At 72.4% G+C, this 56220-nt stretch carries 52 protein-coding genes and 1 riboswitch (1 of these 53 only partly in view); of the genes, 31 read left to right on the forward strand and 21 right to left on the reverse strand.

What is annotated here, in order from left to right; genetic code table 11:
* Nucleotides 1–173: 173 nt before the first annotated feature.
* Nucleotides 174–737: a hypothetical protein gene (locus ACWEF6_RS26850; RefSeq protein WP_449685459.1), complete on the forward strand. Its 564-nt coding sequence runs from the start codon at nt 174–176 to the stop codon at nt 735–737.
* A 153-nt stretch (nt 738–890) separates the two neighbouring features.
* Here ACWEF6_RS26850 and ACWEF6_RS26855 read toward each other — a convergent pair whose 3' ends face one another.
* Complete coding sequence (locus tag ACWEF6_RS26855; RefSeq protein ID WP_449685460.1) at nt 891–1637, reverse strand: ArsR/SmtB family transcription factor; 747 nt, start codon at nt 1635–1637, stop codon at nt 891–893.
* A 64-nt stretch (nt 1638–1701) separates the two neighbouring features.
* Here ACWEF6_RS26855 and ACWEF6_RS26860 point away from each other — a divergent pair, with 64 nt between their 5' ends.
* The 10 genes from ACWEF6_RS26860 (at nt 1702) to ACWEF6_RS26905 (ending at nt 14798) form a co-directional block, all read left to right on the forward strand.
* On the forward strand, nt 1702–2994 hold the full coding sequence (locus ACWEF6_RS26860) for an MFS transporter (protein ID WP_449685461.1): 1293 nt from the start codon (nt 1702–1704) through the stop codon (nt 2992–2994).
* A gap of 238 nt (nt 2995–3232) precedes the next feature.
* Entirely contained in the window at nt 3233–6391 is a 3159-nt protein-coding gene (gene ileS, locus ACWEF6_RS26865) for an isoleucine--tRNA ligase (protein WP_449685462.1), read from the forward strand.
* Between the two features lie 74 nt (nt 6392–6465).
* Complete coding sequence (locus ACWEF6_RS26870; RefSeq protein WP_449685463.1) at nt 6466–8091, forward strand: penicillin-binding transpeptidase domain-containing protein; 1626 nt, start codon at nt 6466–6468, stop codon at nt 8089–8091.
* Nucleotides 8092–8170: 79 nt separating this feature from the next.
* Complete coding sequence (locus ACWEF6_RS26875) at nt 8171–8863, forward strand: ArsR/SmtB family transcription factor (RefSeq protein ID WP_449685464.1); 693 nt, start codon at nt 8171–8173, stop codon at nt 8861–8863.
* A 97-nt stretch (nt 8864–8960) separates the two neighbouring features.
* Nucleotides 8961–10439 (forward strand): potassium/proton antiporter, encoded by a 1479-nt coding sequence (locus tag ACWEF6_RS26880; protein WP_449685465.1) that lies wholly within the window; start codon nt 8961–8963, stop codon nt 10437–10439.
* Nucleotides 10440–10516: 77 nt separating this feature from the next.
* Nucleotides 10517–10631: riboswitch (SAM riboswitch) on the forward strand.
* 39 nt (nt 10632–10670) lie between these two features.
* A complete protein-coding gene (locus ACWEF6_RS26885) occupies nt 10671–11996 on the forward strand; it encodes an aminotransferase class V-fold PLP-dependent enzyme (protein WP_449685466.1) in 1326 nt (441 codons plus the stop codon).
* Nucleotides 11997–12012: 16 nt separating this feature from the next.
* Nucleotides 12013–12597: a hypothetical protein gene (locus ACWEF6_RS26890; protein ID WP_449685467.1), complete on the forward strand. Its 585-nt coding sequence runs from the start codon at nt 12013–12015 to the stop codon at nt 12595–12597.
* Nucleotides 12598–12601: 4 nt separating this feature from the next.
* Nucleotides 12602–13198: a hypothetical protein gene (locus tag ACWEF6_RS26895; RefSeq protein WP_449685468.1), complete on the forward strand. Its 597-nt coding sequence runs from the start codon at nt 12602–12604 to the stop codon at nt 13196–13198.
* Between the two features lie 77 nt (nt 13199–13275).
* Complete coding sequence (gene lspA / locus ACWEF6_RS26900) at nt 13276–13872, forward strand: signal peptidase II (protein WP_449685506.1); 597 nt, start codon at nt 13276–13278, stop codon at nt 13870–13872.
* Nucleotides 13869–14798, forward strand: a complete 930-nt coding sequence (locus ACWEF6_RS26905) for an RluA family pseudouridine synthase (RefSeq protein WP_285449820.1) — start codon at nt 13869–13871, stop codon at nt 14796–14798. Before lspA ends, ACWEF6_RS26905 begins: the two co-directional genes overlap by 4 nt.
* Here the strand turns inward: ACWEF6_RS26905 and ACWEF6_RS26910 are convergent.
* On the reverse strand, nt 14795–15826 hold the full coding sequence (locus ACWEF6_RS26910) for an AsnC family protein (protein ID WP_449685469.1): 1032 nt from the start codon (nt 15824–15826) through the stop codon (nt 14795–14797). The genes ACWEF6_RS26905 and ACWEF6_RS26910 overlap by 4 nt on opposite strands.
* A 133-nt stretch (nt 15827–15959) precedes the next feature.
* Here ACWEF6_RS26910 and ACWEF6_RS26915 point away from each other — a divergent pair, with 133 nt between their 5' ends.
* The 3 genes from ACWEF6_RS26915 to ACWEF6_RS26925 all read left to right on the forward strand — a co-directional run bounded on the left by ACWEF6_RS26915 (nt 15960) and on the right by ACWEF6_RS26925 (nt 24982).
* Nucleotides 15960–22583 (forward strand): DUF885 domain-containing protein, encoded by a 6624-nt coding sequence (locus ACWEF6_RS26915; protein WP_449685470.1) that lies wholly within the window; start codon nt 15960–15962, stop codon nt 22581–22583.
* A 61-nt stretch (nt 22584–22644) separates the two neighbouring features.
* On the forward strand, nt 22645–23859 hold the full coding sequence (fahA, locus tag ACWEF6_RS26920; protein WP_449685471.1) for a fumarylacetoacetase: 1215 nt from the start codon (nt 22645–22647) through the stop codon (nt 23857–23859).
* An 82-nt stretch (nt 23860–23941) separates the two neighbouring features.
* Complete coding sequence (locus ACWEF6_RS26925; protein ID WP_449685472.1) at nt 23942–24982, forward strand: LLM class F420-dependent oxidoreductase; 1041 nt, start codon at nt 23942–23944, stop codon at nt 24980–24982.
* Between the two features lie 79 nt (nt 24983–25061).
* Here ACWEF6_RS26925 and ACWEF6_RS26930 read toward each other — a convergent pair whose 3' ends face one another.
* Entirely contained in the window at nt 25062–25670 is a 609-nt protein-coding gene (locus ACWEF6_RS26930; protein ID WP_449685473.1) for a class F sortase, read from the reverse strand.
* A 238-nt stretch (nt 25671–25908) separates the two neighbouring features.
* Here ACWEF6_RS26930 and ACWEF6_RS26935 point away from each other — a divergent pair, with 238 nt between their 5' ends.
* Both ACWEF6_RS26935 and ACWEF6_RS26940 read left to right on the forward strand, forming a co-directional pair.
* Nucleotides 25909–26847: a Ppx/GppA phosphatase family protein gene (locus ACWEF6_RS26935; RefSeq protein ID WP_449685474.1), complete on the forward strand. Its 939-nt coding sequence runs from the start codon at nt 25909–25911 to the stop codon at nt 26845–26847.
* Between the two features lie 42 nt (nt 26848–26889).
* On the forward strand, nt 26890–27072 hold the full coding sequence (locus tag ACWEF6_RS26940; RefSeq protein ID WP_449685475.1) for a hypothetical protein: 183 nt from the start codon (nt 26890–26892) through the stop codon (nt 27070–27072).
* Here the strand turns inward: ACWEF6_RS26940 and ACWEF6_RS26945 are convergent.
* From ACWEF6_RS26945 to ACWEF6_RS26955, 3 genes are read right to left on the reverse strand one after another with little or no spacing between them, the layout of a single operon-like run.
* A complete protein-coding gene (locus ACWEF6_RS26945; RefSeq protein WP_449685476.1) occupies nt 27053–29452 on the reverse strand; it encodes a glycoside hydrolase family 65 protein in 2400 nt (799 codons plus the stop codon). The two genes, ACWEF6_RS26940 and ACWEF6_RS26945, sit on opposite strands and share 20 nt — an antisense overlap.
* Complete coding sequence (locus ACWEF6_RS26950; RefSeq protein WP_449685477.1) at nt 29449–30180, reverse strand: HAD family hydrolase; 732 nt, start codon at nt 30178–30180, stop codon at nt 29449–29451. The genes ACWEF6_RS26945 and ACWEF6_RS26950 overlap by 4 nt, the downstream gene beginning before the upstream one ends.
* A gap of 9 nt (nt 30181–30189) precedes the next feature.
* Nucleotides 30190–30549: an ArsR/SmtB family transcription factor gene (locus ACWEF6_RS26955; RefSeq protein WP_449685478.1), complete on the reverse strand. Its 360-nt coding sequence runs from the start codon at nt 30547–30549 to the stop codon at nt 30190–30192.
* 118 nt (nt 30550–30667) lie between these two features.
* Here ACWEF6_RS26955 and ACWEF6_RS26960 point away from each other — a divergent pair, with 118 nt between their 5' ends.
* Nucleotides 30668–31168, forward strand: a complete 501-nt coding sequence (locus ACWEF6_RS26960; RefSeq protein WP_449677269.1) for a PaaI family thioesterase — start codon at nt 30668–30670, stop codon at nt 31166–31168.
* Here the strand turns inward: ACWEF6_RS26960 and ACWEF6_RS26965 are convergent.
* Nucleotides 31165–31488: a nuclear transport factor 2 family protein gene (locus ACWEF6_RS26965; protein WP_449685479.1), complete on the reverse strand. Its 324-nt coding sequence runs from the start codon at nt 31486–31488 to the stop codon at nt 31165–31167. The two genes, ACWEF6_RS26960 and ACWEF6_RS26965, sit on opposite strands and share 4 nt — an antisense overlap.
* Nucleotides 31489–31539: 51 nt before the next feature.
* Nucleotides 31540–32022, reverse strand: a complete 483-nt coding sequence (locus ACWEF6_RS26970) for a MarR family winged helix-turn-helix transcriptional regulator (protein ID WP_449685480.1) — start codon at nt 32020–32022, stop codon at nt 31540–31542.
* Between ACWEF6_RS26970 and ACWEF6_RS26975 the strand changes: the two genes are divergently transcribed.
* Nucleotides 32021–32482, forward strand: a complete 462-nt coding sequence (locus ACWEF6_RS26975; RefSeq protein WP_449685481.1) for a pyridoxamine 5'-phosphate oxidase family protein — start codon at nt 32021–32023, stop codon at nt 32480–32482. The genes ACWEF6_RS26970 and ACWEF6_RS26975 overlap by 2 nt on opposite strands.
* On the opposite strand, the gene ACWEF6_RS26980 is transcribed toward ACWEF6_RS26975, so the two are convergent.
* A complete protein-coding gene (locus tag ACWEF6_RS26980) occupies nt 32479–33678 on the reverse strand; it encodes an ROK family protein (protein ID WP_449685482.1) in 1200 nt (399 codons plus the stop codon). The genes ACWEF6_RS26975 and ACWEF6_RS26980 overlap by 4 nt on opposite strands.
* 100 nt (nt 33679–33778) lie before the next feature.
* Between ACWEF6_RS26980 and ACWEF6_RS26985 the strand changes: the two genes are divergently transcribed.
* The 4 genes from ACWEF6_RS26985 (at nt 33779) to ACWEF6_RS27000 (ending at nt 38754) form a co-directional block, all read left to right on the forward strand.
* Entirely contained in the window at nt 33779–34519 is a 741-nt protein-coding gene (locus ACWEF6_RS26985; protein ID WP_449685483.1) for a DUF427 domain-containing protein, read from the forward strand.
* Nucleotides 34520–34693: 174 nt separating this feature from the next.
* Nucleotides 34694–36928, forward strand: coding sequence for a molybdopterin cofactor-binding domain-containing protein (locus ACWEF6_RS26990; protein ID WP_449685484.1), 2235 nt, complete (start codon nt 34694–34696; stop codon nt 36926–36928).
* Between the two features lie 8 nt (nt 36929–36936).
* Nucleotides 36937–37395 (forward strand): (2Fe-2S)-binding protein, encoded by a 459-nt coding sequence (locus ACWEF6_RS26995; protein ID WP_003056009.1) that lies wholly within the window; start codon nt 36937–36939, stop codon nt 37393–37395.
* Nucleotides 37396–37530: 135 nt separating this feature from the next.
* The gene (locus ACWEF6_RS27000; RefSeq protein ID WP_449685485.1) at nt 37531–38754 is read left to right on the forward strand and encodes a PucR family transcriptional regulator; all 1224 of its coding nucleotides are present in this window, start codon (nt 37531–37533) and stop codon (nt 38752–38754) included.
* On the opposite strand, the gene ACWEF6_RS27005 is transcribed toward ACWEF6_RS27000, so the two are convergent.
* Entirely contained in the window at nt 38751–39029 is a 279-nt protein-coding gene (locus ACWEF6_RS27005; protein ID WP_449685486.1) for a cyclic-phosphate processing receiver domain-containing protein, read from the reverse strand. The genes ACWEF6_RS27000 and ACWEF6_RS27005 overlap by 4 nt on opposite strands.
* A 117-nt stretch (nt 39030–39146) precedes the next feature.
* On the opposite strand from ACWEF6_RS27005, the gene ACWEF6_RS27010 reads away from it, so the two are divergent.
* Complete coding sequence (locus tag ACWEF6_RS27010; RefSeq protein WP_449685487.1) at nt 39147–40007, forward strand: SDR family NAD(P)-dependent oxidoreductase; 861 nt, start codon at nt 39147–39149, stop codon at nt 40005–40007.
* A gap of 79 nt (nt 40008–40086) precedes the next feature.
* On the opposite strand, the gene ACWEF6_RS27015 is transcribed toward ACWEF6_RS27010, so the two are convergent.
* The 4 genes from ACWEF6_RS27015 to mgrA form a co-directional block, all read right to left on the reverse strand.
* Complete coding sequence (locus ACWEF6_RS27015; RefSeq protein ID WP_449685488.1) at nt 40087–40956, reverse strand: TIGR03564 family F420-dependent LLM class oxidoreductase; 870 nt, start codon at nt 40954–40956, stop codon at nt 40087–40089.
* Nucleotides 40957–40972: 16 nt separating this feature from the next.
* Complete coding sequence (locus ACWEF6_RS27020) at nt 40973–41638, reverse strand: TetR/AcrR family transcriptional regulator (protein WP_449685489.1); 666 nt, start codon at nt 41636–41638, stop codon at nt 40973–40975.
* A 79-nt stretch (nt 41639–41717) separates the two neighbouring features.
* On the reverse strand, nt 41718–42917 hold the full coding sequence (locus ACWEF6_RS27025) for an IS110 family transposase (RefSeq protein WP_449685490.1): 1200 nt from the start codon (nt 42915–42917) through the stop codon (nt 41718–41720).
* A gap of 252 nt (nt 42918–43169) precedes the next feature.
* The gene (gene mgrA, locus ACWEF6_RS27030) at nt 43170–44198 is read right to left on the reverse strand and encodes an L-glyceraldehyde 3-phosphate reductase (protein ID WP_310977374.1); all 1029 of its coding nucleotides are present in this window, start codon (nt 44196–44198) and stop codon (nt 43170–43172) included.
* Between the two features lie 63 nt (nt 44199–44261).
* Here mgrA and ACWEF6_RS27035 point away from each other — a divergent pair, with 63 nt between their 5' ends.
* On the forward strand, nt 44262–45143 hold the full coding sequence (locus ACWEF6_RS27035; protein WP_449685491.1) for an AAA family ATPase: 882 nt from the start codon (nt 44262–44264) through the stop codon (nt 45141–45143).
* Nucleotides 45140–46507 (forward strand): vWA domain-containing protein, encoded by a 1368-nt coding sequence (locus ACWEF6_RS27040; RefSeq protein WP_449685492.1) that lies wholly within the window; start codon nt 45140–45142, stop codon nt 46505–46507. The genes ACWEF6_RS27035 and ACWEF6_RS27040 overlap by 4 nt, the downstream gene beginning before the upstream one ends.
* Here ACWEF6_RS27040 and add read toward each other — a convergent pair.
* A complete protein-coding gene (gene add, locus ACWEF6_RS27045; RefSeq protein ID WP_449685493.1) occupies nt 46485–47459 on the reverse strand; it encodes an adenosine deaminase in 975 nt (324 codons plus the stop codon). The two genes, ACWEF6_RS27040 and add, sit on opposite strands and share 23 nt — an antisense overlap.
* 162 nt (nt 47460–47621) lie before the next feature.
* Here add and ACWEF6_RS27050 point away from each other — a divergent pair, with 162 nt between their 5' ends.
* Complete coding sequence (locus ACWEF6_RS27050; RefSeq protein ID WP_449677283.1) at nt 47622–47837, forward strand: antitoxin; 216 nt, start codon at nt 47622–47624, stop codon at nt 47835–47837.
* 1 nt (nt 47838) lies between these two features.
* Here ACWEF6_RS27050 and recQ read toward each other — a convergent pair whose 3' ends face one another.
* Nucleotides 47839–49674, reverse strand: a complete 1836-nt coding sequence (gene recQ / locus ACWEF6_RS27055; protein WP_449685494.1) for a DNA helicase RecQ — start codon at nt 49672–49674, stop codon at nt 47839–47841.
* Nucleotides 49675–49742: 68 nt separating this feature from the next.
* Here recQ and ACWEF6_RS27060 point away from each other — a divergent pair, with 68 nt between their 5' ends.
* Nucleotides 49743–50171, forward strand: a complete 429-nt coding sequence (locus tag ACWEF6_RS27060) for a DUF6314 family protein (protein ID WP_449685495.1) — start codon at nt 49743–49745, stop codon at nt 50169–50171.
* On the opposite strand, the gene ACWEF6_RS27065 is transcribed toward ACWEF6_RS27060, so the two are convergent.
* Nucleotides 50168–50911, reverse strand: coding sequence for an SDR family oxidoreductase (locus tag ACWEF6_RS27065; RefSeq protein ID WP_449685496.1), 744 nt, complete (start codon nt 50909–50911; stop codon nt 50168–50170). The genes ACWEF6_RS27060 and ACWEF6_RS27065 overlap by 4 nt on opposite strands.
* A 243-nt stretch (nt 50912–51154) precedes the next feature.
* Here ACWEF6_RS27065 and ACWEF6_RS27070 point away from each other — a divergent pair, with 243 nt between their 5' ends.
* From ACWEF6_RS27070 to ACWEF6_RS27080, 3 genes are all read left to right on the forward strand, one after another.
* On the forward strand, nt 51155–51850 hold the full coding sequence (locus tag ACWEF6_RS27070) for a hypothetical protein (RefSeq protein ID WP_449685497.1): 696 nt from the start codon (nt 51155–51157) through the stop codon (nt 51848–51850).
* 2 nt (nt 51851–51852) lie between these two features.
* Nucleotides 51853–52419, forward strand: a complete 567-nt coding sequence (locus tag ACWEF6_RS27075) for a hypothetical protein (RefSeq protein WP_449685498.1) — start codon at nt 51853–51855, stop codon at nt 52417–52419.
* Nucleotides 52420–52493: 74 nt separating this feature from the next.
* Entirely contained in the window at nt 52494–53003 is a 510-nt protein-coding gene (locus ACWEF6_RS27080) for a mycothiol transferase (protein ID WP_449677288.1), read from the forward strand.
* A 1-nt stretch (nt 53004) separates the two neighbouring features.
* Here the strand turns inward: ACWEF6_RS27080 and soxR are convergent, their stop codons facing one another.
* Nucleotides 53005–53487: a redox-sensitive transcriptional activator SoxR gene (gene soxR / locus ACWEF6_RS27085; protein ID WP_310977362.1), complete on the reverse strand. Its 483-nt coding sequence runs from the start codon at nt 53485–53487 to the stop codon at nt 53005–53007.
* Nucleotides 53488–53585: 98 nt separating this feature from the next.
* Here soxR and ACWEF6_RS27090 point away from each other — a divergent pair, with 98 nt between their 5' ends.
* Complete coding sequence (locus ACWEF6_RS27090) at nt 53586–54176, forward strand: NADPH-dependent FMN reductase (protein WP_449685499.1); 591 nt, start codon at nt 53586–53588, stop codon at nt 54174–54176.
* 30 nt (nt 54177–54206) lie between these two features.
* On the opposite strand, the gene ACWEF6_RS27095 is transcribed toward ACWEF6_RS27090, so the two are convergent.
* The 3 genes in view from ACWEF6_RS27095 to ACWEF6_RS27105 are tightly spaced (each overlapping or abutting the next) and all read right to left on the reverse strand, a layout consistent with a single transcriptional unit that may run on beyond the window.
* Entirely contained in the window at nt 54207–54683 is a 477-nt protein-coding gene (locus ACWEF6_RS27095) for a hypothetical protein (protein ID WP_449685500.1), read from the reverse strand.
* A complete protein-coding gene (locus ACWEF6_RS27100; RefSeq protein WP_449685501.1) occupies nt 54680–56089 on the reverse strand; it encodes an ATP-binding protein in 1410 nt (469 codons plus the stop codon). Before ACWEF6_RS27100 ends, ACWEF6_RS27095 begins: the two co-directional genes overlap by 4 nt.
* Nucleotides 56086–56220: the final stretch of a response regulator gene (locus ACWEF6_RS27105; protein WP_449685502.1), read on the reverse strand. The gene runs 555 nt beyond the window's last position; the window shows 135 of its 690 coding nt (coding positions 556–690); the start codon falls outside the window, past its right edge; the stop codon is at nt 56086–56088. The genes ACWEF6_RS27100 and ACWEF6_RS27105 overlap by 4 nt, the downstream gene beginning before the upstream one ends.

Raw genomic sequence — 56220 nt, forward strand, 5'->3', positions numbered from 1 at the left:
CTATCCCGATCCGCCTGCTCAACCCCCTGGGCCCGCGCGCGTACCGCGCGTGTGTTATTCCTGCGCGGTGCAACCCCCCGATTCTCCGGGGTGTGCCACGGTTCGGAGTCGATCCGGTACCACCCGTGGGCGGGTCGTGGCCCGCTCCCAGGTCGTTCGTGCTGTAATGCAGCGTGCTTTACATCGTGCTGGTCCTGGTACTGGCGGCTCTGGGGTTGCTCGTCACCGCGCTGATCACGGCTTCTTCGCTGTGGGCGTGGGTTTCCATCGGCCTGTCCGTGCTGGCCGGGCTGATCCTGGTCGCCGACTGGCTGCGCCGCCGTCGCCGGTCCGCCACACCCGCGGCCACGCCCGTTGCCGCTTCCGAGCCCGAGCCCGAGCCTGAGCCGGTGCAGGAGGAACAAACCACCCTGATCCCGGCCGCCGGCGACCTGGGTGACCCGGCCGACACGCCCGACCCCGACCCCGAGCCGGCCGACGCTTCAGCCGAGACCGAAACGACCGCCGACGCCGACCCGGGCGTGGAGGACACCCCGGACGCCGACGTCGCGGTCCTGGCCGACCTCGAGGACGAGGTCGTGGTCGTCGACGAGCACCCCCGCTACCACCTCCGCACCTGCGAATGGCTCGGCCCCCGCGACACGATCCCGATCGGCGTCGGCGAGGCCCGCCAGCTCGGCTTCACCCCCTGCGACGTCTGCCGCCCCGACGCCACCCTGGTAGCCGCCCACCGCTGACCCCGTGTCGACCCCCCAATCACGCGTGATGCCCGCCGGATCTCGCGTGATTGAAGCCGGAACCGGCGTGATTGAAGCCGTAACTCGCGAGATCCGGCTTCAGTCACGCGAGTTACGGGCCTGATCACGCGGGAGACGAGTTCCAGCACGACGTCAGGCGGCCAGATTCGCCAGACCGAGGTGGGTTTGCAGGGCCTGCGCACCTTCCGGGGTCAGCCGGAGCGCGCGGTGGGCCTGCGTTCGACGCGTCACCCAGCCCGCGTCGAGGAAGCGCGTGGCCACCGCGGCGCCCAGCGCGCCTGCCAGGTGGTGGCGCTGCTCGCTCCAGTCCAGGCAGAACTTCAGCAGCGGACGGCGTCCGGCCGCCGCAAGAGCCACGTCGACCCCCAGCGAGCCGAACACCGAAGCGGCCGCCGGCCCCAGCGTGTACGGGTGCTCGGCCAGCGGGGCCGAAATCCGGTCGCCGGGACGCCGCCGCGTGTCGGACGCGCCCGCCAGCGCCTCCCGGGCCAGCAACGCCGACGTGACCGCCACCCCGAGCCGCCCGGCCAGGTGGTCGTAGCACGTCCGGGCCGTCCGCAACGCCTCCGCGCGCGTCCCCTCCCGCAACGACGTCACCGGCTGTGACGGCGAACACCGCGCGAGCGTCTCCAGCACCTCCGCAGTCCCCGGACCGGCCAGCCGGTAGAACCGGTGCCGCCCCGACTTCTCCGCGACGACCAGCCCCGCCGAACGTAGCTTCGCCAGGTGCGCGCTGACACCCTGCGCGGACAGCCGGGCCTCGGCGGCCAGCACCGACGCCGCCAGCGCACGGCCGTCGGCCAGCGCGAGCAGCACCCGGACCCGCGCCGGATCCGCGAACAGCGCGGCCGTGCGCGCGATGTCGGCGTCACCTTCCACGCGCCCAGGATGCCCCCGCGACACTTCCACCCAAACGGAAGTGTCCGCGCGGTCCACTGGGGACATGCTCCTGCTCACCATGTGCGCCGGGATGTTCCTGGTGCAGCTGGACGTCACGGTCGTCAACGTCGCCCTGCCCGCCATCGGCACCGGCCTCCACGCCGGCCTCGCGGCGCAGCAGTGGGTGGTGGACGGCTACTCCGTCACCCTGGCCGCGTTCCTGCTCACCGGCGGCGCCCTCGGCGACGTTTTCGGCCACCGCCAGGTCGTCCTGACCGGCTTCGCGCTGTTCGGCGCGGCGTCGGCCGGCTGCGGCCTCGCCGCCACCGCGCCGCTGCTCGTCGCCGCCCGCGCCGGCCAGGGCCTGGGTGCGGCGTTGCTGCTGCCCGGAACGCTCGCCGTGATCACCAACGCCCACCCCGGACACGCCGAGCGCGCGCGGGCCCTCGGCGTCTGGGCCGGCGTCTCGGCCGTCGCCTTGGCCGCGGGCCCGGTGCTCGGCGGCGCCGTCGTCACCGCGGTGGGCTGGCAGCCGGTGTTCTGGCTCAACGTCCCCGTCGTGCTGGCCGCCGCTTTCGCGACGGCACGGCTCGTCCCGCGCGGCGAGCGCGTGCCCGGACGGCGGATCGACGTCGCCGGCGTCGCCACGGCAGCACCCGCCCTCGGGGCCGGTGTCTACGCGGTCATCGCCGGGAGCGTTCCGGCCGCGATGGTGGCGGTCGTCGCGCTGGCCGCGTTCCTCGCGGTCGAACGCCGCTCGCGGGCGCCGATGCTCCCGCTCGACCTCGCCCGGCGGACCCTGCCCGCCACCTTCGTCTCGGCGGCGATGAACTTCGTGGGCATCGGGACGATCCTCGTCCTGACGCTGTACCTGCAGGGCGTCCGGCGGGCCGGCCCCCTGGAAGCCGGGCTCGAGCTGCTGCCGCTGTTCGGCCCGCTTTCGGTGCTGGCGCCGGTCGCGGGCCGGCTGGTCGCCCGGTTCGGGTCGCGGCCGCTGATGGTGGCCGGGCTTTCGCTCGGCGCCCTCGGCATGCTGAACCTGGTGCTCCTCGACGAAAACAGCGGCTATCCGGCGCTCCTGCCGACGTTGCTCGGGCTCGGCATCGGCATGGGCCTGCTGACCACCGCCGTGGTGACGGCCGCGGTCAGCGGCGTCCCGGCCGAGCGCGCGGGCGTCGCCGGCGGCATCAACAACGCGGCCCGCCAAGCGGGTGGCGCGCTCGGGGTGGCGGTGCTCGGCGCGGTGTCGGGCCGGGGACTGCCCGTGGTCGGCGTCATCGCGGCGGCGTTGTGGCTGGTCGCGATCGGCGTGACCGTACGTGGCCCTCGTGACAACCCGGTTGCGCGGGCCGGTTAACCTGGTAGGCAACACGGCGTCGATCCGGCCATCACCGGGGAGCCTCCGGAAGAACCGAGCGTCACGCTCTCAGTAGAACCGGACGGGTGCGGCCCGTGACAGCCGTCGAATGAGCGGCCCGGGAGCACCTGCCGGGCAAGCGGGGTGGTACCGCGGAACGCCGAAAGTGTTTCGTCCCCGTGTGGGTGACCGGGAGCCCGGTCGTCCGTACGCGAGAGACGAACCGAGGAGCACCCGGATGTACCCCCAGGCCCAGCTTGGCGACGGCGCAGGAGTCCCGTCGCAGCCGTCGTTCCCCGCCCTGGAGAAGCAGGTCCTCGCCTACTGGGAGAGCGACCGGACCTTCCAGGCGACGATCGACGCGCGCCCCGCGGGCGAGAAGGGCGACAACGAGTACGTCTTCTACGACGGCCCGCCCTTCGCCAACGGCCTGCCGCACTACGGTCACCTGCTCACCGGGTACGTCAAGGACCTGGTGCCGCGCTACCAGACCATGAAGGGCCACAAGGTCGAGCGCCGCTTCGGCTGGGACACCCACGGCCTGCCCGCCGAGCTCGAAGCGATGCGCCAGCTCGGCATCACCGAGACGTCCGAGATCGAAGAGATGGGCATCGCGAAGTTCAACGCGGCTTCGCAGGAGTCCGTCCTCCGCTACACCGACGAGTGGCGCGAGTACGTCACCCGCCAGGCCCGCTGGGTCGACTTCGACAACGACTACAAGACCCTCGACGTCACCTACATGGAGTCGGTGCTGTGGGCGTTCAAACGCCTGTGGGACAAGGGACTCGTCTACGAGGGCTACCGCGTCCTGCCGTACTGCTGGCGCGACGCGACGCCGCTGTCGAACCACGAGCTCGGCATGGACTCCGACGTCTACCGCAACCGCCAGGACCCGGCCGTCACCGTCGGTTTCCGCTTGGAGGGCAACGGGAACGACCTCGACGGCACGTACCTGCTCATCTGGACGACGACGCCGTGGACGCTGCCGTCGAACCTCGCCACGGCCGTGCACCCGGACGTCCAGTACGTCGTCGTCGAGCACGACGGCAAGCGGTTCCTGCTCGCCGAAGCGCGGGTGGCCGCGTACGCGCGTGAGCTCGGCGAGGAGCCGACGGTCGTCGCGCACTACACCGGCACGCAGTTGCTCGGAACCCGTTACGCCCCACCGTTCCCGTACTTCACCGGCACCGAGAACGCCCACCAGGTGCTGGCCGCCGACTACGTCACCACCGACGACGGCACCGGGGTCGTCCACATCGCCCCCGCCTACGGTGCCGACGACAAGCTCGTCACCGACGCCGCCGGCATCCCGCCGGTCACGCCGGTCGACGCGCACGGCAAGTTCGACGCCACCGTGCCGGACTACGAGGGCCAGCAGGTCTTCGACGCCAACCCGAACATCGTGCGGGACCTCAAGAACGGCACCGGATCCGCGGCGCGGCAGGGCGCCGTGCTGCTGCGGCACGAGACCTACGACCACAGCTACCCGCACTGCTGGCGCTGCCGGAACCCGCTGATCTACCGCGCGGTCTCGTCGTGGTTCGTCGCGGTGACGCAGTTCAAGGACCGGATGGTCGAGCTCAACCAGCAGATCACCTGGTACCCGGAGAACGTCAAGGACGGCCAGTTCGGGAAATGGCTGGAGAACGCCATCGACTGGTCGATCTCCCGCAACCGGTACTTCGGCACGCCGATCCCGGTGTGGCAGTCCGACGACCCGGCGTACCCGCGCACCGACGTCTACGGCTCGCTCGACGAGCTGGAGGCGGACTTCGGCGTGCGGCTGGACAACCTGCACCGGCCCTACATCGACGAGCTGACCCGGCCGAACCCGGACGACCCGACGGGCGCGTCGACCATGCGCCGCGTCCCGGACGTCCTCGACGTCTGGTTCGACTCGGGCTCGATGCCCTACGCCCAGGTGCACTACCCGTTCGAGAACGCCGAGTGGTTCGAGCACCACTACCCGAGCGACTTCATCGTCGAGTACATCGGGCAGACGCGCGGCTGGTTCTACCTGCTGCACGTGCTGGCGACGGCGCTGTTCGACCGGCCGGCGTTCCGCACCTGCGTCTCGCACGGCATCGTGCTGGGCTCCGACGGCGCGAAGATGTCCAAGTCGCTGCGCAACTACCCGGACGTCAACGAGGTCTTCGAGCGCGACGGCTCCGACGCCATGCGCTGGTACCTGATGGCGAGCCCGATCCTGCGCGGCGGCAACCTCGTCGTCACCGACAAGGGCATCCGCGACGCCGTCCGCCAGGCCGTGCTCCCGCTGTGGAACTCGTACTACTTCCTCGCGCTGTACGCGAACGCCGAAGGCGTGGAAGGCAAGTGGCGCACCGATTCGGCGAACGTCCTCGACCGGTACGTCCTGGCGAAGACGCACGAACTGGTCACCGACGTCGAGTACGCGATGGACAACTACGACGTCGCGGGCGCGTGCCAGACCGTCCGGGACTTCCTCGAAGTCCTGACGAACTGGTACGTGCGCCGCTCGCGCGACCGCTTCTGGGCGGGCGAGGCGGACGCGATCGACACGCTGCACACGGTGCTGGAGGTGACGTCCCGGGTCGCGGCGCCGCTGCTGCCGCTGACCACCGAGGTCGTCTGGCGCGGGCTCACCGGCGGCCGTTCGGTGCACCTGACCGACTGGCCGAACGCCAACGACCTGCCCGCGGACGCGGCGCTGGTCACCGCGATGGACCGGGTGCGGCAGGTGGCGTCGTCGGCGCTGTCGCTGCGGAAGGCGAACAAGCTGCGCGTGCGGCTGCCGCTGTCGTCGCTGGTCGTGGCGGCCGAGGACGCCGCTTCGCTGGCGCCGTTCGCCGACATCCTGCGCGACGAGGTGAACGTCAAGGCGGTCGAGCTGACCACCGACGTCGCCGCGCACGGCGGGTTCGAGGTCGCGGTCAACGCCCGCGCCGCCGGCCCGCGCCTGGGCAAGGACGTCCAGACGGTGATCAAGGCCGTCAAGGCGGGGGACTGGTCGTTCCAGGGCGGCGCCGTGGTCGCGGCCGGGATCGCCCTCCAGGAAGGCGAGTTCGAACGCCGGCTGGTCGCCAAGGGCGGCGGCGCGGCGGCGGAACTGCCCGGCGGGTCCGGCCTGGTCCTGATCGACACCGAGGTGACGCCGGAACTGGCGGCCGAAGGCCTGGTCCGCGACCTGGTCCGGGTCGTGCAGCAGGCCCGCCGCGACGCCGGGCTCGACGTCGCCGACCGGATCGCGCTGACCGTCGACGCGCCGGACGACGTCGTGGCGGCGGCCCGGACGCACGAGGAGTTCCTCGCGTCGGAGACCCTCGCCACGTCGGTGACCCACGGCCCGGCCGGCGAGGGCTTCGCCGGCACGGTCGGGGACGGCACGAAGGTCACGGTGTCGGTCGCGAAATCATGATTGTCGGGGGTGGCCGGTAGGGTGCAGACTCGACCGGCCACCCACGGGTGGCTCCTTGGGGGAGGGGAACCGGAATGAGCCCTGGCAAGAGACGCGGCATCCTGATCGGTGGCGCGCTGCTGGTCGTCGTGGTCGTGGTGGCCGCGTTCTTCCTGCTCAACAGCGGGGGATCGACCCCGGAGGCCGCCACCGGCGCGACCACCGTGGAGAGCCCGGGCGCGCTCGACCCGAACACGGCGATCACCGAGTACCTGCAGGATCTTTCCGAGAACAACCCGGATGCGGCGGGCCGGCTGACCGACGACAACGCGGCCGCCGCGGTCGCGCTGCGGGCCACCCGGAACACGCTGAACCCGACGTCGGTGGCCGCCAAGCTGACCGTCCTGCAGCCGTCCCCGGCCGGGGAGAACCGGACGGGCGGCACGTTCAGCATGTCCTGGACGCTGAAGCCGGGGCAGGTCTGGACCTACGACGTGCCGTTCGAGCTCGTGCGGAGCAGCGGGAAGTGGCTGGTGCACTGGGCGCCGTCGCTGCTGCACCCGAAGCTCGAGGCGGGCCAGCGGCTGGTGATCAGCACGGCCGCGCAGGACACGGTCGCGGTCGCCGACCGGGACGGCAAACCGCTGGTGATCAGCGGGGCCGGCGGCCCGCGGATGGCGGACGGCAACCCGGCGCCGCTGCTGCGCTCGGCGTTCGTCGGCCAGGTGACGGCCGCGGCCGGCAGCGGGTTCGCCGTCGAACGCGTCGACGGCGGCGGCAAGAGCCTCGAGCGGCTGTACGGGAAGACGTCGGACGCCGGCGCGAAGCCGCTCGTGGCGAGCCTGAGCCTGGCCGCGCAGAACGCCGCCCAGGCCGCGGTGGACGGCTACCAGGGATCGGCGATGCTCGTCGCCCTCGACACGGGCTCGGGGGACATCCTCGCGGTCGCGCAGAACGCTGCGGCCGGGAACTCGCCGAAGGCGCTCAACGGCCTGTACGAGCCGGGGTCGTCGTTCAAGATCGCGACGTCGGTGGCGGCGGTCCAGCAGAGCGGCCTGAACGCGGGGTCGCCGGTCGACTGCCCGGGCGTCGCGACGATCGGCACGCGGACGGTCAAGAACGAGGGCTTCGAGCTGGGCGCGACGAACCTCCAGACGGCGTTCGCCCGCTCCTGCAACACGACGTTCGGCCAGCTCGCGCTCGCCCTGCCCGCGGACGGGCTGAAGAAGGCGGCCGACGAACTGGGCCTCAACGCCGACTACGACATCCCCGGGATCAAGACCGAGCTGGGCAAGGTCGAGCCCGCGGCGAGCAAGGACGAGCAGGTCGAGGACGGGTTCGGCCAGGGCCGCATCCAGGCCAGCGCCCTCGGCGGCACGCTGATGGCGGCCACGGTCGCGACGGGCAAGGCGATCACGCCCCGGCTGTGGCACGACCTGGAGACCTCGGTCGTCAAGGGCTACTCCCCGCCGCCTTCGTCAGTGCTCGGGGAGGTGCGGAAGATGATGCACGCGGTGGTGACCAGCGGCACCGGCCGCGCGGCGGCGTCGGCGGGCAACGTCTTCGGCAAGACGGGCACGGCCCAGTTCGGCGACGGCTCGAACGCCACGGGCTGGTTCGTCGGGTACCGCGGCAGCACCGCCTTCGCCGTGGTCCTCGAAAAGTCGAACGACTCCGGCCCGGCCGTCCAGCTGGCCGCCAAGTTCCTCAAGGCCCTCTGACCGGACGACACGCGTGTCGTCCGGCTGGGTACGCGAAGGTTCGGCCGGGGCCGAAGGGTCGGGGCCGTAGCGTGGGGGCATGGAGACGATCGCGCTGGCCGAGGTGGCCGCGGTGCTCGCCGACCCGAGCCGGGCCACCATGTGCCTCGTGCTGCTGGACGGGCGGGCCTGGACCGTCGGCGAGCTCGCGAAGGCCGCCGGGATCGCGCTTTCGACGGCCAGCGAGCACGTCAGCCGGCTGGCCGGTGCCGGCTTCGTCGCCCGCGTCAAGCAGGGGCGGGCCAGCTACGTCCGGATCGCCGACCCGCGCGTCGCCGAGCTGATCGAGCACCTGGCCCAGCACGCCGAACACCGGCCCGTGACCAGCCTCAAATCTTCTCTGCGCGCACGACGGCTCGGCTTCGCCCGGACTTGCTACGACCATCTCGCCGGCGAGCTCGGCGTCGCCCTCCGCGAGGGCATGCTCGCCACCGGCCTGGTCGACACCGCCGCCGGGCTGGCGCTGACCCCGCGCGGCCGCGACGTCCTGGCGGCTCTCGGCGTCCCCGTGGCGGCCGGGCGGCGGCCGCTGCTGCGGGACTGTCTGGATTGGACGGAGCGCCGCGACCACCTCGCCGGCGCCCTGCCCGCCGCGCTGCTCGAGCGGGCGGTCGACGCCGGCTGGGTGGCCCGGGACGGCCACCGCGCGGTCAAGGTGCTGCCGGCGGCGGGGGAGCCGTTCGCCGCGCTCGGTGTCGATCTCGACGCGCTCGGTGGTGGTGCGGCGCCTTAACACACCGGGTGTCCGGCGCTGGGCAGCGGTACACGAACGAGTTAACCCACGCGCCTCACTATTCTGAGGGCCCCACGGCACTCGGGAGGAGGCGGGCATGGACCAGCTTCCCGTGCTGCTCGGCGTCGGCGGCGTCGTCCTCCTCGCGTCCGTGCTGGCCGTGCGCGTGTCGATCCGGCTGGGCCTGCCCTCGCTGCTGCTGTACCTGGGGATCGGCGTCCTGCTGGGGGAAGCCGGCTTCGGCATCCGGTTCGACAACCCCGGCCTGACCCAGTCGCTCGGCCTCGCCGCCCTCGTCATGATCCTCGCCGAAGGCGGGCTGACCACCCGGTGGTCGGCGGTGAAACCCGCGCTGGGCCGGGGGATCGCACTGTCCACAGTGGCCGTTGTGGTCAGCATTGCGGCCACCGGCGCGGCCCTGCACTGGCTGCTGGGCCTCGACTGGCGGCTCGCGCTGCTGTGGGGCGCGGTGCTCGCCTCGACCGACGCGGCCGCGGTGTTCTCGGTGCTGCGCACGGCCGGGATCGGCAAACGGCTCACCGGCGCGCTCGAACTCGAGTCGGGCATCAACGACGCACCGGCCTACATCGCCGTCGTGGTGCTGGCCGAAGGCACCACTGTGGACTGGACGCTGCCGCTGCTGGTGGTCTACGAGCTGACGGCCGGCCTGGTCATCGGCCTCGCCTTCGGCTGGCTCGGCGGGATCGCGCTGCGCCGGGCCGCGCTGCCGGCGACCGGCCTCTACCCGCTGGCCACGGTCGCGGTGTGCGTCGTCGCCTACTCGTCCGGGCAGCTGCTGCACGCGTCCGGGCTGCTCGCCACCTACGTCGCCGCGCTGGTGCTCGGCAATTCGCGGCTGCCGCACCGGTCGGACACGCTCTCGTTCGCCGAAGGCCTGGGCTGGCTGGCCCAGATCGGCCTGTTCGTACTGCTCGGGCTGTTCGCCTCGCCGGGCCGGCTGCTCGACGCGATCGTGCCGGGCCTGGTCGCGGGCGCGGTCGTGCTGCTGCTGGCGCGGCCGGTCTCGGTGGTGCTGTCGATGCTGCCGTTCCGCCTGCCGTGGCGGGAACAGGTGTTCCTGTCGTGGGCCGGGCTGCGCGGCGCGGTGCCGATCGTGCTCGCCATGATCCCGCTGTCGCAGGGCCTGCCGGGCGCGCAACGGCTGGTCGACGCGGTGTTCGTGCTGGTCATCGTGCTGACGCTGGTCCAGGGGGCGACGCTCGGCCCGCTCGCCCGCACGCTCGGGCTGGCCAAGAAGTCCGAAGCGCACGAAATAGAGGTCGACTCCGCGCCGCTGGACGAGCTCGGCGCCGAACTGCTGCAGGTCCGGATCCAGCCGGGGTCGAAGATGCACGGCGTGTACCTGTCCGAGCTGCGCCTGCCGGTCGGCGCGACGATCAGCCTGGTCGTCCGCGACGGCGCCGGGTTCACCCCGCAGAAGACCAGCCGGCTGCAGGAGAACGACCAGCTCCTGGTCGTCACGACGAGCGCGGTCCGCGACGCGGTCGAACGCCGGCTGCGCGCCGTCGACCGGGCCGGCCGCCTGGCCCGCTGGAAGGGCGAATCCGGCCGCTGAGCACGCTCTGTGACCGGCGTCTCAGAATGTGCGACGGGGGTTGGCGCCCGGACGCGCTCTCGGTTACCTTCGAACCAGGTCATGAGTGCCAGCGCGAAGCCCCGGCTTGCTGGCCGGCAACCCTCCTACCGCGGTGGGGTGCCCCGGGTGAAGACCGGGCCGGTCGCGCCGTGCGACGGGCAAGCGCGGGCCCCTCGCCGGGGTCCCCCGGATCGCCGAGGAGGCACCCCGATGACTCTCGCCATCGACCGCACCCAGCTCGAAGCCCCCGCCGTTCCCGCTGTCGCCGGGGCGTCGCTGCGGGTCCCGCTGGTCACCGGCGGGGACATCGGCTACGCCAACCTCGACCACGCCGCGAGCGCCCCCTGCCTCGACGCCGTCCGCGCGAAGGTCGACGAGTTCCTGCCCTGGTACGCCAGCGTCCACCGCGGCGCCGGCTTCGCGTCGCAGGTCTCCACCAAGCTCTACGAGCGCACCCGCGACGTCCTGCGCCGCTTCGTCGACGCGCGGCGGACCGACACCGTCGTCTTCACCCGCAACACCACCGACGCCTTCAACCTCCTCGCCCGCAGCCTTCCCCGGCACACCACGGTGATCGTGTTCGACACCGAGCACCACGCCGCGCTCCTGCCGTGGCAGGGACCGAACGTCCGGCGGATCCCGACGCCGCGCACCCGCCTCGCCGCGGTGTCCGCTGTGGACGAAGCACTCGCCGAAGCCCCGCAGGGCCCGCGGCTGGTCGTCGTCACCGGGGCGTCCAATGTGACCGGTGAACTGCTCCCGGTGGCGGAAATCGCCGCCGTGGCGCGCAAACACGGCGCTCGCATCGCTCTCGACGCCGCCCAGCTGGCCCCGCACCGCCGGATTTCGCTCAAGGAACTCGACGTCGACTACGTCGCGTTGTCCGGCCACAAGTTGTACGCGCCCTTCGGTGCGGGCGCGCTGATCGGCCGTGCCGACTGGCTGCGCGCGGCCCGCCCGTACCTCGCCGGCGGCGGTGCGACCAAGCTCGTCACCGAAGACGCCGTCGTCTGGAACACCGGCCCGGAGCGCCACGAAGCCGGCTCGCCCAACACCGTCGGCGTGTACGCGCTCGGCGTCGCGTGCGAGACCCTCGGCGAAAACTGGGCCGCGATCGAAGACCACGAGCAGGCCCTGCTCGCCCGGCTGCGCAAGGGCCTCGAGAGCATCCCCGGCTGCGCCGAGCTGCGGCTGTTCGACGCGCCGGTCGACCGGGTCGGCACGGTCAGCTTCGTCGTCGACGGCTTCGACCCCGGCTGGCTCGCCGCGGTCCTGTCCGCCGAGTACGGCATCGGCGTCCGCGACGGCGCCTTCTGCGCCCACATCGCGGCCAAGCGCCTGATCGGCGTCACCGGCGGCGAGGGGCAGCAGGCGGTCCGCGTCAGCCTCGGCCTCGGCAGCACCGAGGAACACGTCGACCGCGTGCTGCTGGCGCTGCGCCAGATCGTCGCCCGCGGAGCCCGCTGGGAGTACGCGAAGGTGGACGGCCGCTGGGCCCCGGTGGGCGACCCGCGCGAGCTGCCGCCGTTCTGCTGAGCGCTAGCCTGGGCCGATGGGGAGAGGGCCGCGTTTCTGGTTTCCGCTGGCACTGCTGGGGTTCGCGGAGATCGGCCTGGCGGCGGCGCAGTTGCTGGCGCGCCGCAGCCGGGCCCAAGCCGAGGCCGCGAACCTCCTGCTCCGGCCGGCCACGCCGGCATCCCCTCGCCTGCAGTTCCTGACCCAGGACGAGTTCTACGCCCTGGGCCCGGGCCTGCCGACCGAGATCGCGTGGCTGATCGCGCTCGGCGTGGTCGTCACCGGCACGGCCATCTGGTACGCGCTCGCGCTGCGGCCCGTCCGCACCGCCCGGTTCGTCCTCGGCACGGTCGCCGCGCTGCTCGCCGTCCCCCTGCTCGACCTGGTCGGATCGTGGCAGTTCCGGCTCGACGACACCCTGCGCGGCCCGCTCCTGGCCACGCTCGGCCTGCTGCTGCTCGCCGCGTACGAGCGCAGCCGGTTCGTCCTGCTCACGGCGGCGGCGTTCGCGCTGGTCGCCGTGGTGCTTTCGGCGGACATGGCGGGCGTGCTGGGGTCCGCGGCCATCCTGCTCGCCGCCGCCTTCGCCGCCCTGCTGCGGCCGAAGCCCCGGATAGGCTGACCCGATGGGGAGTCCGCGGAGGGCCTGGTTCCCGTTGGCCGCACTGGGGTTCGCGCTGCTCGTGATGGTGGCCGTCGCACTGGTCCCGGACCGCCCCGAGAGCACGCTCGGGTACCAGCGGTTGCACGGCTCCGCGACCAACGAGCTCAACGGCACCGGCCTGGCGAGCGAGCAGCGAGCGATCGCCGTCGCCGTCGACGTGGTGCCCTCGGCGCGGCTCGGCTGGCTCGCCGGCCTCGCCTGCGTGGTCCTCGCCGTCGCCGCCTGGTACTGGCGGCAGCTGCGGCCGCCGCGTCCCGGCCGGTTCCTGCTCGGCACGCTCGGGGCGCTGGCCGCCGTCCCGCTGCTCGACCTGGCCGGCGCCCTCCAGTTCCGGCTCGACGGCGACGTCCGCGGCCCGCTGCTCGCGGCGTTGGGCCTCCTGGTGCTGGCCGGCTACGAACGCAGCTGGTCGCTCCTGGCCGTCGCCGCGGTGTTCACGCTGGTCACGACGCTGTTCCTGCCACCGGTGGCCGGCGCGCTCGCCGCGGCGGGCGTCCTGTTCGCGGCCGCCTTCGCCGTGCTCCTGCGGCCGCGTCCGGACGGGCCCGCCACCGCCTGACCAGCGCCGTGGACAATGGACCGGTGAGCACCGAGCCCAGCCACTCCGAGCCCGACACCGCCGCGCCCGCCGAGGCGGTGCCCGATCCGGCCGCCGACGCGCCCGAGAACCCGGAGGTGCCGGCGAAGCCGCTGCTGCCGAAGCGGCGGGTCGGCTGGGTCTTCGCGGTCGCCGTCGTGTTCTGGGCGATCGACCTGGTGTCGAAGAACCTGGTCGTCGCCAACCTGGAGGGCAAGGAGCCGGTCAAGGTCCTCGGCGGGCTGATCTACCTGCAGGTGATCCGCAACCCCGGCGCCGCCTTCTCGATGGCCACCGGCATGACCTGGGTGCTCGCCCTGGTCGCGCTCGCCGTGGTCATCGCGATCGTCTGGCTGTCGCGGCGGCTGCGCTCGATCGGCTGGGCGATCGGCCTCGGCCTGGTGCTCGCCGGCGCCACCGGCAACCTGACCGACCGCATCTTCCGCGCGCCCGGTGGGCTGCAGGGCCACGTCGTCGACTTCATCTCGGCCTTCGCCCCCAACGGCAAGGGCTTCGCGATCTTCAACATCGCCGACTCCGCGATCTGCGTCGGCGGCGCCCTGATCGTCCTGCTGTCCCTGCTGGGCAAGGACTACGACGGCACGTCGACGAAGGACAAGAAGAAGGCCGAGCAGCAGCAGGAGGAGCAGGCGTGAGTTCGCGGATGCTCCCGGTGCCCGACGGGCTCGACGGGATGCGGGTCGACGCCGGCCTGGCCAAGCTGCTCGGGCTGTCCCGCACGGTCGTCGCCGAGCTCGCCGAGTCCGGGGACGTGCTGCTCGACGGCCGTCCCGCGGGCAAGTCCGACCGCCTGTCCGGCGGCGGGCTGCTGGAGATCACCCTGCCGGAGCCGGCGAACCCGGTCGAGGTCGTCGCGCAGCCGGTCGAAGGCATGCAGATCCTGCACGACGACGACGACATCGTGGTGATCTCGAAGCCGGTCGGCGTCGCGGTGCACCCGAGCCCGGGCTGGACCGGCCCCACCGTCGTCGGCGGCCTCGCCGCGGCCGGCCTGCGGATCGCGACGTCGGGCGCGGCCGAGCGCCAGGGCGTGGTCCACCGGCTCGACGCGGGCACCACCGGCGTCATGGTGGTGGCCAAGAGCGAGCACGCCTACACCGTGCTCAAGCGCGCGTTCAAGGAGCGCACGGTCGACAAGGGCTACCACGCGATCGTCCAGGGCCACCCGGACCCGACGCGCGGCACGATCGACGCCCCGATCGACCGCCACCCGCGCCACGACTACAAGTTCGCGGTGGTCCAGGGCGGCCGCCCCAGCGTGACGCACTACGAGGTCGTCGAGGCGTTCCGGGCGGCGTCGCTCGCGCACATCAAGCTGGAAACCGGGCGGACGCACCAGATCCGCGTCCACTTCTCGGCGCTGCGGCACCCCTGCGTCGGCGACCTGACCTACGGCGCCGACCCGGTCCTGGCCCGCCACCTCGGCCTGAGCCGGCAGTGGCTGCACGCGAAGACCCTGGCCTTCGCCCACCCCGCGGACGGCCGCTGGGTCGAGTTCGAGTCGGAGTACCCGGACGACCTGGCGAAGGCCCTGGAAATCCTGCGCGACGAGAGCTATTAGTCCTCGATCGACCAGGTGAGGGTGCGCTCGTCCGGCTCCGGCCGCGGGCTCCAGCGCACCGAGACGACGCGGGTGGCGTCCGGCAGCACGTACACCGTGTGGCCGCCCAGCGTCTCGCCCGGTTTGACGCCGATCTTGTGCGGCGGCCGGGACGTCAGCGACACCGGTGCCTTGCCGATCGCCTGACCGTCGGCGGCGAGCAGTTCGAGGTAGTTGTCCGGCAGTGACGCGAACGGGATCGACCCGCGGTTGGTGATCTCGGTGTGCACCACGACCGCGCGTTCGCCGTCCTCCAGGCGGTAGCCGGCCGCGCTGAACAGGTAGTCGGCCGGGTCCTGGACCTCCAGGAGCTGCACCGACAGCTGCTCGCCCTCCAGGCCCTGGGTCTCCATGACCTCGCCGAGCCGGCCCTGCTTGCCGGCCGCGGGCCCGCTGGTCCGCGCGGGTTCGTCGCCGCGGGCCCACGACGCCGTCTGCGGGACGCCCCAGGTGCTCACGGCCGGGTCGAGCGGCACCGGCGGCGGCGTGAACGGCCGGGGCGGGCGCGGTGGTTGCTGCTGCTGGGGCGGCGGGCCCGGGTAGCGGCCGGACGGCGTGCCCTGGACGTTGTACGGCCCCGAGGGTGCCCCTTGCACGGTGTACGGCCCCGAGGGCGCGCCTTGGACGTTGTACGGCCCGGAAGGAGCGCCCTGGACGGTGTACGGCCCCGAAGGCGTCCCCTGGACCGGCGGCGGCATCGGCGGCATCGGCGGCTGCGAAGGCACCGGCTGCGAAGGCGGCGGGAACTGCTGCTGCGGCGGTCGGTTCGCCCACGACGGCGGCGCCCCGGCGATGGCCGCGCGCAGGCCGTTCGGGTCGCTTTCGACGCCGACGAGCAGGGGGAGCCCGCTGCCGGAGAGGGCGACCAGCCGGTAGGCGACCTCGCGGGGGTCCATGCCGACCTTGGCCGCCAGCTCGTGCACCGCCGCCTTGCCGAGGTCGGCGAGCGCGGCGAGCAGGCGGGTATCCACGGGATCGGTCACGGCCACCTGAAGAACGCTACCTCCTGGCCGATCCGCGGCGCCGCAGGCCGTCCGCCCCGGGCGAACGGCGCGGCGTTTCTGTCGGTGATCTCCGTTAGGGTCGGCCGAGAGCACATCAGCCGAAGCTGGGGGTCCTGCCATGACCGCGGTCACCGAACTCGCCGACGAGTTCGTCGAAGCGCTGTTCGCCGCCGATCCGCTGACGCCGGCCCTGCTGGGCATCCGCCCGGCGGAGCCCGGCCTGGCGGACCTGTCGGCCGGAGCCGAGCGCGCGTTCCGGGCCCGGCTGGTGGCGTTCCTCGAGCGGGCCCGCGCGCTGGAGCCGGACAACGCCGAGGACCGGGTCACCCGTGAAGTGCTGATCACCACGGCCGAGAACCGCATCGCCTCGATCGACAGCCGGCTCGTCGAATTCGCCGTCACCGACCTGTCCATCGGGCCCGCGGCGGGCCTGCTGATGGCCCTGCCGATGACGACGGTGACGGCGGGCGAGGCCGCGCAGGCCCAGCTCGGCCGGCTGGCCGCGATCCCGGAGTACCTGCGCCAGGCCGCGCGGCGGCACGCCGAGGGCATCGCCGATGGCCTGCTCCCGGTGGCCCACCTGGTCGACGCCGCGGTCGCGCACCTCGACCGCTACCTCGCCGACCCGGCCGCCGACCCGCTGCGCCGCCAGCCCGCCCCGGACGAGGAGTTCGAGCGGCGGCGGGAGGAGCTGCTCACCGACGTCGTCCGGCCCGCTTTCACCGAGTACCGCGAGTTCCTGATCGCCGAGGTCAAGCCGCACGGGCGCCCCGCGGAGCGGCCCGGCGTGTCGTGGCTGCCCGGCGGCGCGGAGACCTACACCGCTTTGGCGCGGATGCACACGACCACCGGGTTCACCCCGGAGGAGCTGCACCGGATCGGGCTCGACACCGTCGAGGCGCTCGCCGCCGAGTACCGCGAGCTGGGGCTGAAGGTGTTCGGCACCGACGACCTGGCCGCGATCTTCGAGCGCCTGCGCACCGACCCGGGGCTGCGCTGGCGCAGTGCGGACGAGCTGCTGGAGACCGCCCGCACGGCCGTCGCCCGGGCGACGGCGGAAGCGCCGAAGTGGTTCGGCCGGATCCCGGAGCAGCCGTGCACGGTCGAAGCGGTGCCGGCGGAGGTCGCGCCCGGCGCGCCCGCGGCGTACTACCTGCGCCCGGCCGGCGACGGCTCGCGCCCGGGCATCTACTTCGCGAACACCCACGAAGCCACCGAGCGGCTGCGGCACATGGCCGAAACGACGGCGTTCCACGAAGCCGTGCCGGGCCACCACTTCCAGCTCAGCATCGCGCAGGGGCTCACCGAGCTGCCGCTGCTGCGCCGCATCGGCATGTTCAACGCCTACGTCGAGGGCTGGGGGCTCTACAGCGAGCGCCTCGCCGAGGAAATGGGGCTCTACTCCGACGACGTCGCCCGGCTCGGCATGCTGGCCGGCGACTCGCTGCGGGCGGGCCGGCTGGTCGTCGACACCGGGCTGCACGCACTGGGGTGGAGCCGGCAGCAGGCGGTCGATTACCTGCTCGAGCACACGCCGGAGGCGCGCCCGGAGATCGAGTCCGAGGTCGACCGCTACATCGCCTGGCCCGGCCAGGCGCTCGGGTACCTGGTGGGGCGGCGGGAGATCCAGCACGCCCGGGCCCGCGCGTCGCAGCGGCTCGGCTCGCGGTTCGACGTCCGCGCGTTCCACGACCTCGTGCTGGCCGGCGGCCAGCTGCCGCTGTCGGTGCTCGCCACGGTCGTCGACGAGTGGGTGGCCGGGCACGGCGACACCGTCGACGGCCTGGCGAGCGAGCTCGTCGAGCTGTCCTTCGAGCAGGAGCCGCTGCACCCGTCGGTGCTCGGGCTGCCCGCCGGCCACGACCGGCTCGGCGACCAGACCCGGGCCGCGCAGGAGCGCTTCCGCGTCGCGTACCGGGCCCTCGCGGATCGTGCGCGGGCCCTGGCCATCAAGGGCCTGGCGCCGGAGGAGGCCGTCACTCGCGAGGTCGTGATCGCGGCCGCCGAGGTCGAGGCCGATCGGCTCGGCGCGCGGTCGGCCGATCTCGGCGTCAGCGACGGGCTGACCGCGCCCGCCCTCGGGCTGCTGATGTACCTGCCGTACTACGCGCTGGACGACGAGAAGAAGGCGCGCGGCTACCTGGCCCGGCTCGCCGCGATCGAGCCGTTCCTCGCCGACTTGGCCGAGCGGCAGCGCGAAAGCCTGGCCGAAGGCCTGGTGCCGCCGGCGTACCTGGCCCGCGTCGGCATCGAGTACATCGAACGCTACCTGGCGGCGGCGGACACCGACCCGCTGAAGGTGAGCACGACCGCGGCCGTCGAGGGCTTCGAAGCCGAGCGGGACAGGCTGCTCGCCGAGGTCGTCCACCCGGCTTACGCGCGCTACCGCGACTTCCTGCGTGACGAGGTCGAGCCGGTCGGGCGGCCGGAGACCGCGCCGGGCATCTCCCACGTGCCGGGCGGGGCCGAGCGATACGCGGCGCTGATCCGCGCGGAGACGACCACCGAGCGCACGGCGCAGGACCTGCACGAGACCGGGCTGGCGCTGATCGAGAAGCTCGCGGAGGAGTACCGCGAGCTGGGCGCGAAGGTGTTCGGCACCACGGAGCTCGGCGATATCTTCGAGCGCCTGCGCACCGATCCGGCGTTGCGCTGGCGCGACGGCGAGGAACTGCTGTCCGCGGCCCGCGACGCGATCGCCCGCGCCGAAGCCGTCGCCCCGCGGTGGTTCTCGCGCATCCCGGCCGAGAAGTGCGAGGTCGCCCCGGTGCCGGAGGCCGACGCGGCGAGCGGCACGATCGCCTACTACCTCCAGCCGTCGCTCGACGGCACGCGCCCGGGCACGTACTACGCGAACACGTACGAAGCCGAGAAGCGGCCGCGGTTCACCAGTGAGGCGATCGCCTTCCACGAAGCCGTTCCGGGCCACCACTTCCAGCTCAGCCTGGCGCAGGAACTGCGGGACCTGCCGCTGCTGCGGCGGATCGGCATGTTCAACGCCTACGCCGAAGGCTGGGGCCTCTACGCCGAGCGGCTCGCGGACGAGATGGGCCTGTACTCCGACGACGTGTCACGGCTGGGCATGCTGACGCAGGATTCGATGCGGGCGGGTCGGCTGGTCGTCGACACCGGGCTGCACGCGCTGGGCTGGAGCCGGCAGCAGGCCATCGACTTCCTGGTCGAGCACACGCCGATGGCGCGGCTGGAGATCGAAGCGGAGATCGACCGGTACGTCGGCTGGCCGGCGCAGGCACTGGGCTACATGGTCGGGCGGCTGGAGATCCAGCGGCTGCGGGCCGAGGCCGAGCGGGCGCTGGGCGAGCGGTTCGACATCCGCGGCTTCCACGAAGTCGTGCTGGGCCACGGCATGCTGCCGCTGTCCGCGCTGGCGAAGGTGGTCGGGGACTGGGTGGCCGGGCAGCTCGACACGCCCGGGAAGCTGGCCGATGAGCTGCTCGCGCTGGACTTCGAACGGCAGCCGCTGTACCCGTCGCTGTACGGCCTGCCCGGCGATCCCGGCCGGCTGCCCGATCCGAGCGCGGCGACCGAAGCCCGGCTCCGCGCGGGCTACGCGGCGATCGCCGCGCGGGCCGCGGCGCTCGGCACCGCAGGGTTGTCCGCCGAGGAGCGGGTCACCCGCGAAGTCGTGCTCTCCCAGGCGAAAGCGGCCATCGACGAGATGGACTCCGGCCGCGCCGACATCTCGGTCAGCGACGGGCTCGCCGCGCCCGCGCTGCAGTTGCTGCTCTACCTGCCGCAGACGGTGCTGGACGACGAGCCGAAGGTCCGCGGGTACCTGAGCCGGCTCGCCGGAATGGGGGACTACCTCGACGCGCTGATCGAGCGGCAGCGCGCGGCGGCCGGCGAAGGCCGGGTGCCGCCGGGCTTCCTGGTGGCCGTCGGCGTCGAGTACGTCGACCGCTACCTCGGCGCGCCGGGGAACGACCCGCTGCGGGTGACACCGGCGCACGCGCTCGAAGGCTTCGAGGCCGAACGCGATCGCCTGCTCGCCGAGGTCGTCCGGCCGGCCTACCGGCGGTACCGGGACTTCCTGGCCGACGAGCTCGCGCCGGTGGCCCGGCCCGAGACGTCGCCGGGCATCGGCGCCCTGCCGGGTGGTCAGGAGCGGTACGCCGCGCTGATCCGCGTCGAAACGACGACCGAGCGCACGGCGCAGGACCTGCACGACACCGGGCTCGCCCTGATCGGGAAGCTGGCGGGGGAGTACCGCGAGCTGGGCGGGAAGCTGTTCGGCACCACGGACCTCGCGGAGATCTTCGACCGGATCCGGACCGACCCGGCGCTGCGCTGGCGGGACGGCGAGGAGCTGCTGGCCGGGGCCCGGGCCGCCATCACCCGCGCGGAAACCGTGGCGGGGCAATGGTTCTCGCGGGTGCCGGAGCAGCAGTGCCGGGTGGCGCCGGTACCGGAGGCGGACGCGGCGAGCGGCACCATCGCGTACTACCTCCAGCCGTCGCTCGACGGGACGCGCCCGGGCACGTATTACGCGAACACGTTCGAGGCGGAGAAGCGGCCGCGGTTCACCAGTGAGGCGATCGCGTTCCACGAAGCCGTTCCGGGGCACCACTTCCAGCTCAGCCTGGCCCAGGAGCTCACCGAGCTGCCATTGCTGCGCCGGATCCTGCACGTCAACGCCTACGCCGAAGGCTGGGGCCTCTACGCCGAGCGCCTGGCCGACGAGATGGGCCTGTACTCCGACGATGTCTCCCGGCTGGGCATGCTGACGCAGGATTCGATGCGCGCGGGCCGGCTGGTCGTCGACACCGGCCTGCACGCGCTCGGGTGGAGCCGGCAGCAGGCGGTCGACTACCTCGCCGAGCACACGCCGATGGCGCGGCTGGAGATCGAGGCGGAGATCGACCGGTACACCGCCGACCCGGCCCAGGCGCTGGGCTACATGGTGGGGCGGCTGGAGATCCAGCGGCTGCGGGCCGAGGCCGAGCAGGCGCTGGGGGCGGCGTTCGACGTCCGCGAGTTCCACGAGGTCGTGCTGGGCAGCGGCACCCTGCCGCTGCCGGTGCTGTCCGGCGTGGTCGCCGAGTGGGTGGCGCGGCGCCGTGACACGCCCGAGAAGCTCGCGGACGAGTGCCTGGCGCTGATGTTCGAGGCGCAGCCGCTGCTCCCGTCGGTGTACGGCCTGCCGGGCACGCACGACAAGCTCGCCGACCAGACCGCCGAAGCCGCCGCCCGGTTCCGCGCCGGGCTCGCCGGCGTCATCGCGCGCGCCGAGGCGCTCGACGCGGCGGTGCTGACACCGGCCGAGCGCGTCACCCGGGACGTCGTGATCTGGCAGGCCCGCACGCGGATCGACGTGCTCGATTCCGGCCGGGCGGACATCGCGGTGAGCGACGGGCTGGACGCACCGGCCCTCAGCCTGCTCACGGACCTGCCGCAGACGATCCTCGACGACGACGGCAAGGCCCGCGGCTACCTGAGCCGGCTCGCCGCCATCGGCACGTACCTGGACCAGGTGATCGAGCGGCAGCGTGCGGCGCTCGCCGAGGGGCTGGCACCGCCGGAGTTCCTGGCGCGCATCGGCGTCGGCTACGTCGAGCGGTACCTCGCCGATCCGGAGAACGACCCGCTGAAGGTGCCGGTCCGGGGCCTCGAAGCCGAGCGTGACCGGGTGCTGGCCGAGGTGGTGCGCCCGGCCTACCGGCGGTACCGGGACTTCCTGGCCGACGAGGTCGTCCCGGTGGCCCGGCCCGAGACGTCGCCGGGCCTCGGTGACCTGCCGGGCGGGCCGGAGCGCTACGCGGCGCTGATCCGGGCCGAGACGACGACCGGGCGCACGCCGCAGGACCTGCACGACACAGGCTTGGCGATCATCGAGCGGCTGGCGGGGGAGTACCGCGAGCTGGGCGCCGAGCTGTTCGGCACGAGCGAGCTCGCGGAGGTCTTCGACCGCATCCGCACCGACCCGGCCCTGCGCTGGCGGGACGGCGACGAGCTGCTGGAGTCCGCCCGCGCGACGATCACGCGCGCGGAAGCCGTGGCCCCACAATGGTTCTCACGGGTTCCGGAGCAGAAGTGCCAGGTGGCGCCGGTACCGGACGCGGAGGCCGAAAGCGGCTCGATCGCCTACTACATCGAGCCGTCCCTGGACGGTTCCCGGCCGGGCACGTACTACGCGAACACGCGCGACGCGGACCAGCGGCAGCGGACGCTGAGCGAGTCCGTCGCCTTCCACGAGGCGGTGCCGGGGCACCACTTCCAGCTGACGCTCGCCCAGCAGCTGACCGATGTCCCGCTGCTGCGCCGGATCGGCATGTTCAACGCCTTCGCCGAGGGCTGGGGCCTCTACGCCGAGCGCCTCGCGGACGAAATGGGGCTGTACTCCGACAGCACGGCCCGGCTCGGCCTGCTGACGCAGGATTCGATGCGCGCGGCCCGGCTGGTCGTGGACACGGGCCTGCACGCGCTGGGCTGGAGCCGGCAGCAGGCGGTCGACTTCATGGTCGACCATACGCCGATGGCCCGGATCGAGATCGAGGCCGAGGTCGACCGGTACGCGGGCCTCCCGGGGCAGGCGCTCAGCTACATGGTGGGCCGCCTGGAGATCGAGCGGCTGCGCGCCGAAGCCGAGCAGGCGCTGGGCGCGGCTTTCGACATCCGGGAGTTCCACGACACGGTGCTGGGCAGCGGCACCCTGCCGTTGCCGGTCCTGGCGGACGTCGTGGCGGAGTGGGTGGCAAGGCGAGCGGCAAAGGACGCCCAGTGACATCAGCACCGCGGCCGAGACGAGAGCTGAACTCGGCGGCACAAGCCGCCCCTGACGAGGAGTGAACGTGACCTGGCTCGAGCTTGCCGAAGACCACCCCTTCGGCCTGCACAACCTGCCCTACGGCGTCTTCTCCGTCGGCGGGGCGCCCGAGCGGCGGGTCGGCGTGCCCGTCGGCGACCAGGTGCTCGACCTGACCGCCGCGGCCGCCGAAACGGCCGCCGCCTTCGCGCTGCTGCTCACCGCCGGCGTCCTCAACCCGCTGCTGGCCGCCGGGCCCGCCACCTGGCGCGAGGTCCGTGAGCACCTCACCGAATGGCTCACCGAGCCCCGCTACGCCGACCAGCTGCGGCCGCACCTCCACCCGCTGGCCGTGGTCACCACCCACCTCGCCTTCGACGTCGCCGACTACGTCGACTTCTACTCCAGCGAGCACCACGCCCTCAACGCCGGCAAGATCTTCCGCCCGGACGCCACCGAGCTCCCACCCAACTGGAAGCACCTGCCGATCGGCTACCACGGCCGGGCCGGCACCGTCGTCGCGTCGGGGACGCCGGTCGTCCGGCCGCACGGGCAGCGCAAGCCCCGCAACGCCGATGCCCCCTCGTTCGGCCCGTCGCAGCGGCTGGACATCGAGGCGGAGGTCGGGTTCGTCGTCGGCACCCCGTCCGTCCCGGGCACCCGGGTGTCCACAGCGGACTTCGCGGACCACGTCTTCGGCGTCTGCCTCGTCAACGACTGGTCGGCGCGCGACATCCAGGCCTGGGAGTACCAGCCGCTGGGCCCGTTCCTCGGCAAGTCGTTCGCGACGTCGGTGTCGCCGTGGATCGTCCCGCTGGCCGCGCTGGAGCACGCGCGCGTCGACGGCCCGCCGCAGGACCCGGAGCCGTTCGACTACCTCCGGACCGACGAGAAGTGGGGGCTGGACCTGGCCCTGGAGATCCGGCTCAACGGCCACCTGGTGTCGAGCCCGCCGTTCGCGACCCAGTACTGGACGGCCCCGCAGCAGTTGGCGCACATGACGGTCAACGGCGCGAGCCTGCGCACCGGCGACCTCTACGCCTCCGGCACGGTGACCGGCCCCGGACGCGACCAGCGCGGTTCGTTCCTGGAACTGTCCTGGGGCGGCCGGGAACCCCTGGAGCTGCCCGGCGGCGTGACGAGGACGTTCCTCGAAGACGGCGACGAGGTGGTGATCAGCGCGACCGCCCCCGGCCCGGGCGGCACGCGCGTCGGCTTCGGGGACGTGCGGGGGACGGTCGTCGCGGGTGGATAGTGGCGGTACCCACATCGGAAGGAGCCGGGCAGCGCGCATAATGACGAGCGACTAAGCGCTCGCTCACCGCGGAAGGACGCCCATGAGGATCGGGACCGGGATCAGCTACTCCGGAGGCTTCGCCGAAAGCGTCGCCGACATCGTCGAACTGGAGAAGGCCGGCCTCGACGTCGTCTTCGTGCCGGAGGCCTACTCCTTCGACGCGGTCAGCCAGCTCGGGTACCTGGCCGCGAAGACCGAGCGCGTCCAGCTGGCGTCCGGCATCTTCCAGATCTACACCCGCACGCCGACCCTGACCGCGATGACCGCGGCCGGTCTCGACTTCGTCTCCGACGGGCGGTTCATCCTCGGGCTCGGGGCGTCCGGCCCGCAGGTCATCGAGGGCTTCCACGGCGTGAAGTACGACGCGCCGCTGGGCCGCACCCGCGAGATCGTCGACGTCTGCCGCCAGGTGTGGCGCCGCGAGCGCGTGGTCCACGAGGGCAAGCACTACACGATCCCGCTGCCGCCGGAGCAGGGCACCGGGCTCGGCAAGCCGCTCAAGCTGATCAACCACCCGGTGCGCGAGCGCATCCCGGTGCTGCTGGCCTCGATCGGGCCGAAGAACGTCGCGCTGACCGCCGAGATCGCCGAGGGCTGGCAGCCGATCTTCTTCCACCCGGAGAAGGCGGCCGACGTCTGGGGTGCGTCCCTGGCCGAAGGCCAGGCCCAGCGCGACGCGGCCCTGGGCGAGCTGGACACGTTCGTGACGGTGGCCCTGGCCATCGGCGACGACGTCGAGCCGCTCCTCGACCACGTGCGGCCGATGCTGGCCCTCTACATCGGCGGCATGGGCGCGCGCGGCAAGAACTTCTACAACGACCTGGCCTGCCGCTACGGCTACGAGGCCGAGGCGAAGCTGATCCAGGACCTGTACCTGGACGGCAAGAAGGAAGAAGCGGCGGCGGCCGTCCCGCTGGAACTGCTGCGCGCGATCTCCCTGGTCGGCCCGGCGGGCTACGTGAAGGAGCGCGTGGCGGCCTTCGCCGAGGCGGGCGCGACGACGCTGATCGTCAGCCCGCTGCAGCCGGGTCGCGAGGCCCGGGTGGCGGCGGTGTCGCAGCTGCGCGAGCTGATCGGCTGAGCCGCCGCCCCCTCGCCGCAGTGCCGCGAATGACTCGTTCGGGACCGCCGACGTCCCGGATGAGTCATTCGCGACGCGCTCAGACGGGAGTCGCGTACACCGCAACCCGCGTGCCGGCGAACCCGGCGCCGTCGTACGTCCCATCGCTGGTGATCAGCCGCAGCTCCGGCCCGGTTCCCTCCGGCGCCACCAGCGCGCTGTCCGGCTCACTCGCCGGGAACACCGACGTCTGCCGCACCGCGAACCGCGTCTCCTGGCCTCTGGTGTCGCGCACCGTGATCACCGCTTTCGGCAGGAGCTTGCCCAAGCGGGCGAACGCTCCCGCCGCGTACCCGAAGTTCGCGTGCGCCGACAGCACCGCCACCCCGGGCGCGCCCGGCACCGGCCCGTCGGCGAACCAGCCCACCCCCGCAGCGGTTCCCGGCTGCTCCCGGCGGCCGTCCACATGACCGAGCGGGACCACGTGCTCCAGCGTGAGGCCCAGTGCCGGGATCAGTACCGCCATCGGCGGCGCCGCGGCCACCGAAGGCCGGTCCGCGGCCGGGGCGATCGCGGGCTCCGGGGCGAGCACCGACGTCACCCCGAGCAGGACGCAGCCGAGGCCCGCAACGACCGCGAGCACGACGGCGGCCGGCCGCACGAGCTCGGCTCGCCGCTCGGGCCGTTGCATCTCTTTCCCCTGCTCCACGCCGGTTCCGATGTCCGATTAATCGCCGTGCGCACACTGGCGTTACCGAATCGTGTCCAGTGGCACCCTAGTTCACTCGATCGGGTTATCTCACTGTGACCTTCGCGTCAGAAACGCACCTCCGGAGGGCCTCAATCCCGGAAATGTCCGGCAAAGCGCCGTGAGATCGGACATCATTGCTGGTTTCAAACCGTCGAACCGGGGATATTCACCAGGCGGAAGTGAGGTGCGCCGAGCTGTGCGAAAAAGAGAAGAGCCCGCGGTGGGCGTGCTGGACGTCGGCTCGTTCAGCGCCCGGCTCGTGGTGGTGCCGGTGTCCGGCTCACCCCGTGAGCCGCTGGTCAACCACCAGACGCGGCTGCGTCTGGATCGCGAGCTCGACGTCCGCGGCCGCCTGTCCGACCGGGGCATCGAGGCCGTCACGGCCGCCGTCGCGGCGGGCATGACCACGGCGTACCGCCACGGCGTCCGCGACGTCTACCCGCTGGCCACCTCCTCGATCCGGGACGCGGCCAACGCGGCGGACGTCGTCCGGCACGTCGCCGGCGAGACCGGGGTCGAGCTGCGCTTCCTCTCCGGCCGTTGCGAAGCCGAGCTGACCTACCTCGCCGCCCGCCGCTGGTACGAGGCCTCCGGGCCGATGCTCGTGCTCGACATCGGCGGCGGCACGGTCGAACTGGCCGCCGGCTCCGGCGAGAAGGCCACCTTCGCGCGCTCGCTGCCGCTGGGTGCCCGCTCGATGACCCGGGACTGGCTGCCGTCGGAGCGCGTCTCGAACAAGCAGGTCAAGGCCCTGCGCGCGCACGCTCTGGACGTCGTCACCACCACCCTGGGCGCCGCCGACGTCGACGATCCGCGGGTCATCGGCTGCTCGAAGGTGCTCCAGCAGCTCGCGCGGCTGGCCGGCGCCCGCCCCGGCAAGTGCAAGGAACTGCGCCTCGACGACCTCCGCGCGTGGATCCCGCGGCTGGCCGCGCTGCCGCCGTCGAAGCGCGCCGAACTGCCGGGCATCTCGCGCAGCCGCGCCCACCAGGCCCTGGCCGGCGCGATCGTCGCGGAAGCCCTGCTGACGGTCGCCGGCGGCAAGGTGACGATCTGCCCGTGGTCGACCCGCGACGGCCTGCTGCTCACCCTGCAGGACAAGGCGCGGGCCGCGGCGGCCGAGCGCGCGGCCTGAATCAGCTGGCCGTCACCGGGAAAACCGGGTATCCCGGAAAGCATGAGCGAGCAGCAGCGCCTCCACGGCCGCGACGACGAAGACGAAGAGCTCCCGAAGCTCCCGACCCCCGGCAAGCTGACGCACGACGTGCCGACGGCCCCGGACCCGGACGTGAGCCCGGGTGGGACCGAGGAAGTCCCGGCCCCACCCGGACGCGAGGCCGCTAGCGACCTTCCTCAGTGATCGGGTTGGACGGTTCCGCGTACTGACGCACCGATTCCGAGTCACGCCGCATCGGCGCACGCCCCGGTGGCTGCTTCGGCGGCGTGCCGGCGTCGATCTTCGGGATCGCGTACTGCCGCGGCTCCGCCGTGACGGTGATGCGCTCGCCGTGGTGCAGCACTTCCAGCGGCGCACCGGCGACGACGTGGTAGGTGGCCTGGTCGGGATCGATCTCGACCTGGAACCGGGTGCCGCGGAACATCAGGCGGAAGGTGATCCGCCCGAGCTGCGGGGGCAGCCGCGGCGCGAAGGCCAGCGTCCCGCCGTGGTCCCGCAGGCCGCCGAACCCGGCCACCGCGCCCTGCCACGCCCCGGCCAGCGACGCCATGTGCAGGCCGTTGCGCACGTTGTTGTGGACGTCGTGCAGGTCGGTCAGCGCGGCTTCGGCGAGGTAGTCGTAGGCCAGTTCCAGATGCCCCACCTCGGCGGCCACCACCGCCTGTGTCCCCGCCGACAGCGACGAGTCGCGCACGGTCCTCGCCTCGTAGTAGGCGAAGTCGCGCGCCTTCTCCTCCGGGCTGAACGAGTCGCCGCACAGGTGCAGCGCGAGCACCAGGTCCGCCTGCTTGACGACCTGCTTGCGGTAGAGGTCGAAGTACGGGTAGTGCAGCAGCAGCGGGTAGTGCGCCTGGTCGGTGCCCTCGTAGTCCCACTCGTCGTGGTCGAGGAACCCCTCCGACTGCGGGTGCACGCCGAGTTCTTCGTCGTAGGGCAGGAACATCGCCGCCGCGGCCGCGCGCCAGGAGTCCAGCTCGACGGTGTCGACGCCGAACCGCGCCGCCACTTCGGGGTGCCGCTCGCACGACTCCGCCGCCGCCTGCAGGTTCCGGCGCGCCATGAGGTTCGTGTAGACGTTGTTGTCCGCCACCGCCGAGTACTCGTCCGGCCCGGTGACGCCGTCGATGCGGAAGGTGCCGTGCCGGTCGTGGTGCCCGAGCGATGCCCACAGCCGCGCGGTTTCCAGTAGCAACTCGGTGCCGTAGTCGCGCTCGAACTCCTCGTCGCCGGTCGCGTTGAGGTAGCGCAGGACGGCGTCGGCGATGTCCGCGCTGACGTGGAACGCCGCCGTGCCCGCCGGCCAGTACGCCGAGCACTCGGCGCCGTTGATCGACCGCCACGGGAACGCCGCGCCGCGCAACCCCAGCTGGTGCGCGCGTTCCCGCGCTTTGTCCATTGTGGAGTGCCGCCAGCGGAGGGCGTCGCGCGCCGCGTCCGGGATGGTGTAGGTGAGCACCGGCAGGACGAAGGACTCGGTGTCCCAGAAGGCGTGCCCGTCGTAGCCGGGCCCGGTCAGCCCCTTGCCGGCGATCGCGCGGCTTTCCCCGCGGGCCCCGGCCTGCAGGATGTGGAACAAGGCGAACCGGACGGCCTGCTGGAGTTCGGGATCGCCTTCGATCTCGATGTCCGAGGTGGTCCAGTAGTCGTCGAGGAACTCGCGCTGCTCGGTGAGCAGGCCCTTCCAGCCGGTCTGACGGGCGCCGGCCAGCGCCGCCTCGACCTGCGAGCGCAGCGCCGGCACCGAGCGCTGCGCGGACCAGCCGTAGGCGAGGAACTTGGTGATCCGCAGCCGGCCGCCCTTCGGCACGTCGACGGCGACGGTCAGCCGCGCGAGGTCCTCCTCGGAGTGGATGCGGGCGCGGATCCCGTCGTCCACTTCGATCTTGTGGTCCATCGCCGCGGCCATCCGCAGCCCGGACCGGCGGGTCTGGTGCACCAGCACGGCGTTGTAGTCCGACGCGCGGTGGAACTCGCCGACCAGCGGCGAGTTCAGCGCGGCGGCCACCCGCGGGTCGCTGGTGTCGGACTCGATCGGCTCGTTGGCCAGCAGGTCGGACTGGACGACCAGCTGCAGGTCCTCGTCGAGCGGCTCGACCTCGTACCGGATCGCGGCGATCGCGCGCTGGGTGAACGACACGAGCCGCTCGGTGCGCACGCGCACGCGCCGCCCGGTCGGCGACGACCACTCGGTGGTCCGGCTCAGCGTGCCCTTGCGGAAGTCGAGCACCCGGTCGTGCGCGGTGGCCGCGCCGTAGCGCATGTCCAGCGGCTCGTCCTCGACGAGCAGCCGGATGATCTTGCCGTCGGTCACGTTGACGACGGTCTGGCCCTCTTCGGGGTAGCCGTAGCCGGCCTCGGCGTAGGGGAGTTCGTGCTGCTCGTAGAAGCCGTTGAGGTAAGTGCCGGGCAGGCCGCGCGGCTCGGCCTCCTCGAGGGTGCCGCGCAGGCCGATGTGGCCGTTGGACACCGCGAACGCCGATTCGGTGCGCTGCAGGGCGTCGACGTCCATGCCGCGCCAGCGCAGGGCCCACGGCGAGCATTCGTAGCCGTGCGGTTCGGTCATCGGTCCTCCAGCAGGTCGGCGAGGTCGTCGACGACGATGTCGGCCCCGTGGGCCTTCAGTGCGGCGGCCTGGTCGGCCCGGTTCACGCCCACGACGTACCCGAAGCCGCCGGCCTTCCCGGCCTGGACGCCGGACTGGGCGTCCTCGAAGACGGCCGCGTGCGCGGGCTCGACGCCGAGCGCCGCGGCGCCGGCCAGGAACGAGTCGGGCGCGGGCTTGCCCTTCAGGTGGCGTTCGCGGATGACGATGCCGTCGATGCGCGCCTCGACGTACTTGCTGAGGTCGGCGCCGTCGAGCACCTTGGCGCCGTTGGCCGACGACGTCACCACGGCGATCCGCAGCCCGGCGGCTTTCGCGGCTTCGAGGTAGCGCACCGAACCCGGGTACGGGTTCACCCCGCGTTCGTCGATGATCTTGAGGACCAGTTCGTTCTTGCGGTTGCCGACGCCGTTGACGGTCGGGGCGTCCACCGGGTCGTCCGGTTCGCCCTCGGGCAACGCGATCCCGCGCGACCGCAGGAATTCGCGCACGCCGTCGGCGCGGGGGCGGCCGTCCACAAAGGCCGCGTAGTCGTGGTCGGTGAACTCGCTGAACCCGGCGCCGTCACGGGCGCGGAGGAATTCGTCGAACGTCCGCTTCCAGGCCTCGCGGTGGAGGATCGCCGTGCCGGTCAGCACTCCGTCGAGGTCGAACAGGCAGGCGGTGATGGTCTCGGGCAATCCCGTCATGCCCGCACGCTACCGGTGTTCGCCGTCGTCCGCGGGGTGCGGGCGCACTCGGTGGATGAGTTCGTGGACCGTGGCGTCCGCCAGGCGGTACCGCACCACCCGGCCGGTGCGTTGGGGCGTGACCAGCCCGTGCGCCCGGAGCAGCCGCAGGGCCTGCGACACCGCGGTGTCCGTCATACCGGTGGCCGCGGCTAGGTCGGTGACGCTGATCTCGCGGGCGTAGTGGATGGAGACCAGCAGCGCCAGGCGCGAGGGATCGGCGACCACGGAGAAGCGCCGCGCCCACTCTTCGATGACGGCGCGGTCGCCGAGGCCGTCGACCGCCGCCGCGACGCGTTCCGGGTCGATCAGCTTGCGGTCGGTGTCCACCCCCGGATGATTCCACCCGCGCCGCGGCCGGACCACCGGTGGCCTGGGTCACGCCGCGCTTGACGCTCGCCGCCCCGCGGGCGAGTCTTAAGACAGTTGTCATAGTCGAGGAGCCCGCATGACCGACGTCGAAGCCCCGGTCCGTTCGAAGACCATCACCTGGCAGGACCCCCTGGAGACCGCTCGGCTCGGCGCCACGATGTCCGGCCTGGAGTACATGCGGGCGATCGCCGAGGGCCGCGTCCCGCCGGCGCCGATCGCCGCGCACTTCGGCCTGCGCTGGGAAAGCGTCGAACCGGGCGAGGTCGTCGCGGTCGCCGAACCGGACGAGTCGCTGTACAACCCGATCGGCATGGTCCACGGCGGCGTGGCGGCGACGATGCTGGACTCGGTGGTCGGCTGCGCGGTCCACACGACCCTGCCGGCCGGCGTCGGCTACGCGTCGGTGGAGCTGAAGGTGAACTACCTGCGCGCGATCCACGCGGGCCGCGGGGAGATCCGCGCGACGGGCCGCGTCGTGAAGGAGGGTTCGCGGATCGCCTTCGCCGAGGGGGAGATCCGCGACGCCGAGGGCAAGCTGCTGGCCACGGCGTCGGGGACCTGCGTCATCACGCGCTAGATCGGCTGTTTGACGTCCCAGTGCTCGACGAGCAAGCCGTCCTCGACGCGCAGGATGTCGACGACCGCCATCCCGCCCACGTGCAGGTGGGCGACGACGAGGTCGTCCTCCGCGACGACGTGCTTGATCTCCGCGCTCGCGCCCGCCAGCGGCGAATTCTTCACGGCGTCGGTGAACGCCTCGCGGCCGGAGGGCAGGTCGGGGCTGTGGGTGACGAAGTCGGGGTGCAGCGCGGCCTTCGCGGCATCGAAGTCCTTGTGCACGAACAGGTTCTCCAGGCAGTCGACGACGATCATGCGGTTCTTCGCGGATTCGCTCATGTCCTTGATGGTCGGCCGTCCGGGCGGCGGCGTCGATTACGCCGGAGGTCATCAGCGCGGCGGGCGGACCCGCCGGGCACGGATCGCGTCGCCGCCGCCGTACCGGCCGATGACCGCGGCCAGGAGCCTCTGCGCCTCTTCGACCTGCTTCGCGCCGTACTCCGCCTCGATCTCCTCCTGAAGTTCCCGTCGCAGCACCCGCGTCGCTTCGACGGCGGCCAGCGCGTGCGCGGTCAGGTGCAGCAGCTTCGTGCGCGCGTCGGCCGGATCGGGGTCGCGGCGCAGCAGCCCACGGCGTTCGAGATCCGCCACGGCTTTCGACGCTGCCTGCTGGGTGACGCCCATCCGCTCGGCCAGCGCGGTGATGGACAGCGGGGCGGCGAGGACGTGCTGGATCACGACGCCGTCGTTGAAGCGCAGGTCGCCGAAGCCCCGGGTCGCGAGCCGCCGCTGGACCTCGTCCGTCATCGCCCAGCCCGCGAAGAGGGCCGTCAGTGACAGGTCGAGGCTCTCGGCGGTAGGATGCACAACCATGGTTGTGGAATCTAGCAGAGTGCCGGCGGAGCTGGCGGAAGCGTTCGTGCGCGTGGCGCACCGGATCGTCTGGTGCACCCTGGTGACGGTCGACCGGCGGGGGAGACCGCGCTCCCGGGTCGTCCACCCGATCTGGGAACCCACTCCGCACGGCCTGGTCGGCCGGCTGTTCACCCGGCCGACCCCGTTGAAGCTCGCGCACCTGGCGGCGTCGCCGTACGTATCGTGCTCGTACTGGGACCCGCAACACGAGGTGGCGGTCGCGGAATGCCGGGCGGAGTTCGAGGACGACGAAGAGACGCGCAAGTCCCTGTGGGACCTGTTCGCGGCCACGCCGGAGCCCCTGGGCTACGACCCGAAGATCCTCGGCGGCGAGGACCACCGCGACCCCAAGATCACGGTCCTGCGCCTGACCCCGTGGCGGCTGTCGGCGGGCGGCGAAGCCTGGCGCGCGGCTTAGGCGGCACCCACCCGGCGGTCGAAGACCAGGCCTTCGGCCGCCCGCAGGCCGACGCTGATCGCCCCGGTCAGCACCGCGTCCTCGCCCAGCTCGCCCTGGACCACCTTCGGCACCAGCGGCGTGAACGCGTGCAGCGCCCGGTCGATCGGCTCCAGCAGCAGGTCCGCCGCCGTGCCCATGCCGCCGCCGAGGACGATCAGTTCCGGGTCGATCACCGCCGCCACCGAGGCCACCGTGTACGCGAGGCGGTCGGCTTCCGCCGCCAGGGCCTGCCGGGCCAGCTCGTCGCCTTCGCGGGCCAGGCGGAACACCTCGCGGGCCGATTTCGCCGTGCCCAGGCCGAGTTCCCGGGCGCCCTGCACGACCGACTGGGCCGCCGTCGCCTCTTCGAGGTGGCCGCGGGCCGGCGGCGTGCCGGGCTCGTCGGCCGCGCGCGTGCGGCCGTACGGGAGGTAGCCGATCTCGCCCGCCGCGCCGGTCGCGCCGCGGAACACTCGGCCGTCGACCATCAGGCCCATGCCGACGCCGGTGCCGATCGTGATGCAGCCGAACACCGACGCCCCGCGCGCGGCTCCGCTTTCCCACTCGCCGACCGCGGTGAGGTTCGCGTCGTTCTCCACCATCAGGTCCGGGCCCAGCGCCGCTTCGAGGTCGTCGATCAGGCCCGCGCGGCCCCAGCCCGGCAGGTTCGGCGCGTGCCGGAAGCACCGCTTCTCCGGATCGGCGACACCGGGGGAGCCGACCACGCGGACAACGATGTCGCCGGCCGAAAGACCGGCCTCCGCGACCGCCGCGGCCGCGATCTTCCCGACCGCGGTCACCAGCGCCGCCCCGGACCGCGCGGTGTTGCGCTCGTCCCGGCGCGCCACCAGCGTGCGGCCGAGGTCCGACACCGCGACCCGCAGGTGCTCGCGGCCGATGTCGACGCCCAGCACGTACCCCGCGGTGGGGTCGGCTTCGTACAGCACGGCCGAGCGCCCGGTGCCGGTGGACGTCTGCCCGGTCGGGCGCGCCAGCCCGGCGGCTTCCAGGGCCAGCAGCGCCTGGCTGACCGTCGGCTTCGACAGCCCGGTGTCCTTCGCGACCTGCGGCCGGGTCGCCGGCCCGCCGCGGCGCAGCAGGTCGAGCACCGCCCGCTGGTTGATCTTGCGCATCCCGGCGGGGGTACCGACCGTGGGGATCTCTACGCCGGCCACCCGTGCCCGCCTCCTGTCGTCCTCGTGCTGCCTGCCACGCTAGCCGTCCTCGCGCCGAGCGCGCCGGAATACCCGCGATTCGCGGCCCGTTGAGCGGAGCATGAGCACTCCGGGACGCGGCCGGGTCCGCGTGGCACAGGGCGCGAAGAGGGTGCGGGTGTTCCTCGGCGGGCAGGTCGTCGCGGACACGGTGCACCCCCTCCTGGTGTGGGAAGTTCCGTACTACCCCACGTACTACATCCCGCGCGCGGACGTCGTGAGCGGCGTTCTCACCCCCTCCGGCCGGACGGCGCACTCGCCGAGCCGCGGAGAAGCTGTTCTGTCGACGATAAAGGGTGCCGCGGCCGAGGCGGTGGACGGCGCGCTGGAGTACCCGGATTCCCCGATCGAAGAGCTCCGCGGCCACATCCGCTTCGAGTTCGGCGCCTTCGACTGGTTCGAAGAGGACGAGCGGATCTTCACGCACCCGCGCGACCCGGGCGTCCGCGTCGACATCCTCCCGAGCTCCCGCCACGTCCGCATCGAGGTCGACGGCGTGGCGGTGGCGGACTCGGTGCGGCCGCACCTGCTGTTCGAGACGGGCCTGCCGACCCGCTACTACCTGCCCCGCGTGGACGTCCGGATGGACCTGCTGTCGAAGACCGACGTGGTGACGCACTGCCCGTACAAGGGCGCCGCCGAGCACTTCGACGTGGCCGGGCACGAGGACCTCGCGTGGAGCTACCCCACGCCGCTGCCGGAGAGCATCCGGGCCGCGGGACTGGTGGCGTTCCTCGACGAGAAGGTGGACGTCTACGTGGACGGTGTGCGACAGGACCGGCCGAAGACGAAGTTCGCCTGACCTCGTACAGCGGCGCCCGCTCCGCCATCCGGCGCTGTGGCGGCGCACACATTCGGCGGCTTCCACTGTCATCTCGTCACAGAGATGGGCGAACTCGGCTACTCCGCGTTGACGTCGTGTCAAGGGGTCCTTAGCGTGGCGCGCACCCCGCCACCACCCAGCAAGGGATCCCCGATGGCCAGTCCCACCACCGAACAGCCGGAGCCCGGGCAGGTCGGCCGCCGCCGCTTCCTGACCTACCTGGTCGCCGCGCCCACGCTCACCGTCGCCACCAAGCTCACCGCCGACGCGGTGGCGCCCGCCCGCGCCGAGGCCGTCGTCCCGACCCTGCCGCAGCCGGCGGAGATCCTCGACCTCGGCGACGTCCTGACGCTGTCGTGCGCGCCGACCGCCGGGATGCTCGTGCTCGAGCTGACCGCCGACGGCCGGGCGCGGCTGCAGCTGCCGCGCGCGGAGGTCGGCCAGGGCATCACGACGGCGACCGCGATGCTCGTCGCCGAAGAGCTGGACCTGCCGCTCGACCGCGTCGACGTCGTGCTCTCCGACGCCCGCACCGAATTGCTGTTCAACCAGCTCACCGGCGGGTCCAACACGATGCGCTCGCTCTACGACCCGGTCCGCGCCACCGCGGCGACCGCCCGCGCCCGGATGGTCGCGGCGGCCGGGGCGCAGTGGGGGACCGACGCGTCGCGACTGTCCACACGCGACGGTGCGGTGTGGGCGCCCGACGGTCGCAGCGCCTCCTACGGCGTCCTCGCCGGGCCCGCGTCCCGCTCGGGCCTGAGCGTCGGGGCGATCCGGCCGAAGGCCGAGTCGGCGCACACGCTCGTCGGGACGCCGACCTCGCGCAAGGACGCCCGCGCGATGGTCACCGGAAAGCAGGTCTACACGCTCGACCTCGACGTCCCCGGCGCGAACCCGGTGATGGTGCGCCGGCCGCCGACCATCAACGGCACCGTGAAGAAGGTGAACAACGAGGCCGCCGTCCGCGCCATGCCCGGGATCATCGACATCGCCGTCGTCCCGACCGGGGTCGCGGTGATGGCCGAGACCTTCGGCCAGGCGCTCGACGGCAAGAACGCCCTCGACGTCACCTGGGGCCCGGGCACGGTCGACGGCGAGGACAACGAGACGATCAAGAAGAAGCTGCGGGCCGCCGCACTGCCGTTCGTGGTGCCGCCGCTGCTGACCCAGTACGTCGACGGCGAGTTCGACTTCGCCTTCGCCAGCCACGCGCCGATGGAGTCGAACTCCGCAGTCGCCGACGTCCGGGAGGACAGCGCGACCATCTGGGCCGGGCTCAAGTCGCCGATCGTGGCGAAGCAGACCATCGCGCAGGAACTGGGCCTGCCGGAGAACAAGGTCACCGTGCACGTCCAGCAGGGCGGCGGGTCGTTCGGGCGGCGGCTGTTCTTCGACGCGGCGCTGGAAGCCGCGCACATCTCGAAGGCGATGAAGAAGCCCGTCCGGCTGATGTGGAGCCGGATCGACGACATGCGCCACGGCCGGGCGCGCGCGGCGAGCTACCACCGGATCCGCGCGACCTTCGCGCTCGGGCAGGTGCTGACGTTCGAACACCGCGTCGCGAGCGTCGAAACCGACTGGAGCCACGGCCTCGGCGAGATCCTGACGGCGTTCGCGGCGAAGCTGCCCGTCGGCGGCAACCTGAGCTTCGCGCAGACGGTGTTCCTGCTGACCGTCAAGTCGCCGTACAACTTCGGCGTCACCACGCAGCTGCTCAACGAGGTCCCGCTGAAGTTCCACACCTCGGCGTGGCGGTCGGTCTACTCGGCGAACACCCGCGGCGCCGAAGAGATCATGGTCGACGAGATCGCCGCGAAGCTCGGCAAGGACCCGGTGGCCTTCCGCCGCGAGTTCATCAAGGAGCCGCGGCAGCGCGCGGTGCTCGACAAGGTCGCCGAGCTCGGCGAGTGGGGCAAGAAGATGCCGGCCGGGTTCGCGCAGGGGATCGCGGTGCACGGCGAGTACAAGTCCTACACCGCCTGCCTGGTCGAGCTGGACGCGCGCGACCCGAAGCACCCGCGCGTCACGAAGGCGATCATCGCCGTCGACGTCGGCAAGCCGGTGAACCCGCGCGGCATCCAGGCACAGATGCTCGGCGGCCTGACCGACGCGATCTCCACGACGCTCACCGCGGGCCTGCACATCGACCAGGGGCTGCCGCTGGAGGGCAGCTACTCGCAGTTCCACTACGCGCGGCAGAAGAACTCGCCGACGGACGTCCAGGTGCACGTCATGCCCGCGACCGGGGACATCGGCGGCGCGGGCGAGCTGGGCCTGCCGGCGCCGGTCGGCGCGATCGCCAACGCCTACGCCCGGGCGACCGGGATCAAGCCCCGCAGCTTCCCGATCACCTTCCCGGTCGACTTCGACCCGTTCCCGCGCTGAGGAGAACCATGCCGAACTACACCTTCGTGGTGAACGGGAAGACCGTCACCGTCGACGCGCCCGCCGACCTGCCGATGCTGTGGGCGCTGCGCGACAAGCTCAAGGTCCGCGGGCCGAAGTACGGCTGCGGCATCAACGTCTGCAAAGCCTGCACCAGCCACCTCGACGGCGAGGCGTTCAACCCCTGCGTCACGCCGGTGTCGGAGTGCGCCGGGCGCGAGGTCACCACGATCGAGGGCTTGGCCGACGGCGACGAGCTGCACCCGGTCCAGGAGGCCTGGCTGGAGCAGGACGTCGCCCAGTGCGGGTACTGCCAGCCGGGCCAGATCATGGCGGCGGTCGCGCTGCTGAAGAAGACGAAGAACCCGACGGACGCCGACATCGACGCCATCCAGAACGTCTGCCGCTGTGGCACCTACTTCCGGATCCGGGAGGCGATCAAGAGCGCGGCCGCCAAGATGGCCTGACGCGGATGCGGAGGTTCCACAAAAGAACTTCCGCATCCGCGGTTCTTGTAGCAAGTTCACCCGAACGTGGTGGCCCCGGTGGGGTTGGATGTCGGTCTCGGACCTCGACGGAGAGGCCGGGGACCGGAGGCCACCATGCACTACCAGGCGCTTCTGTCCGACGGGCTCGCCCCGCGCGTCGCCGTCCTCGCCACCGAGGTCGAGCGGAAGCTGCCGGAACTCGTCGAGAGCACCGTCCGGCAGATCCGCGCCGAAATGCCGGTCTACGCCGACGCCCGGTTCGTCACGCACGCCGAACTGCGGAACTCGGTGCGCGCCAACCTCGAGCACGTGATGCGCACGCTGCGCGGCTCGGACGTGCCCGACCTGTCCCAGGCCCGCGCGACCGGCCGGGCCCGGGCCCTGCAGGGCGCGCCGCTGCCGGAACTGCTGCGCGCCTACCGGATCGGGCTGACCGAGGTCTGGCACCGGTTCGTCGAGCTGACCGCCGGCGCGCAAGACCTCGCCGGCCTGGTCGCGGCGACCACGGTGATCTGGGCGCTCATCGACGACCTGGCCGAAGCCCTCACCACGGCCTACCGCGACACGACGGCGGAAGTCATGGTGGCGCACCAGAACCGGCGTTCGGCGCTGGTGGAGGCCCTGTTCGCGGGCGGCGCGGCGACCGAGGGCACGCTCTGGGACATCGCCCGCGTGCTCGACCTGTCCCTGGACGGCACGTTCGTCGTCGTCGCGGCGGAAACCCCGCGGCTGGGCCACGAACCGCTCCCGCAGATCGAGGCCCGGTTGCGCGCGGCCCAGCACGCCTCGGCGTGGCGGCTCACCCCGGACCTGCAGGTGGGGGTGGTGTCCCTGCGCGACCCCGCCGCGGCTTCGGCGATCGTGGCGCTGGTCCGCGAGCACCCGGTGGGCCGTGTCGGGATGAGCCCGGTGTTCACCGGCCTCGGCAACACGGCCCGCGCGCTGCACCTGGCCCGGGTGGCGCTGTCGAGCATGACGCCGGGGACGCCGGGGCTGGTCCAGTTCACCGAGTCGCCGCTGGCCGGTCTGGTGGCGAGCGCCCCGGAGGCGTCGGTCCAGCTGGCCCACCACGTCCTCCAGCCGGTGCTGGACCTGCCGGGCGACGACCGCAACGTGCTCCTGTTGACGCTGCGCGCGTGGTTCGACTGCCAGGGGTCGACGAAGCTGACGTCGGAGCGGATGTTCTGCCACCCCAACACGATCCGCCACCGCCTGAAGAGGATCACGGAGGAGCTGGGGAGGTCGCTGACGAACCCGGCGGACATCGCCGAGCTGGGCGCGGCGCTGCGGGCGTTGAACCTCTTCCCGGACGCGACCCACCTGCCGGCCCCGCGTTAGCGCACCCCGGGCCCGTACCGCCGAGCCATCCCGGTGAGCCACTCGCGGCCGACCGGGTTCGCGGTGTGGACGCGCACTTCCGCCGGCCAGCGGCCGTGCTCGCACAGCCAGAGGACGACCGGGCGGGTCGTGTCGTCACCGCCGAGATCGTGGTCCAGCGAGATGGCGGCGAACTCGCCGGCCGCGAGCAGCGCGATCGCCTCCGTGCTCGACTTCGCCCAGGTCCAGCCGTCCGGGGCCGGGCGCAGGTCGTCCACCCAGAGTCGCTCGGTCACCTAGTCAACCTAACGGCTGCGGCCGGGTGAGCGGCGTCACGCGCGCCCGTTGTCACGGGTGTCGGGCCTGCGGTGTCTCGTGGTCGATCGGATACCTTCAGCAGAACGGAAACCGCCATGAGCAAGGTCTGGTTCGTCACGGGGTCGTCGCGCGGCTTGGGCCGCCGGTTCGTCGAAGCCGCCCTCGGCCGAGGCGACCGGGTGGCCGCCACGGCACGGTCCACCGCAAGCTTCGGCGAGCTCGTCGCCACCTACGGTGACGCGGTGCTGCCGCTGGCGATGGACGTCACCGACAAGGCCGCCGTCTTCGAGACCGTGAAGCGCGCCGCTGAGCACTTCGGGCGGCTGGACGTCGTCGTGAACAACGCCGGCTACGCGCAGATCGGCGCCATCGAAGAACTGACCGAGCAGGAGCTGCGCGCGCAGCTGGAGACCAACGTCTTCGGCTCGCTGTGGGTCATCCAGGCCGCCCTGCCGGCGCTGCGCGAACAGGGAGCCGGCCACTTCATCCAGCTGTCGTCGGCGGCAGGGCTGATCGCGATGCCGCTCGGCGGGGCGTACCAGGCGTCCCGGTGGGCGATCGAAGCGCTGAACGAAACCCTGGCCCGGGAGGTCGCCGACTTCGGCGTCAAGGTCACGATCATCGAGCCGGGCGGCTACGCCACCCGCGACGGCAAGAACCCGGACCCCCTCGCCAACGGCCACGTCGCCGAGACCAGCCCGGTCTACGACGGACTCCGCAGCCGGCTCGCCGAGGTGGCGGGCAAGCAGCCGGCGGGCGACCCGGCGGCGGCGGCCCAGGCCCTGCTCAAGATCGTCGACGCGGCCAACCCGCCCCTGCGAGTGCTCTTCGGCCAGGGCTTCCACCCGATGATCCGCCAGGCGTACGCGGACCGGCTCGCGACCTGGGACGAGTGGCAGCACCTGTCGGCGGAGGCCCAGGGCGCTCCCGCCGGGATTGTCGGTGGTCACCGGTAGCGTGGAAACCGGGGGCGCCCCGCGGGCCGGCCGTCGAAGGAAGCTCGCCAGGTCAGGAAGCCGCGAAGGGCTCGGCGATTCACGCCGCCAGCAGCTCGCGGGTGCGGGCCTGCTCCGCCGCCGAGCCGATCGGGATCACCAGCAGCTCCGTCGCGCCGGCGTCCTCGAGGGATTTCACCTGGCGTCGCACGGTTTCCTCGTCGCCGATCACCACGCTGTCCGACACCCGCTCGTGGCCCTCGCGGTCGAGGATCGCGCGGTACGCCGGGATGTTCGCCGCTCCGCCGTACGTCTGCTCCACCCACGCTCGGCGTTCGTCCACTTCGGACGTCACGCAGACCAGCTGGCCGGAGACCACGCGGGACGCGCCGCCCAGTGCCGGGACCACGAACTCGCCGATCGCCCGCGGGCCCGCCCAGGTCGTGATCACGCCGTCGGCGAGCTCGCCGGCCAGCCGCGTCGACTGAGGGCTCACCGAGCCGATCAGCACCGCCGGCCGCTCCGCCCCGGGGGCGTTCACCGCGCCCGACGCCGTCAGCGACCCGCCGTGGACGTCCGCCTTCTCCCCGCGCAGCAACGGGTGCAGCGCCTGGAGGTACTCGCGCAGGTGCCGGATCGGGCGGTCGTAGGAATACCCGAACTCGCCTTCGACGATGAACCGGTGGCTCAGCCCGAGACCGAGGTGGACGGGCACCCCGGCCGCCGCCTGGGCCGTCAGCGCCTGCGCGGCCATGGTGAGCGGGTGCCGCGAGTACGTCGGCACGACGCAGGTCCCCAAGGCGAGGCCCGGGGCGGCCGCGGCGAGCGCGGGCAGCGCCGTGAGCGCGTCCCACCCGCCGCGCTGCGCCACCCAGAGCGTGCGGTAGCCGAGCTTCGCCGCTTCACGGGCTTGGGCCGTCATGGCGTCGAAGCCGACACCGAGTTCGTCGATCAGGATTCCGGTGCGCACGGGTCCTCCCAGGTGGTCAGTACGCGCGTTCGAGCTGTTTGCGGTCGAGCGCGACGGCTTCGGTGAACAGCGTCAGCGCCCGCGGCGCCACCTCGCGCAGCTGCCTCGTCGACACGGCGAGCGGCTCGAAGGCGTGCGCGACGGTGTCGGCGATCAGCGCCGGCTCGGGTGGCGGCGAGGCGCCGAGGAACCCGTTCAGCACGGCCTGGAAGGCGACGACGAGCTCGCGCACCGGCCGGTCCGTGCGCAGCAGGTCGTGGGCGGCCAGCAGGTCCAGGTACTCGACGAAGGCTTCCGCGTGCCGCGGGTCGAGTTTTCCGTGCAGCTTGGGCAGCAGCTTGCCGAGCGTCTCGGCGTCGTCGGCGTACCCGGCCCGCAGCAGCGGGCGCTTCAGCACGTTGGCGTACTGGATCTCGGTCAGCCGCGAAAGCCGCACGCTGAGCGGGTCGGCCGCGATCGTCGCCACGAGCTCTTCGAGCACCCCGACCGACTCGCGGAGAAGAACCGCGAGGAACAGCTCTTCCCGGTTCTTCCAGTGCAGGTAGACGGTGCCCTTGCCGACGTCCGCCCGCTCGGCGACGTCCTCGATGGTCGTGCGCCGGTAGCCGACCCGCAGGAGCAGGTCGGCGGCGGCGTCGAGGATGCGCTCGGCCCGTTCGGCCCGGTCTTCGGCAGGAGGCACGCGACGATCATATGACCAAATTTCTCATTTGGTCAAACGTCGAGCCAGCACGGGCCGGGGGGGTGTCCCTATGTGGTTGTCAAGCCGCAGCGGGGGCTGGTTCGGGGTGTCGGTAGTGGGTGCCGTTGCGGAGCATGGCGTAGAGGACGTCGCAGCGGCGGCGGGCCAGGCAGATCAGCGCAGCGTTGTGCTTCTTTCCCTCGGCTCTCTTCCGGTCGTAGTAGGCCCGGCTGACCGGGTCGGACAGGGCAGCGAAGGCGGCGAGGAAGAACGCGCGTTTGAGCTGGCGGTTGCCAGTCCGAGCTGGGTGCTCGCCCTTGATCGACGTGCCGGAGCTGCGGGTGACCGGAGCGATGCCGGCGTAGGCGGCCAGGTGCGCCGAGCTGGCGAAGTTCGAGGCGTCGCCGACCTCGAGGAGGATGCGGGCTGCGGTCCTGACGCCGATGCCGGGCATCGAGGTCAGGACCCCGGCAAGAGGGTGTGCATCAAGGATCCCCTCAACCTGTTCAGTCACCTGTTTCCGTTGTTGGAGCACGGTTTTCAGGCTGTCGGCCAGTCGCGGGAGGACGATGTCAGCGGCGGCGGTGCCCGGGACGGTGACGGTCTGCTCGCCGAGGGCGGTCATGATCGCCTCGACCAGCCGCTCGCCCATGCGGGGCGCGTGGACCTTGGCGATCGCGGTGAGCTTGCGGCGGCCGGCCTTGGCGATCCCGGCTGGTCCGCCGCAGCGGGAGAGAATCTCCAGAACAGCCGGATGGCTGATCCGCGGGCCGATCGCCCGCTCGAGAGCCGGGTGGATGCCGGTGAGCAGGCCCCGGATGCGGTTGCTGATCCGGGTGGCCTCGCCGGCCAGGTCGTCGTCGAACCCGACCAGCACGTCCAGCTCGGCCAGGGCCTCGTCGCCCACCTCGACCGGGCGCAGGGTGTGGGGCAGGGAGCGGGCGGCGTCGGCGATGACGAACGCGTCGCGGGCATCGGTCTTCGCGCGGCCGGGGTAGAGATCGGCGATGCGGCGCATCGCCAGGCCAGGCAGGTAGGCCACCTGATGCCCGGCGGCACGAGCGACCGCGACCGGCAGCGCCCCGATGGTGGCGGGCTGGTCGACCACCACCAGCAGCGTTCCGTGCCGGGCGAGCTTGTCGAACACCGCCGTCAGCTTAGGTTCGCTGTTGGGCAGCGGCCCATCATGCAGTCGCTTGCCGTCGGGGTCGAGCCCGACCGCGTGATGGGCGTCCTTGCCGACGTCCAGGCCGAGAAACACGCTGAAACCGCTGCTCATCCACCATGCCGTTCGTCCGCCGCGACGTGGTCACCGATCAGGCATCGAGCGCCGGCACCCACGTTACGACGAGACCTACCCAACGGCGGCCGTGTCCCTATCAGCGGTCGGTCGATGCCACCAGACCCGGTGACACCACCCCCCGGATCATGCGTGCGACTGGGGGCCTGAGTCATGCCGGGCCTGGCGACCACAGCTCCTTGATCAGGAACTACGAAAAAGGTAACGGGGGGGGGGAGTGTTCGCGCCGGGTCAGGAGTCGGACGAACGCTTCCAGAGGTTGATGTCCGCGTCCGTCGCGTGGCCGTCGATCTCCGTCAGCTCCTCGGACGAGAACTCGAGGTTGCCGAGCGCGCCGACGTTGTCCTCGAGCTGCTTCACGCTGCTCGCGCCGATCAGCACCGACGTCACCCGGCTGTCGCGCAACGCCCAGGCCAGCGCGAGCTGCGCCAGCGACTGCCCGCGGCGGCCGGCGATGTCGTTCAGCGCGCGGACCCGGCCCAGCCGGTTCTCGTCGAGGGTGTCCGGGTCGAGCGACTTGCCCTGCGCCGCGCGCGAGTCCTCCGGGACGCCCTTCAGGTACCGGTCGGTCAGCAGGCCCTGCGCCAGCGGGGAGAACGCGATGCACCCCGCGCCCGCCTCTTCGAGGGTGTCGAGCAGCCCGTCCGCTTCGATCCAGCGGTTGAGCATCGAATACGACGGCTGGTGGATCAGCAGCGGCGTGCCGAGCTCGCGCAGCAGCCGCGCGGCCTCGGCGGTCCGCTCCGAGCTGTAGGACGAGATCCCGACGTACAGCGCTTTCCCGGCGCGGACCGCGGCGTCGAGCGCGCCGACCGTCTCCTCCAGGGGCGTCTCGGGGTCGAACCGGTGCGAGTAGAAGATGTCGACGTAGTCCAGGCCCATCCGGCCCAGCGACTGGTCCAGGGAGGACAGCAGGTACTTGCGGGAGCCCCACTCGCCGTACGGGCCGGGCCACATGTCGTAGCCCGCCTTCGTGGAGATCACCAGCTCGTCGCGGTACGGCCGGAAGTCGGTGGCCAGCAGCCGCCCGAAGTTCTCCTCCGCCGAGCCGTACGGCGGGCCGTAGTTGTTGGCCAGGTCGAAGTGGGTGATGCCCAGGTCGAACGCGCGGCGGGTGATCGCGCGCTGGGTCTCCAGGGGCTTGTCGTGGCCGAAGTTGTGCCACAGCCCGAGGGAGATCGCGGGCAGCTTGAGCCCGGAGCGCCCGCAGCGCCGGTAGGGGATGGAGTCGTAGCGGCCGGAAGCGGCGAGGTAGGTCACGCGGCCGATGCTAGCCCGCTCTTCGGGTACGCTCTTGGTGAGCGACCGCTTAGGAGGCACGTGGTGGGCACCGGATTCTTCACCTCCGTCGACGACGTGTCGGCCAAGCTGGCCGAAGCCGGCTACCTGGCCTCGACGGCGGTGGCGACCACGGTGTTCCTCGCGGACCGGCTGGGCAAGCCGCTGCTGGTCGAAGGCCCGGCCGGGGTCGGCAAGACCGAGCTCGCCAAGGCCGTCGCCCAGGTCAGCGGCTCGCGGCTGGTGCGCCTGCAGTGCTACGAGGGCATCGACGAGGCCCGCGCGCTCTACGAGTGGAACCACGCGAAGCAGCTGCTGCGGATCACCGCCGGCCGCGACGAGACGTGGGAGGCCGCGCGCACCGACATCTTCGGCGAGGAGTTCCTGCTGCGCCGCCCGCTGCTCACCGCGATCTCGTCGGACGAGCCGACCGTGCTGCTGATCGACGAGACCGACAAAGCCGACATGGAGGTCGAAGGCCTGCTGCTCGAGGTGCTCGGCGACTTCCAGGTCACCGTGCCCGAGCTCGGCACGATCACCGCCACGCGGCCGCCGTTCGCCGTGCTGACGTCCAACGCGACGCGCGAGCTGTCCGAGGCGCTGCGTCGCCGGTGCCTGTTCCTGCACATCGACTTCCCCGACGAAGACCTCGAACGCGACATCGTCCGGCTCAAGGTCCCCGGGATCGACACCGCTCTCGCCGATTCCGTCGTCCGGGTGATCGCCGCGCTGCGCGCGATGGACCTGCGCAAGCTGCCGTCGGTCGCGGAGACCATCGACTGGGCGCGCACCCTGCTCGCGCTCGGGGCGTCGACGCTGGACGAGCGGGTCGTGCGCGAGAGCCTCGGCGTCGTGCTCAAGCACCAGGACGACATCGCCAAGGCGGGCGCCGGCCTGCGGCTCGAACAGGTCCTGGACGCGTCGTGACCGGCGGCGTGCCGGAGCGGCTCGCGGCGTTCGTCAAGGCCTTGCGCGCCCAGGGCATCCCGGCCGGGCCCGCCGAAACCGTCGACGCCGCCGCCGCGCTGGAAGTCCTCGGGATGGACGACCGCGCGCTCGTCCGCGAAGGCCTGGCCGCGGCCCTGGTCCGCCGCGGCGGGCAGCGGGCGGTCTTCGACGCCGCGTTCGACCTCTACTTCCCGGCGGGCGTCGGCGCGCCCGAGCGGGCCCGCGAAGACCAGCCGACGACGCTGGAGGAGCTGCGCGAGGAGCTGGCCGCCGCGCTGGCCGACGGCGACCAGCAGGCGTTGGCGCAGCTCGCCGGGCTCGCCGTCGACATGCTGGGCCAGTACGGCTCGGCGTCCGGGCCGGGCGGTGGCTTCTCCGCCCACCAGACCCTGGAACGGCTCCAGCCGCAGACGCTGATCGCGCGGGTGCTCGCCGCAGTCCGCGGCGGCGGCGCCCGCGGGGAGTTCACCGACCGGCTCGACCGCGACGAGATCCGCCGCCGCGTCGAAGGCTTCCGCGGGCAGATCCGCACCGAGGCACGCCGCCGGGCGGCCGAAGTCCGCGGCCGCGAGCGCGTCGCCAAGCACGCCATCGCCCCTTCACCCGACCGGGTCGACTTCCTCATCGCGAGCCGCACCCAGCTCGCCGAACTCCGGCGCACGATCCAGCCGCTGTCCCGCAAGCTGGCAACGCGCCTGGCCGCACGACGCCGCCGGCGGACGCGGGGCCAGATCGACCTGCGCCGCACGCTGCGCCGGTCGCTTTCGACCGGCGGGGTGCCGCTGCGCCCGGCGTATCGCCACCGGCGGCCCGGACGGCCGGAAATCGTGCTGCTGTGCGACCTGTCCGGGTCGGTGGCCGGGTTCGCGAACTTCACCATGCTGCTGGTGCAGGCGCTGCGCGACCAGTTCAGCAAGATCCGCGTGTTCGCCTTCGTCGACAGCGCCGACGAGGTCACCCACCTGGTCACCACGGGCGCGGCCGACCCCGAGCACCTGGGCGCGCGCATGCTGTCCGAAGCGGCGCTGGTGCGCTGGGACGGCCACAGCGACTACGGCGGCTCGCTGCGCCAGTTCACCGAGAACTGGCTGGACGCGGTCGGCCCCCGGACGTCGGTGCTGATCCTCGGCGACGCCCGCACCAACGGCGGCGACCCGAACCTCGACGCGGTCCGCGAAATCAAGGCCCGCGCCCGGCACGTCTACTGGCTCAACCCCGAACGGCGGTCGCTGTGGTCCACGGGGGACTCGGCGGCGCTGGAGTACGCCGACGTCGTCGAGATGCACGAGTGCCGCACGGTGCACCAGCTCGGCACGCTGGTCACCCGCCTGCTGCCGGTGTGAGCCAGGCGTCGATGTCACGCAGCATGGCCTTCTTGGTCGCTTCGGGCGCGAAGGACGCCGTGACGCTCGCGCGGGCGAACTCCGCCATCGTCGTGTCGTCGTAGCCGAAAGCCTGCTGGACCCGGGCGTACTCCCCGGCCAGCGCGGCGCCGGTGACGGACGGGACGTCGGTGTTGAGCGTGACCGTCAGGCCCGCGTCGAGCAGGCGGGGGAGCGGGTGCTCGGGCAGCGACGGCACCAGGCCCAGCGTCACGTTCGACGACGGGCACACCTCCAAGGCGAGCCCCCGGTCACGCACCTCGGCGACCAGCGACGGGTCGTCGAGGACGCGGATGCCGTGGCCGAGCCGTTCGGTCCGGCCGACGTCGAGGGCTTCGCGGATGCTTTCGGGTCCGGCGTCTTCGCCGGTGTGGTGGAGCAGGTGGAGCCCGGCCGCGCGGGCCTTCTCGAAGAGCGTCGCGAACGGCTGCAGTGAGTGGTTTTCCTCGCCCGCCATGCCGATCGCGAAGACTTCGTCGTACTGCAGCGCCAGTTCGAGGGTGCGTTCGGCCCGCTCGACCGAGCGGCGCCGGGAGTGGTCGAGCAGCAGCCGCCACTCCAGGTCGTCGCTCTGCAACAGTCCTTTGAGGACGGACTGCAGCGGCATTTCGAGGTCGCCCAAGCGTTCCCCGTGCGAGGCCGCGGTGAAGGTGACTTCGGCGTAACGCGTGCCCTGGGCGGCTTCGTCCTCGCAGTACTCGCGCGCGATGCGTTCGAAGTCTTCGGGACGCCGCAGGCACGACCGGATGAGCGCGTTGTAGTCGGCGAAGGCGCGGAAGCCGTCGAACACCGGGGGTTCGCCCGGGACGTCGACGCCGTTCGCCTCGCCGAGCTCACGCAGCGTGGCCGGGCGGATCGTGCTCTCCAGGTGAACGTGCAGGTGGGCCTTCGGGAGGGCGGCCAGGTCGCGCATGATCGCGAGCCTAGGCGCGCCCGGTGGCCTTCCGCGCGGCATTTTCCGGGCCCGGGCGCGGCGGGCTCAGGTTTTGGGCCTCGTCACACGGGGAACCTCCGGGTGGTTCGTCCGCGTTGTCAGGATGACCGCAACCGACGAGGGAGGGCCACCGTGCCTCTGATGAAGAAGCTGACCATGCTGGCCGGCGCCGCCGGTGCGGCCCGTGCGTACGCCAAGAAGAACCCCGAAAAGGTGAACCAGGCCGTCGGGAAGGCCGCGAAGTTCGTCGACGACAAGACCAAGGGCAAGTACCACCAGCAGATCGCCGGCGCGGTCCGCAAGGTCAACTCGGTGACCGGGCAGCCGGGCCACCCGGGCCAGGCCACCGGCCGGTAGGTCACTCCCCGGTCAGGACCTCCAGGAGTCCCTCGCCGTACTTGGCGAGCTTGTTCTCGCCGACGCCGCTGACCGTGCCCAGATCCGCCAGCGACGCCGGCCGTTGCGTGGCGATCTGGCGCAGGGTCGCGTCGTGGAAGACGACGTAGGCGGGCACGCCCTGTTCCTTCGCGACACCGGCGCGCCAGGCCCGCAGGCGTTCGAACAGCGGGGCCGCCTCCGCGGGCATCTCGACCGCGGCGGCGGCCTTCCGTGTGCTGCGGACCTTCGCGGCGGCGACCCGCTCGGGTTCGCGGCGCAGCAGCACCTGGCGATCGCCGCCCAGCACCTCCGCGCTCGTTTCGGTGAGCACGAGCGAGCCGTAGTCGCCTTCGACGGCGAGCAGGCCCTGCGCGAGCAGCTGCCGCACCACCGCGCGCCACTCCGGCTCGCGCAGCTCGGTGCCGATGCCGAACGTCTTCAGCGTGTCGTGCTGGAACTGCGTGACCTTCGGCGTGGACTTGCCGAGCAGGATGTCGATGATCTGGCCGGCACCGAACTTCTGGCGCCGCTCGTTGCGCAGCCGTACGACCGTCGACAGCAGCTTCTGCGCCGGGATCGTGCCGTCCCACTTCTCCGGCGGGTTCAGGCACGTGTCGCAGTTGCCGCACGGCCCGGCCGCCTGCCCGAAGTAGTTCAGGATCTGCACGCGGCGGCACTCGACCGTCTCGCACAACGCGAGCATCGCGTTCAGGTGCGCGGCCAGCCGCCGCCGGTGCGCTTCGTCGCCTTCGGACGTGTCGATCATCTTGCGCTGCTGGACGACGTCCTGCAGCCCGTACGCGAGCCAGGCCGTCGACGGCAGGCCGTCGCGGCCCGCGCGGCCGGTTTCCTGGTAGTAGCCCTCGACCGACTTAGGCAGGTCCAGGTGCGCGACGAACCGGACGTCCGGTTTGTCGATGCCCATCCCGAACGCGATCGTCGCGACCACGATCAGCCCGTCCTCGCGCAGGAACCGCGACTGGTGCTTCGCGCGGGTGCGCGCGTCGAGCCCCGCGTGGTAGGGCACCGCCGGAATCCCGTTCTGCACCAGGAACTCCGCGGTCTTCTCGACGGAGTTGCGGGACAGGCAGTAGACGATCCCCGCGTCACCCTGGTGCTCGGTCCGCAGCAGTTCGAGCAGCTGCCGCTGCGGCGAGTTCTTGCCGACGATCCGGTACTGGATGTTCGGCCGGTCGAAGCTCGCGACGAAGTGCCGGGCCTCGTCGAGGTTCAGCCGGGCCGCGATCTCCTGGTGCGTGGCCTCGGTCGCGGTCGCCGTCAGCGCGATCCGCGGCACGTCCGGCCACCGCTCGTGCAGCGCGGAGAGCTGGAGGTAGTCGGGCCGGAAGTCGTGACCCCACTGGGCGACGCAGTGCGCTTCGTCGATCGCGAACAGCGAGATCTTGCCGCGGTCGAGCAGCCGCACGGTGGATTCCACCGAAAGCCGTTCCGGCGCCAGGTAGAGCAGGTCGAGCTCGCCGTTGAGGAACGCCGACTCCACCTCCTGCCGCGCCTGGTAGTCCTGGGTGGAGTTGAGGAAACCGGCGCGGACGCCGGCGTTCCGCAGCGCGTCCACCTGGTCCTGCATCAGCGCGATCAGCGGCGAGACGACCACGCCCACACCGGGCCGCACGAGCGCGGGAATCTGGTAGCACAACGACTTCCCGCCGCCGGTGGGCATCAGCACGAGCGCGTCGCCGCCGGCGATCACGTGCTCGACGATCGCCGCCTGGTCGCCGCGGAAGCTGTCGTAGCCGAACACGCGCCGGAGGGTCTCCAGCGCGTCGGACGCGGGTGCGAGGTCGGTCTCTGCCACCCGCCCGACTATAGAGCGGGGGTCCGACAGTTCCGGCCCGGCCCGCCGCGGGGTGCCAGAATGGGCGGGTGCAGCACTGGCCCGTTCCCGACCTCACCGCGTATTTCGCCGGCGTCTGGCGCCTGGAGCGGGAAATCCGCACGGCGGACGGCGACCCGGCGGGCGAGGTGACCGGGACGGCGACCTTCAGCGAAACCGAGGGCGTGCTCGTCTACCACGAGGAGGGCGAGCTGCGGCTCGGCGGCCACGTCGGGCCGGTCACGCGGACCCTGCACTACCGCCTCGGGGAACCCGGCCGGGCGGCGGTCCACTTCGACCACGGCGGCTTCTTCCACGACCTCGACCTGCGCGAAGGCCACTGGACGGCCGACCACCCCTGCCGCGCCGACCGCTACCGCGGCGAGTACCGGGTGACCGGCGCCGCGCGGTGGCGGCAGGAGTGGGCGGTGCGCGGGCCGGCGAAGGACCACGTGATCGTCAGCCGGTTCACCCGCTAGACGATGCCGCCGTTGGCGCGCAGCACCTGGCCGTTCACCCAGCGCGCCGGCCCGGCGAGGAACGCCACGACCTCGGCGATGTCCTCCGGCTGCCCGAGCCGCTCCAGCGGCGGCTGCTGGGCCATCCGGGCGATCGTCTCCTCGTCCTTGCCGTCGAGGAACAGTGCGGTCGCGGTCGGGCCGGGCGCGACGGTGTTCACGGTGATGTCGCGGCCGCGCAGCTCGCGCGCCAGGATCATGGTGATCGCCTCGACCGCGCCCTTCGTCGCGTTGTAGACGCCGTAGCCGGGCAGGTTCAGGCCCAGCACCGACGTCGAGGTGGTGATCACCGCGCCGCCGTCGCGGACCCGCCGCGCGGCCTGCTGGGCCACCGCGAACGTGCCGCGGATGTTGGTGCGGTGCACCCGGTCCAGGACGTCGAAGTCGGTGTCGGCGATCGGGGTCGGCGGGTTCATCACGCCGGCCAGGTGCGCGACGACGTCCACGCCGCCGTAGGTGCGTTCCGCGGTGTCGAACAGCTCCGCGACCGCGGCCGGGTCGGCCACGTCGGCGCGGACGGCGATCGCCCGGCCGCCGCCCGCCGTGATGGCGTCGACCGCGGCCTGCGCCTCCTTCTCGTTGCCGGCGTAGTTGACGACGACCGCCATGCCGTCGGCGGCCAGGCGCTCGGCGACCTGGCGGCCGATGCCGCGGGAGCCGCCGGTGACGATCGCGACGCGGGAGTCAGCAGGGGTGCTCATCGATTCCTTCTTCCGGTTCGTTCCACTCGGTCTGTTATCGACGATACCACTCACGCGGTAACGCTGCTAGCCACGCGGTGTCACCGTCGTCACCTCCCCGCAGCGGGGCGAGGGCATCCGGCCGTATCGACAGGGCCGGACGGCCGAATCCGGAGGTCAGGCGCCCCTTGCCCGTTTTCGGCCGCGCTAATCAGGGAACACCGCTCGCATCGGGGGCTTGACATCCTTGAAGGAGTTTGAGCGATGCCCACATGGCTGATCGTCTTGATCGTCGTCGTGGCCGTCGCGGTGCTCGGCGCCGTGATCTGGCTGGTGACGCAGGAAATGCAACGAAAACGGCTGCAGCAGCGGTTCGGTCCCGAGTACGACCGCACGGTCGCGGAGAAGGACAGCCCCCGTGCCGCGCAGCGCGAACTCGCCGAGCGCGAACGCCGGCACAAGGAGCTCGACATCCGGCCGCTTTCGGCGTCGGCGCGCGAGCGCTACGCCCGGGAATGGGCGCAGGTGCAGGAAAAGTTCGTCGACCAGCCGTCCGCCGCGGTCGCCGAGGCCGAGCAGCTGCTGAACGCGCTGATGGCCGAACGCGGGTACCCGACCGAGGGCTACGAGCAGCAGCTGGCCGACCTGTCCGTGCGGCACGCCAAGACCCTCGAGCACTACCGGGCCGCGCACACCACGCAGCAGAAGCGCGACGGAGCGTCCACTGAGGACCTGCGCGACGCGATGGTGCGCTACCGCACCGTGTTCGAGGACCTGCTCACCGACGGCGCCGACGACGAGCAGCACCACGACCGCCACGAGCGCCGCAACGGCCACGACCACAGCGGTCGCGAACACGGTGACCACGACCGCGACACCGAGCGACGGGACACCGACCGTCACGAGACCGAGCGCCAGGCGTCCGCGACCCCGCGGACCGAGTCGAATGGAGGACGCTGACCATGACCGAGCACCTGACGCGGCACGACGCCGAGGACGACCGGGACCTGACCGGCCGGGAGGACGACCGCGAGGCCTACGCCGGCGACCGCGCCACCGACTTCCGCGAGCCGGGCACGGCCGGTGACGACCAGGGCCTGAGCACCGCGGACCTGGCCTCGGCCGGGCACCACGACACCACCACCGCCGAGGAATCGGGCGGGGACGTGGAAGCGCCCGCCGGATCGGGTGGCGACGTCGAGACGCCCGCGGCTTCGGGTGGCGACGTCGAAACCCCCGCCGCTTCGGGTGGCGACGTCGAGACGCCGGCCCTGATCGACGAGGAGAAGGTCACCGGCTTCCGCGACCGCTGGCAGAACGTCCAGACCGGCTTCGTCGACGACCCGAAGCAGGCCGTCCAGCAGGCCGACGAGCTCGTCGCCGCCGTGATCAGCGCGCTGGCCACCACGTTCGCCGAGCACAAGAGCGAGCTGGAAGCCCAGTGGCAGCAGGGCGAACCGGCCACCGAGGAGCTGCGGATCGCGCTGCGCCGCTACCGCTCGTTCTTCGACCAGCTGCTGCCGCGGTAGCGGGCGCCGTTTGCCGGCAGGCATGATCGGGTAGGTCCGCGCAGGGAAGAAGTCGGCAAACGGGAGGCAGCCGGATGAACGTGGCCGATCTGCTCGTCGAAGGGTTCAGCCGGGTCCAGGGCACGGTGCGCTCCGCGGTGGACGGACTCACCGCGGAGCAGCTCGGGACCCGGCCGGACGGCGAAGGCAACTCGATCGCCTGGCTGGTGTGGCACCTGACCCGGGTCCAGGACGACCACGTCGCCGACGTGGCCGGCACCGAGCAGGTCTGGACCGGTCAGGACTGGCTGTCGCGGTTCGGCCTCCCGTTTCCGGCCGGGGACACCGGGTACGGCCACCGCCCGGCCGACGTCGAAGCGGTCCGCGTCGACGACCCCGGCCTGCTCACCGGCTACTACGACGCCGTGCACGAGCAGACCGTCCGGTACCTCGAAGGGCTCGGCGAGCCGGACCTCGACCGGATCGTCGACGAGGCCTGGGATCCGCCGGTGACCCTGGGCGTGCGCCTGATCAGCGTCCTCGACGACGACATCCAGCACGCCGGGCAGGCGATGTACGTGCGCGGCCTGCTGAAGCGCGGCTAGCTCAGCAAGCTTCGTAGCCGTCCTCGCGGTGATCGGCGAGGCGCTGCGGCCCCGGGCCGTCGGCGCCGAGCCGGTCGCCGGGGTTGGCGAGCCGGCACTTGGCCAAGGACATGCAGCCGCAGCCGATGCAGTCGTCCAGCTGGTCGCGCAGCTGTTCCAGCTGCCGGATCCGCGCGTTCAGGTCGTCCTGCCAGCAGCGGGAGATCCGCGCCCAGTCGGCGCGGGTCGGCGTGCGGTCGTCGGAGAGCAGGCCGAGCACTTCCCGGATCTTCGACAGCGGCATCCCGACCCGCTGGGACATCCGGATGAACGTCACCCGCCGCAGCGTGTCGCGGCGGTAGCGCCGCTGGTTGCCCGCGGTGCGGCGGCTGTGGATGAGGCCTTCGTCCTCGTAGAAGCGCAGGGCCGACGCGGGTACTCCGCTGCGCCGGGAAAGCTCGCCGACCGTGAGATCCGGCAGCGACGGGGCCGGGGCGTCCACCATGGCGCACAGCCAACCACAGCGGCACACTTGACTTCAAGCCAACTTGAAGTTCCATCCTCTTGCGGAAGGCAACAACGCCTGCGTGTCGAGGAGGAAGTGTGTCGGAAGCGCCGATCCGGGTCGCGGTGATCGTGGGAAGTGTCCGGGAAGGACGGTTCGGGCCGGTGGTGGCGAACTGGCTCGCGGGGGTCGCGGACGCGCACGGCGGCTTCGAAGCCGACGTCGTCGACCTCGCCGAACCCGACCTCCCGCTCGTGATGCCGGCCTTCGGGGCCACGCCGTCCGCGGAGGTCGTCGCCGAGGTCGCGAAGGTGGCTCCGCGGCTCGAAGCCGCCGACGCCTTCGTCGTCGTCACCCCGGAGTACAACCACAGTTACCCGGCTTCGCTCAAGAACGCCATCGACTGGCACCGGCCCGAATGGCGGGCCAAGCCGGTCGCTTTCGTGTCCTACGGCGGGATCTCCGGGGGGTTGCGCGCGGTCGAGCACCTGCGGGCGGTCTTCGCGGAGCTGCACGCGGTGACCATCCGCGAGACCGTCAGCTTCCACGGCGCCCAGACGCGGTTCGGCGACGACGGCCTGCCGAACGACGACGCGGCGGGCGTCGCGGCGAAGACGATGCTCGACCAGCTGGGCTGGTGGGCGCGGTCGCTGTCCGAAGCCCGGGCGGCGCGGCCCTACCCCGGCTGAGGCGCCAAGACGTCATGTCGACATCGGCCGTCACGCCTGGCAGGCCTGGTACGGCAGCCGGATGTCGGGGCCGGACAGGCCGATCGTGACGTACCCGCCCTGCGTGGCCAGCGCCGCGAAGGCGGTGCAGACCAGCTGATTGATCCCGGCGGCGGAGATCGGCTGCAGCGGGAACGGGACGGTGATCGTCGGCGGCGAGCCGGGGGTGAAGGTGATCGCGCCGGACCGGCGGGGCAGCTCGGTCGTGTACCCGCCGGCCAGCTCGTCGGCCGACGGCCCGTCCAGCAGCATCGTCAGGGTGGCCTCGACACCGACCGGCCCGCTGCCCGGCCGGGATATCGGCGACAGCCGGTCGTTGAGGACGAAGTAGAGGATCACGTCGGTGCCGCGGCCGTCGTCCGCCGGGCTCCGCAGGGTCGGCGCCGGGCCCGCCCCGAGCACCGGCGTCGGCTTGATCCCGCACGCGCTCACCAGCAGCAGCACCGCGAAGACGGCGAGTTTCTTCACCACGCCTCCCGGGGCACGCGAAGTTCGAACCGGGCGCCGGTGCCGGTGTTGACGGCGACGATGTCACCACCGTGCAGCCGCGCGTTCTCCCGCGCGATCGACAACCCGAGGCCGCTGCCCTCGGACCGGGCGCGGGCGGTGTCGGCCTTGGTGAAGCGGTCGAAGACCCGCGGGAGGACGTCGGCCGGGATCCCGGGCCCGTGGTCGGTGACGGTGAACACGACGTCGCCGCCTTCCGGCCGCAGCACCACTTCGACCGGCGGCGCGCCGTGCCGCAGCGCGTTGCCGACGAGGTTCGCCACGACGATGTCGAGCCGTCGCCGGTCGAGCCGCGCGGTGATCCCGGGCGGCAGGTCGGCGGTCAGCTCGGCCCCGGGTTCCCAGCCGCGCGCGGCGAGGGTGTCACCGATCGCCGCGGCGACGTCCAGCTCCTCCCGGCGCAGTTCGGCCCGGCCGGCGTCGAAGCGGGAGATCTCGATCAGGTCCTGCACCAGCCGGGTCAGCCGCCGCGTTTCGGCCGACACCAGCCGCGCCGCGACCGCGGTGTCGGGCGGCAGCTGCTCGGCGTCCTCGTCGAGGACGTCGGTGACCGCGTTCATCGCCGCCAGCGGCGTGCGCAGTTCGTGGGAGACGTCGGCGACGAACCGCCGCGCGTCGGCCTCCATCGCGCGCAGGGTGCCGACCGTGCGCTCCAGCTCCGCGGCGGTGTGGTTGAACGTGGTGACCAGCTGGGCGAGCTCGTCGGACCCCTTCGCGCGCAGCCGCACGTCGAGCCGTCCGCGGCCGAGCTGGCTGGCCGCGGTGTTCAGCGCGCGGACCGGCCGCAGCACCTGCCGCGCGGCGAGCAGCGCGACCCCGACCGCAACCGGCAGGGCGAGCGCGGAGAACAAGAAGGCGTAGCGGGCCAGCGAGTCGATCGCCTCCTGCTGGTCGGTCAGCCGCGTCATCGCGTAGACCACGAGGCCGCTCGGCTTGCCGTCGCCGGTCTGCACCGGGACGCCGACGAAGAACAGCGGGTAGCCCTGGACGTCGACGCGCTGGAACTGGATGTTCGTGGTGGTGGCCACGGCGCGGCGCAGGTCGGCCGGCACGTCGTCGATCGACAGGCCCGAAGTCGCGTGCAGGTTCCGGTAGACGATCAGAGCGTTGCTGGACTTGAGCGTCGTCGCGAAGGCGTCGAGCGTGGCCTGCGACGGCGGCAGCGACACGGTCGGCAGGTACGCGGCGATCTGGTCGCGCAGCTTCAGCATGGTCTGGTCCTGCACGCCTTCCAAGATGGCCCGGCGCGCCAGGACGTAGCTCGCGCCGGCCGCGGTGGTGGCGCCGAGGATCATGATGACGGCGAAGGCGGCGACCAGCCGCGGCCGCAGCCCGGCGAGCCACGACCGGAGCCGCGGTGCGGTCACGACCGGCCGAACCGGTAGCCGAAACCCCGGACCGTCTGCACGTACTCCGGTTTCGCCGGCACGTCCTCGATTTTCGCGCGCAGCCGCTGCACGCAGGCGTCGACGAGCCGGGAGTCCCCGAGGTAGTCGTG

The sequence above is a fragment of the Amycolatopsis sp. NPDC004772 genome, from assembly GCF_053601215.1.

What these genes read in the sequence shown, in the direction of transcription:
- ACWEF6_RS26975 (WP_449685481.1), top strand. Translation starts at nt 32,021, where the DNA reads ATGGTTGTGGAATCTAGCAGAGTGCCGGCGGAGCTGGCGGAAGCGTTC.
- ACWEF6_RS26895 (WP_449685468.1), top strand. Translation starts at nt 12,602, where the DNA reads ATGGGGAGTCCGCGGAGGGCCTGGTTCCCGTTGGCCGCACTGGGGTTC.
- ACWEF6_RS27010 (WP_449685487.1), top strand. Translation starts at nt 39,147, where the DNA reads ATGAGCAAGGTCTGGTTCGTCACGGGGTCGTCGCGCGGCTTGGGCCGC.
- ACWEF6_RS26925 (WP_449685472.1), top strand. Translation starts at nt 23,942, where the DNA reads ATGAGGATCGGGACCGGGATCAGCTACTCCGGAGGCTTCGCCGAAAGC.
- ACWEF6_RS26875 (WP_449685464.1), top strand. Translation starts at nt 8,171, where the DNA reads ATGGAGACGATCGCGCTGGCCGAGGTGGCCGCGGTGCTCGCCGACCCG.
- ACWEF6_RS26870 (WP_449685463.1), top strand. Translation starts at nt 6,466, where the DNA reads ATGAGCCCTGGCAAGAGACGCGGCATCCTGATCGGTGGCGCGCTGCTG.
- ACWEF6_RS26995 (WP_003056009.1), top strand. Translation starts at nt 36,937, where the DNA reads ATGCCGAACTACACCTTCGTGGTGAACGGGAAGACCGTCACCGTCGAC.
- ACWEF6_RS27050 (WP_449677283.1), top strand. Translation starts at nt 47,622, where the DNA reads ATGAAGAAGCTGACCATGCTGGCCGGCGCCGCCGGTGCGGCCCGTGCG.
- ACWEF6_RS27025 (WP_449685490.1), bottom strand. Translation starts at nt 42,917, where the DNA reads ATGAGCAGCGGTTTCAGCGTGTTTCTCGGCCTGGACGTCGGCAAGGAC.
- ACWEF6_RS26860 (WP_449685461.1), top strand. Translation starts at nt 1,702, where the DNA reads ATGCTCCTGCTCACCATGTGCGCCGGGATGTTCCTGGTGCAGCTGGAC.
- ACWEF6_RS26880 (WP_449685465.1), top strand. Translation starts at nt 8,961, where the DNA reads ATGGACCAGCTTCCCGTGCTGCTCGGCGTCGGCGGCGTCGTCCTCCTC.
- ACWEF6_RS27000 (WP_449685485.1), top strand. Translation starts at nt 37,531, where the DNA reads ATGCACTACCAGGCGCTTCTGTCCGACGGGCTCGCCCCGCGCGTCGCC.
- ACWEF6_RS26965 (WP_449685479.1), bottom strand. Translation starts at nt 31,488, where the DNA reads ATGAGCGAATCCGCGAAGAACCGCATGATCGTCGTCGACTGCCTGGAG.
- ACWEF6_RS26960 (WP_449677269.1), top strand. Translation starts at nt 30,668, where the DNA reads ATGACCGACGTCGAAGCCCCGGTCCGTTCGAAGACCATCACCTGGCAG.
- ACWEF6_RS26970 (WP_449685480.1), bottom strand. Translation starts at nt 32,022, where the DNA reads ATGGTTGTGCATCCTACCGCCGAGAGCCTCGACCTGTCACTGACGGCC.
- ACWEF6_RS26890 (WP_449685467.1), top strand. Translation starts at nt 12,013, where the DNA reads ATGGGGAGAGGGCCGCGTTTCTGGTTTCCGCTGGCACTGCTGGGGTTC.
- ACWEF6_RS26990 (WP_449685484.1), top strand. Translation starts at nt 34,694, where the DNA reads ATGGCCAGTCCCACCACCGAACAGCCGGAGCCCGGGCAGGTCGGCCGC.
- add (WP_449685493.1), bottom strand. Translation starts at nt 47,459, where the DNA reads ATGCGCGACCTGGCCGCCCTCCCGAAGGCCCACCTGCACGTTCACCTG.
- ACWEF6_RS27065 (WP_449685496.1), bottom strand. Translation starts at nt 50,911, where the DNA reads ATGAGCACCCCTGCTGACTCCCGCGTCGCGATCGTCACCGGCGGCTCC.
- ACWEF6_RS27070 (WP_449685497.1), top strand. Translation starts at nt 51,155, where the DNA reads ATGCCCACATGGCTGATCGTCTTGATCGTCGTCGTGGCCGTCGCGGTG.
- ACWEF6_RS26950 (WP_449685477.1), bottom strand. Translation starts at nt 30,180, where the DNA reads ATGACGGGATTGCCCGAGACCATCACCGCCTGCCTGTTCGACCTCGAC.
- ACWEF6_RS26940 (WP_449685475.1), top strand. Translation starts at nt 26,890, where the DNA reads ATGAGCGAGCAGCAGCGCCTCCACGGCCGCGACGACGAAGACGAAGAG.
- ileS (WP_449685462.1), top strand. Translation starts at nt 3,233, where the DNA reads ATGTACCCCCAGGCCCAGCTTGGCGACGGCGCAGGAGTCCCGTCGCAG.
- soxR (WP_310977362.1), bottom strand. Translation starts at nt 53,487, where the DNA reads ATGGTGGACGCCCCGGCCCCGTCGCTGCCGGATCTCACGGTCGGCGAG.
- ACWEF6_RS27080 (WP_449677288.1), top strand. Translation starts at nt 52,494, where the DNA reads ATGAACGTGGCCGATCTGCTCGTCGAAGGGTTCAGCCGGGTCCAGGGC.
- ACWEF6_RS26985 (WP_449685483.1), top strand. Translation starts at nt 33,779, where the DNA reads ATGAGCACTCCGGGACGCGGCCGGGTCCGCGTGGCACAGGGCGCGAAG.
- ACWEF6_RS26915 (WP_449685470.1), top strand. Translation starts at nt 15,960, where the DNA reads ATGACCGCGGTCACCGAACTCGCCGACGAGTTCGTCGAAGCGCTGTTC.
- ACWEF6_RS27075 (WP_449685498.1), top strand. Translation starts at nt 51,853, where the DNA reads ATGACCGAGCACCTGACGCGGCACGACGCCGAGGACGACCGGGACCTG.
- ACWEF6_RS26945 (WP_449685476.1), bottom strand. Translation starts at nt 29,452, where the DNA reads ATGACCGAACCGCACGGCTACGAATGCTCGCCGTGGGCCCTGCGCTGG.
- ACWEF6_RS26885 (WP_449685466.1), top strand. Translation starts at nt 10,671, where the DNA reads ATGACTCTCGCCATCGACCGCACCCAGCTCGAAGCCCCCGCCGTTCCC.